We start from the raw sequence: 57,052 nt of genomic DNA on the forward strand, positions 1-57,052 counted from the left end.
AGGAAAAACTGAAATCTTTCCTTGCACCTAGTGAGAGAGAAGAAGTTCTTGGTGGTGGTAATAAAGGCAGCGGACAAGGTGGTGACGCTTAATGGCCCGAAAGAAAAAGAAGGCGGAACAGGAGGGTATTAGCGCCGGATGGATTAATACCTTTGCCGACCTGATGAATCTTTTGCTTTGTTTTTTCGTCCTTTTGTTTTCAATGTCGACTGTCGATGCTGATAAGTACGAACAGTTAGTAACATCCATGACGGAGCGGATTAATATCTTTGATGGTGGCGGTGCTGCTGTTGGGGAAGGTGCATTTGTATCAAGTGGAACCGATCAACTTGTTTCGATTTCGGAGTATTTTAACGAATATGAAAATTCCGGAGAGGACAATCAGAAATCGGAAGAACAGGTTGACAAGCAGGATGGTAACAAATCTGAGCAGGGCAACCAGTCAACCGGAGAAAAGCCGATGAATGATAAAGCGAAAGCAGAAGAGGGATTTTTAAAAAAACAACAGCAGGAACAAAAGGAAAAGGCAGAAAAATTGTACAAAGAACTCACACAGGATGCAGAACATCAGAACGTGGAAGACCAGATTAACATTAATATGGATAAAAAATATCAATTTGTTCAAATTTCATTAAATGGTGCACTGCTTTTTGAATCCGGCGATATTGAGTTTAAGAAAAACATGGTGCCTTTGATGAGCAAAGTCGGAGATATTTTGAAGCGATATGCAGACCATCGGATCAAAATTGAAGGACACACGGATAATGTTCCAATTTCCGGCAGATACAAGAACAATATGATGCTTTCAACAGCACGTGCGAATACGGTGTTTGAATATTTGGTAAATAAAAAACATATGAAGCCAAAGGAGACGGAAATTGAGATTTCCGGTATGGGTGAGTATGAGCCGGTGGCATCCAATAAAACAAGAAAAGGACGCGCTCAGAACCGGCGTGTTGAGATTAAGATTTATACAAGTAAGTAAATGGAGGAATTTCTTATGAAGAAGAATATATTGACCATTATTGTTATGGCGGTATCAATTGTGAATCTTGTATTGGGGATTGTACTTGTCTTTTCTATTGTACCTGCCTCAAATAAGACAGCTGCTCTGGTTGATAAAGTGGCATCGGTGATTGATTTAAATATTGATGACCCAAATTCCGAAGAGCAGGACTATACAATTGATGATTTGGTGGCTTATACGAAAACTTATGATTCGGCAGTAAATATTAACCTAAAAAAAGATGCCGGTGACGACAGCAACCATTATGCGCAGCTTGCCGGTTTTACAATTTCTTTTAACAGCAAAGCCGATGATTATAAAAAGGTGAGTGAATCGATTCAGACCAATGATATTTATGTAGATGATATTGTGAAAGAAACACTTGGAAGTTATACAGCTACAACATTAGACTTGGTAAAGGTTCGTTCTGAAATTGTGAAGAAAATTCAGGCAAAATACAATACAAAGGCAGTTGTTGAGATTTCGTTAAAAGATCCATTGATTGCCTGATTGTAAGAATCGAAAAAAAGACTTTAGTTTATGAAGGAAATATGATATAATAAACAACAGTGTGAGAAAAGAGGTGAGAACAAATGGGTGACGTATTGTCGCAGAATGAGATAGATAATTTGTTATCCGCGCTTAATAGTGGTGAATTTGACCCAGATGAGGCGGGTGAGACGGATGATCGACAGATTAAGGATTATGATTTTGCGAGACCATCCAAGTTCTCAAAAGAGCATCTGCGAACGCTTGAATTTATTTTTGAGCATTATGCCAGACTTCTTTCCACAAATCTGCCAGTATATCTTCGTAAGAACGTACAGGTTGAAGTGATGCATTCGGAGGCGGTTACTTATCAGGAGTTTTCCAATTCCTTGTCAAATCCGGTTATACTAGGTGTTGTAAATTTTGCGCCACTTGATGGTAACATTATTATGGAAGTGTCAACGGAAATTGGGTTTGCTGTTGTCGACCGAATGCTTGGAGGCGGTGGAAAGCCGTTGGAGAAAAATCGCGAATTTACGGAAATAGAATTGACAATTATTGAACGCATTATGGTAGTTTGCACAAACCTTTTGGTGGAACCGTGGCATACTGTTCAGGTGTTGGAGCCGATGCTTGAGAGGATTGAGACAAACTCGCAGTTTGCTCAGTTTGTTACACCAAATGAGATGACATCGATTGTTACGATGAGCATTAAAATTGGTGAAGTAGAGGGACTTATGAATGTTTGTATTCCATATGCGGTATTAGAGCCGGTGATTGATAAGGTGAACACTAAATACTGGTACTCCACTTCTGTAGCAACCGGAGACGGTACATATAGAGATTACCTGGAAGAATCATTGCAGAGAGCTCAGATTCCGGTTCGTGCGATTATGGGACGAAGCGCGATATCGGTGAATGACTTCATTCATTTGCAGCCGGGGGATATTATAAAAGTAAACACGAGGCTGGAAGATGAATTGGATGTTTATGTTGGCAACATAAAGAAATTTTCTGCAATCCCGGGAGCTTATGAAGATTCCTATGCAGTAAAAATAAAATCAATTTACAGAGAGGAGTAGTGCAATGGACGGAATGTTATCGCAGGAAGAGATTAATGCGTTATTAGGCAATATGGATGCGGATAGCACTTCAGAAGAAGCAGCATCGGATGCCGTACAGACATCAAGCGATATTTCGAAAGCCGAGAAGCTGACTCCGGAAGAATCGGATGCGTTAGGTGAAATTTCAAATATAAGTATGGGGACGGCGGCAACGACGTTGTCGATTTTGGTTAATAACCGGGTTGATATTACAACTCCTACTGTTTCCTACACGACACTAGAGGAATTGTCTGCACAGTGCGAGGCTCCGGTTGTTTTCATTTACATATCTTATAAGACGGGCTTACAAGGTAAAAATTTATTAATATTGAAAGAAAGGGATGTAAAGGTAATTACTGACCTTATGATGGGCGGTGACGGAACCAACGTCGATGACACCGAATTAAGTGATTTACATTTGAGTGCTATTTGTGAAGCGATGAATCAGATGATGGGTTCGGCAGCGACATCGATGTCATCCATGATTAATGAAAAGGTGGATATTAGTCCGCCGACTGCTACGAGAGTTGATTTTGGAGAGGGATTAGATGGGGCTGGTCTTGGTGATTTGTCCGGGCAGTTATTTGCACAGGTTTCTTTCCGAATGGAAATTGGTGATTTGGTTGACAGTGAGATTATGCAGTTGTACCCAATCGAATTTGCCAGATTGATTTATCAGCAGTTTGTTGGTAAGACAGGTGGTGATTCGGCTGAGAACGCTCCTGCAAGCCAGGCAGTTGCCGTAGAACCGGCACCGCAGCCACAGGCACAGCCGGCAGCACCGGCGCCACAGCCAGTGCCACAAAATTTTGCAAATCCACAACAACAACCTATGGCAGGAATGCAGCAGCCAATGTATGCTGTTCCGCCACAGGATATTAATATACAGCCGGCACAGTTCCAAAATTTTGCTCAGGCACCTCAGCTTGACGGAATTGCACCGGAAAACATTGATTTGATTATGGATGTTCCATTGGAAGTTACCGTGGAACTTGGAAGAACCAGCAAATCGATAAAAGATATACTGGATTTTGCACCGGGAACAATCATTGAATTGGATAAGTTGGCAGGGGAGCCAATTGATGTTCTTGTAAATGGAAAATTTGTTGCCAAGGGCGAGGTTGTTGTAATTGAGGAAAGTTTCGGTATTCGTGTAACCGAGATTATTAAAGAATAAAATGGAGGAAAGTTATAATGGCAAAGAGTGTATTAATTTGTGATGACGCAGCATTTATGAGAGTCATGATCAAAGATATTTTGACAAAGAATGGATATGATGTCGCAGGGGAAGCAGAGAATGGACTCAAAGCTGTCGAGAAATACAACGAAACAAAACCGGACCTTGTAATGATGGATATCACAATGCCGGAGATGGATGGTATTCAGGCTCTGAAAAAGATTAAAGAAGCTGATGCGAATGCTACGGTTATTATGTGTTCCGCTATGGGTCAGCAGGCAATGGTTATCGAATCCATTCAGTCTGGTGCAAAGGATTTTATTGTAAAACCTTTCCAGGCAGATCGTGTATTAGAGGCTGTTAAGAAGGCTATTGGCTAATGCTTGAGAATATTTTACAGTTGACCGCTGTTGTTGTTGTCTTTGTCCTTGTCCTTGCCGGGACGTATTATGTGACAAAATGGATTGCAAAATCTGGGATGATACAGAGCCAGTCACGTAATATTAAGGTGATTGAGACATTTAAAATTACGAATGGGAAATACATTCAGATTATTCAGTTAGGCAAGAAGTATTATTCCATTGGTGTTACAAAGGATCAGATTACCTTTTTAACACCATTGGATGAAGCTCAACTGGATTTTTCAGAAGAAGTTCGTAATGGTCAGAAAGTTTCGTTTAAAGAACTGCTTGACAAGTTGAACAAAAACAAGAAAGAAAATTAGAAAAGGTTGGTATTTATGAAGACACAGAAGAAAGCACATCAAGTATCTGTACGAGTTGTAATTCTGTTAGCCATGCTTTGTATATTAACCTTTTTTTGTAGTGCCACAATTTATGTGCATGCGGCACCGGTTAGTTCAAAATCAGATATAAGCGAAGCAAGTGGCAGTTCCAAAGGAGAAGTGCAGGATCCGGACTCTCCGCAGGATTTTCAGTTTAATATTACTTCCAATGCCGGAAGTTCCAGCTTGTCGGCAAGTATGAAGATGATTTTGGTGTTGACATTATTGTCGTTAGCACCGTTTTTGCTTGTTATGGTAACTTCCTTTACAAGAATTATTGTCGTTCTTCATTTTGTCCGTTCGGCATTGGGAACGCAGACTTCACCACCTAATCAGGTATTGATTGGAATTGCGTTGTTTTTGACCCTTTTTATTATGGCACCTGTTATGACGCAGATAAATAAAGATTGTATTCAGCCATATGATAAGGGGAAACTTACTCAGGAAGAAGCATTAAATGCCGGACTCAAACCAATCCGCAAATTTATGTTTGAGCAGACGAACCGGAAGGATATCCGCTTGTTTATGGAAATTGAGAAACAGAGCAATGATGTTTCCATTGAAAAAGAAGATGAGATACCGACTCTTGTTCTGATACCGGCGTTTATGATAAGTGAATTACGAATTGCGTTTATTATCGGTTTTTTGATATACTTGCCGTTTATCGTAATTGATATGGTAGTGGCATCGACACTTATGTCGATGGGTATGATGATGCTGCCGCCGACGACGATTTCGATGCCGTTTAAGATATTATTGTTTGTCTTAGCAGATGGCTGGAATCTCGTGATTGGACAGTTGGTCAAAACCTTTTACTGACAGGGGGCGATTAGATGACAGATGCAGATGTACTTGATGTGACAGTCGATATGATTTGGTGTATCATTAAATGTAGTGCTCCGTTGTTGTTAGTTTCCCTGATTGTTGGACTGGTAATTAGTATTTTTCAGACAGTTACTTCCATTCAGGAGCAGACTTTAACCTTTGTTCCGAAACTATTGGCAATATTCATTACAATGCTTATATGTGGTGGATGGATTATGAACAATTGCGTGGAACTTTTTACAAAACTGTGTGAAAAATTTGCTCTTTATGCAGGAGGCTGAGAATGACATTTACGCTCGAACACCTGGAGTTTTATCTCTTGATTTTGATGAGAGTTTCCGGGTTTATTATGACAGCACCATTTTTTAGTTATTCGTCTGTGCCAATGCGGATTCGTGCGGCAATGAGCGTTTTTATGTCCTTAGTGGTGATTCAGGTCACTCCGGTTGTCGATTTGACGTATTCCGGGGTGTTTGGATATTCAGCACTCGTTTTGAAAGAATCTATGATTGGTGTAGTTCTTGGATTGATGTGCAGTATGTGTTTTTACATTATTAACCTGGCGGGACAGTTGATGGATATGGAAATGGGATTATCCATGGCAAATATGTTTGACCCGATGGTGAATATGCAGTTTTCTGTAACCGGAAGTTTGTACAATTATCTGCTTATGCTCATGTTAGTTGTTACCAATATGCATTATTACATCATTCGAGCAATTGTGGATTCTTTTTCCTATTTCAATGTTGGGAAAGCGGTGTTTGATACCGTTTCACTGAAAAACATCGTGGTTGATTTTATTGCGAATTATTTCATCATTGCGGTGCGTATTGTTCTGCCGGTTTTCTGTTGTATGCTGCTGATTAATGTTGTGCTTGGTGTACTTGCTAAGGCAGCACCACAGATGAATATGTTTGTGGTTGGTATGCAGATTAAGGTGCTGGCAGGACTGGCTGTTTTGGTAATTGTGATACAGAGTTTTCCGATGGTTTCAGATTACATTTTTGGTGAAATGAAGGACGTAATCACACAGGTGATTCATTTGTTTACACCGAAGTGAAAAGTCGGATGAGTTGGCAGGTGATTATTTGGTATATTCCTATAACCTTCAGCTTTTTGCCAAAGACGGTGAGGGCGGTGAAAAAACAGAACCCGCGACACCCAAAAAGCTGGATAAGGCACGAGAAGAAGGACAGGCTCCAAAGAGCCAGGATTTGAACACGGCAGTTTTATTGCTTGTATTATTTGGATGCTTAAAAGTGTTCGGCAGTTTTATGATGAAGCGGTTGTATGACATGTTTCAGTTTTATTATGGAAATATCAACGACTATGCAACGGATGTATTTACCGTTAAGCGTGCTGATGGTTTGCTTCAGTTTGGCCTCAAGGAGATTACCATTACGTTACTGCCGATGTTAGCACTTGCGATGATTGGCGCATTTGTTGTAAATGTTGTTCAGGTTAAATGGAAAGTTACATTAAAGCCGTTACAGCCAAAACCGAATAAAATTAATCCAATTAGCGGTTTTAAACGGATGTTTTCAAAAGATAAAATATTTGAATTGATTAAGGCGGTTGTTAAAGTAGGAATTTTGTTCTACGTGGTATATCAGGCGCTAAAAGATGAATGGGGCATGATTGTCAACATTTATCAGCTTGATATCTGGTCAGCGGTTAGCCTGATTGTTAGTACCGTGTTAAATATTGCCTTTCAGATTACGGCTGTTTTCTTTGTCATTGCTTTTGCGGACTGGATGTACCAGAAACGCAAGTTTAACAATGACATGAAAATGACGAAACAGGAAGTTAAAGACGAATATAAAAATACGGAAGGAAATCCACAGATTAAAGGCCAGATTCGAAGAAAGATGCAAGAGGCGTCAAGACGACGTATGATGCAGGAACTGCCGGAGGCGGATGTAGTTATCACGAACCCGACTCACTTGGCGGTTGCACTGAAATACGATAAGGAAGTAGCTGAGGCACCAATTGTTGTGGCAAAGGGTGCGGATTATCTGGCGGGCCGTATTCGTGAAGTAGCAAAGGAAAATAAGATTGAAATTGTAGAAAATAAGCCTTTGGCGAGAATGTTGTATCACAATGTAGAATTAGGAGAGCAGATTCCGCCGGAATTGTACCAGATGGTTGCAGAGATTTTAGCTTATGTATATGGATTACAAGGTAAAGTAAGTTGATTTTGATAGAAAAAACGTAAAGGAGGAAAAGCAATGCGTCGCGAAGATATGGTGTTAGGTGCATTTATCTTAGTGCCTATTTTGTGCTTAATTATTCCGGTTCCGCTCTTTTTGCTGGACTTGTTATTTGCATTAAATATTGCACTTTCGATGATTATTTTGTTTAATGCATTGTTTTCTAAAGAGCCTCTTGATATGTCGGCATTTCCGACGTTGCTGCTTTTGACGACGTTATTTCGATTGTCGTTGAATGTCAGTTCTACAAGAAATATTTTGCTGAAGGCAGATGCCGGTAATGTAGTTGATACATTTGGTAACTTTGTCGGTGGTGGTAACTTAGTTGTTGGTGCTATTGTGTTCTTTGTATTGGTTATCATGCAGTTACTCGTTATCAACAAAGGTTCCGAGCGTGTGTCAGAAGTAACAGCGCGTTTTACACTGGATGCGATGCCCGGTAAACAGATGGCAATTGATGCTGATTTGAATACAGGTGCCATAACGGATGAGGAGGCAAAAGAACGCCGCGAAAAGATTCAACAGGAATCGGCTTTCTTTGGTTCCATGGATGGTGCTACAAAGTACGTCAAGGGAGATGCGACGGCGGGCTTAGTAATTACGGTTTTGAACTTCGTTGGTGGTATTGCGATTGGTGTTCTGATGAATGGCATGGACATTAATGCAGCGGTTCAGAGATATTCGATTTTGACAATTGGTGATGGTCTGGTGAGCCAGATTCCATCCCTTATGATTTCATTATCCACCGGTATTTTGGTAACGAAAGGTTCCAAAGAAGCGGATGTTGGCAATATTTTGAGAAGGCAGCTTTTTTCTACGCCGAAAGTACTTAATATTGTTGGTATTGCCTTGATTGGCTTAGGTTTGTTTACACCACTGAATATGTTGGTATTTTGTGCCTATGGAATTATGTTTTTACTGACGGCAAGAATGATAGCAAATCAATTGGAGATGACAGAGACAGACGAGGCAGTTTCGGAAGAAGAGGAATCCGCAGAGGAAATCAGGAGACCGGAAAATGTCAGTTCACTGTTGCAGGTGGATGCCATTGAACTGGAATTTGGTTATGGAATTATTCCACTTGCCGATGTCAACCAGGGCGGTGACTTGCTAGACCGTGTGGTTATGATACGAAGACAGATTGCATTAGAGCTTGGCTGTGTTGTTCCGATGATTCGACTACGTGATAACATTCAGCTCAATCCAAATCAGTATCTGATTAAGATAAAAGGCGTGCCGGTCAGTGAGGGAGAAATTTTGTTTGACCACTACATGGCGATGAATCCTGGTTATGTAGAAGAAGAAATTTCCGGTATTCCGACGTTTGAACCGTCGTACCATCTGCCGGCAATTTGGATTACGGAAAGTCAGCGTGAGCGGGCAGAATCCCTTGGTTATACCGTAGTTGATCCGCCATCAATTATTGCGACACATTTGATGGAAATTATCCGATCACATCTGGATGAACTTCTCACCAGACAGGATGTACACAACTTGATTGAGAATGTGAAGGAGGCAAACGAGACGCTGGTATCAGAACTGGTTCCAAAATTGTTAAATGTTGGAGAAATCCAAAAGGTGTTACAGAATCTTTTGGCGGAAGGCATTTCCATAAGAGATTTGGTTACAATTTTTGAAACGTTAGCCGATTATGCGCCGACAACGCATGATACGGATGTATTGACGGAGTATGTCAGACAGAGTTTGAAACGTGCAATTTCAAATCAGTATTTTAATAACAATGAAACAACCAGCGTTGTGACATTGGATCCGAACGTAGAGCAGGTTATTATGGATTCGGTGAAACAGACCGAACAGGGTGCTTATCTGGCACTTGACCCGGATTATACAAACCGGCTGATGACTTCTTTACGGGAAGAGACAGACAAATTAGAGGAACTGGGACGAACGCCGATTATTATTACTTCGCCGATTGTTCGTATGTACCTGAAAAAATTAACGCAAGAACAATTTAGGAATCTGCATGTATTGTCATATAATGAAATTGATTCCGATGTTGAATTACAATCAGTTGGGATGGTGACGGTAGAGTGATTATCAAAAAGTTTTTAGCAAAATCAGAAAAAGATGCAATTGAAATGGCAAAAAACGAATTGGGGAATAATGCCATTGTCATGAATATTAAGAAGGTAAAACCAAAAGGTCTTGCGAAGTTATTTGTCCGCGGAAAGGTTGAGGTGACAGCAGCATTGGATGAGACGCCACTGTACTCACAAGAGGAAGCGGCAAAAGAGAAGCGGCCGGTTGAAGCAGGCAAGTTTTCGGAAGCAGAGAAAAAAGCAGATGCACCGGATAACAGTAGTTTGGAAGAACGCATTAGTATGCTGCAAGCTCTTTTGGAGAAACAGATGATGCAGAAAGAAGGTATGACCGAGAAAGTTGAGAAAACACTCGAAATACCGGTTTCGGAGCCAAAAGAGAACGTAGAGCCAAAAGAGGTTTCTGAATCCAAAGAAGAGGATGAGGAGGATGAAAAAACAAAGGCCTATAAAGAGTTGATATATCAGCAGTTAGTTCAGAATGAAGTGGATGAAGAAATTGCAAAATCCATTATGGATGAGGTGAATCGTTCGCTTGCTAAAAATGCACCGTTAGACCAGATTTTGGCAAATATTTACCAGAAGATCATCTTGATGTTAGGGCAGCCTTACAGCATTAAGTCAGAGGAAAATGCAAAGACGAAATTTATCTTTTTCCTTGGTTCAACCGGAGTAGGAAAAACAACAACCATTGCTAAAATTGCTTCGAAATTAAAATTAGAGAAGCATGCAAAAATTGCACTCGTAACAGCAGATACTTACCGCATTGCAGCGGTGGAACAGTTAAAGACTTATGCAAATATTTTATCCGTCCCGCTTGAGGTGATTTACAGTCCTCAAGAATTGGGGGATAATCTTGAAAAACTTAAGCAGTATGATGTCTGCTTGATTGATACTGCCGGACGTTCTCATAGAAGCAAAGAGCAGATGGAAGACATCCGGGCATTGCTTGAGCAGATTCCGGTGAATGAAAGACAGGTTTATCTGGTACTAAATGCAGGTACAAAATACAGTGACTTACAAAAGATTGCGTCAGTCTACTCGGTGCTTACGGATTTTAGTCTTATTTTTACGAAACTTGACGAAACGTCTTCGGCGGGAATCATGTTGAATATGAGAGTGAAAACAAATTGTCCATTGTCTTATGTAACGTGGGGACAAAATGTTCCGGAAGACATTGGCGAGATGGATCCGCAGAGAGTGGCAAAAAAATTACTAAGTGATAATCATACGAACTAATTCTATGGCGAGAAAGGAAGGTGTGGAATGGATCAGGCAGAAAGCTTACGAAATATAATTAAAAAGCAGGAAATTGATGAAAAAAAACGAACAGCAAGAGTTATTACGGTTACATCCGGCAAAGGTGGCGTCGGTAAAACAAGTTTTTCTGTAAATCTGGCAATTCAGCTTCACAGACTCGGCAAGAGAGTGGTTGTACTGGATGCTGACTTTGGTTTGGCAAACATTGAGATTATGCTTGGTATTCGCCCAAAGTATAATTTGGCAGATTTGATGTTTCGAGGAAAAAGCATACAAGATGTAATGACTTATGGACCGGAAGGGATCGGTTTTCTTTCCGGCGGTTCCGGCATCAATGAGATGGCAAATCTGAATCGTGAACAGGTTTTCTGGCTGATTCAGAAAATGGAAGAGTTAGACAAACAGGCAGATGTAATTATTGTGGATACCGGTGCCGGAATCGGAGATTCGGTGCTTGAGTTTGTGGCAGCCAGCGAAGAAGTGCTTTTGGTGGCTACGCCGGAGCCGACGTCCATTACGGACGCCTATGCGTTATTAAAAGCGTTGAACCGCAATTCTTCGTATATGCCGGAAAAAACGGTTGTTAAGATGATTGCCAATCAGGTACGTGGGAAAAAAGAAGCGGATGAATTGTTCCAGAAATTAGGTGTTGTTGTTAATAAGTTTTTAGACATAGATATTGATTATCTGGGGGCAATTCCTTATGATGTAAATATGCAGAGAGCAGTCATGCATCAGAAACCACTTAGCGTAGCAGACCCGGATGCACTGGCTTCGCAGTCTGTGGAAAAGATTGCACTTTCTTTACTTGATATGGAGAAAGAAAAACCACGCGCTGTTGGTATTAAGCAGTTATTTTCAAATGTAATTCGTATGAAATTTAATCGGCGATAGAAAGGAGGAACCCCGTGAAAGTTACATTTGCGATTGGAGACCGGATTGAACTGATGCATATAAAAAGTGCAATCGGGCGAAAGGTGTCAGATAAAAAATATGGCAGTCAGTTGTTGGATTTTGACGGGGACAGAACCGCCAAAATCGCAATGCCCATTAGCGAGGGGAAAGTAATTCCATTGGAAATTGATGACGATTATAATCTGTGTTTTTTTACAAACTCCGGTTTGTATCAGTGTACAGCACGGATTAAGAAACGTTACACAGAAAATCGTATGTATGTGATGGATGTTATCTTTTTGACACCATTGAAAAAGTTTCAGAGGAGAAAGTTTTATCGTTTGGATTGTTTGTTCCCAATTCGTTACCGGATTGTTCCAAAAGAGCAGTTTGAAAAGAAAAATGAAGCGGAGCAGGACAAAGAGAAAGATGAAATTTTGTGGGAAGAAGGTACCATTTCAGATTTAAGTGGAGGCGGAATTCGTTTTCATGGTAATGTAGAATGTAAAAAAGGGGATTTTGTGGAAATTGTCCTTCCACTTTCGCTGCAAAGTGGAATTATTCCACTTTCTTTGTATATGAAGGTAGTATCCTGCGTTCATTTTGAGGGAAGCCGTGTTGCCTATGAGACAAGGGGCGAATTTTTGAATATTAATGAGAAAGAACGTGAAACGGTAATTAAGTACGTTTTTGAAGAGCAGCGAAGAAGGATGAGAAAGGAGTAGATGTCACAGATGAAAAAAGTATTGATTGTTGATGACTCTGCACTTATGAGAAGGGTCCTTTCTGATATAATAAATGATGATGAACAACTGATTGTCGAAAAGACAGCGAATAATGGACTTGAAGCGCTTAATGTTTTACAGGGGGGATGTCGTCCGGACATTCTTTTGGTTGATATTAATATGCCGAAGATGGATGGCGTACAGCTCCTTAAGGAACTAAACAAATATCGAATTCAGATTCCGGTATTGATTGTAAGTTCAATTGCCAGCCAGAGCGCTGATGAAACCATTGAAGCATTGGCACTTGGTGCGTTTGATTTTGTTAAAAAACCAAATGGTTCCATTGGCGGGGGGTATCAGGAATTCCGAAAAAAGGTATTACTGAGAACCTATATGGCGTGTAAGCTGCCTCTTCCTAAAAAGGTTGAGCAGTCAATTTTAGAACAGCAGTTACAGGTTCAGAGCCAATCAAAAAATGTGGAAAGTCAGACCGAGAAGAAGGTGAAGAAAACCGCAAAAAAGAAGGTGCCAAAAAGTGGCAGGGGAAGCGGCGGTTTGGCAGTGATTGCTTCTTCAACCGGAGGACCAAGGGCATTACAGTCGGTAATTCCGTATTTTCCAAAGGATTTTCCATTACCGTTAGTCGTTGTCCAGCATATGCCGGCAGGATTTACGAAGTCATTAGCAGCTCGCTTGAATGAGATTAGTAATCTCGACGTTAAGGAGGCTGAGGATGGTGACTGCCTGAAAAAGGGCACGGTTTATATTGCGCAGGGCGGCAAGCAGTGTGAAGTCATAGAAGATGCACAGGGAAATCTGATTTTGTCGGAAAATGATAAGCCGGCAAGAGGGGGATTAAAGCCGTGTGCGGATATCTTTTTTGAATCACTGGTTTCTTGTTCGGTGGAACACATTGTCTGTGGTGTTTTGACCGGGATGGGAAGCGATGGCTGCAAAGGAATCCGTGCATTGAAAAAAAGCAAGGACATTCAGGTTGTAGCGCAGAATGAAGACACCTGCGTGGTATATGGTATGCCGCGCGCAGTAGTACAGGCGGGAATTGTAAATGAAGTCGTGCCACTCGAAGATGTGGCAGACACCATGATAAAACATATAGGAGTGTGAAAAGATGGATACGAGTCAATATTTAGATTTGTTTATCGATGAGACAAAAGAGCATTTACAGAGTTTGAATGAGCATGTTCTGGTCTTGGAGAAGGAGCCGGAGAATGAAGATACAATCAATGAGATTTTCCGTGCGGCACATACGCTGAAAGGAATGTCCGGCACAATGGGCTTTGTTCGTATGCAGCGTCTGACCCATGATTTGGAAAATGTATTCTCCGAAATCCGCAATGGAAACATGAAAGTGAATGAAAAGCTGATTGATGTATTATTCCGAGGACTGGATGCATTGGAGTCTTATTTGGCTGTTATTTCCTCTGAGGGAAATGAAGGAACTGAAGACAACGAAGATATTATTAATGATTTGAATGCTCTGTTAGAGGAACAGAGTGGCGACGGTGCAGCTGCTCCGGCGCAAAAAGAGGTAAAAAAAGAAGAAACTCCCGCAAAGGAAGAGAAAGCAGAAAATAAACAGGAAAGTGCATCGGATGAAAAATGCAAATTTAAGCAGATTCCGATTTCCGAATATGAAGCGACAGCAATCAATTCAGCAAGAGCAGAAGGAAAGAACGTGTATGGAATTACCGTATATCTGCAAAAAACTTGTATTTTGAAATCTGCCAGAGCTTTCCTTGTATTCAAATCTGTTGAAAATAAAGGTGAGTTGATTAAATCCGTACCTTCGACAGAGCAGATTGAGGATGAAGAATTTGATTTTGATTTCAGTTGGATTTTTGCATCAAGTGATACGAAAGAAAATATCAAAAAACTTGTTATGAATGTATCGGAAATCGCAGAGGTTTACATCGATGATATTGAGATTCCGGATGCACCTGCGGCAGGTCCATCAAATGATGTAAAACCGGCACAGGAAAAGAAAGAAACAGCAAAACCGGATGTCAAAGAAAAGCCAAAGAAAGCATCGGCTTCCAAAGGGAAAGTGGGCAGTCGTTCCGTTCGTGTCGATATTGATAAACTGGATGTTCTGATGAATCTTGTCAGCGAGCTGATTATTGCAAAGAATGGACTTGTGTCGGCAGGTGCTGCCTCTCCGTCAGGACAGATGGCAAATGCACAGGCATTCCATGAACAGATTGAGTACTTAGAGCGAGTGACAACAAACCTGCATGAATCCGTTATGAAGGTCCGCATGGTGCCAATTGAGAGTGTTGTTAATCGATTCCCACGTATGATTCGTGATTTGAATCGTAAATTAAATAAGAAAATGGAATTGTACATGACTGGTGAAGAGACTGAACTTGACCGTACCGTAATTGATGAAATCGGGGACCCGCTTATGCATTTGCTTCGTAACTCGGCTGACCATGGTTTGGAGAGCAATGAAGAGCGTGTACGTCTTGGTAAACCGGAGGTTGGTTCCATCTTTTTGGATGCTTACCAGGATGGTAACAATGTTGTTATTGAAGTACGCGATGATGGTGCCGGAATTGACATTGACCGTGTACGTCAGAAAGCAATTGAAAAAGGCTCTATTACAGAAAAACAGGCAGAGACGATGACAGACAAAGACTTTATTGATTTGTTGTTCCTGCCAAGTTTTTCAACAGCAGAAAAGATTACTGATGTTTCCGGACGAGGCGTTGGTCTTGACGTTGTAAAAACTAAAATTGAGGCACTTGGTGGTAATATTACAGCAAAGACCGTTGCCGGTGAGGGAAGTACCTTTACGATTTCTCTTCCTTTGACATTGGCAATTATTCAGGCTTTGATGGTGAAAGTCGGAGAAGAAAAATATGCGATTCCGCTTGGCAGCATCAATGGAATTGAGGATATTGCAAAAGAAGATATCAGTTTTGTACAATCCAAAGAAGTTATTAATCTTCGTGGACGTGTCATTCCGATTCTCCGTCTGCATGATATTTTGGATATGGAGCCGGTTGAAAATGATCCGGAATCTCTGATTGTTGTCATTATGCAGAAGGCAGAACAGCAGGTTGGTCTTGTGATTGACGAATTGATTGGACAACAGGAAACCGTTATTAAGTCGCTTGGACACCACATCACCTGTGATAAACTCTTTAGTGGAGCAACGATTCTTGGTGATGGTGAAGTGGCGTTAATCTTAGATACAAACACATTAATGTAGGGGGTGTCGACATGGAAGATTTGATGAATGAAATGGAAACAACAATGGATGAAATTCAGTATATTGTTGTCAAATTAGGAAATGAAAAATATGGAATTGATATTTCCTGTGTGGATAATATCGTAAGAATGCAGCATATGACAAGAGTTCCAAAGTCACAGTCATATTATGTTGGTGTGATTAATCTGCGTGGTGAAGTGGTTCCGATTATGAGTCTGCGCAGACGTTTCGGATTAGAGGATGATGTCTGTCAGTCCGCAACGAGAATCATTATTATCCGTATGCAGGATCAGTCATTGATTGGTGTAATTGTCGATGAAGTGCAGGAAGTGGTAAATATCAATCCGGCTTCTATCGAGAAACCAGCATTTAAGCTGGAAGAGGAAAAAGCATCTTTCCTTGCCGGGATTGGCAAAAAAGGAGAGGAACTCATTTCTTTATTGGATATGAATGCGGTAATTGAGGAAAAGAAAGAAGTATGAGTGAGATGATTCGTGTTGGAATGGCTGACTATAAGTTATGTGCACCGCCGGATAAAATTTCGACGTTAGGACTTGGTTCGTGTATGGGGGTCGTAATCTATGACACGAAAACAAAGTTGTGTGGAATGGCACATATTATGCTTCCGGACAGCACAAAGATTACTCATAATCAAAACCGAATGAAGTTTGCAGATACATGTCTTTTAGATATGTATCATGAACTTTTAGCACGCGGAGGATTGAAAGAAAATCTGCGTGCTAAAATTGCAGGCGGTGCTAAAATGTTTGCGCATCATTCGGATAATGAACTGCTGAATGTTGGACATCACAACAATCAGGCAGTCAGGAAATTTTTACAGGAAAAGAATATTCCAATTGTGGCGGATGATTCCGGAAAAGATTTCAGCCGCACGATTGTATTTGACCCGGAATGTGAGTTGTTGCATATTTCGGTGGCTGGTGTAAATGAATATGTGATTTGACGAGGTGTAGGATATGAAAAATCGTTATATACCTGCTTTTATTATGTTGGCTGCCGGCCTTGTGTGTTGTGTTTTATGTGTGGTACAAAGGTGGCCTGTTTTAAATAGTTTAATTACGTTAGTTATTGTTTTACTTCTTTTTTATATCATTGGGCAGATTGCGGCGCAGATTGTTGGAAAAGTGCAGGCAGAGCATCTGGCTATGATTGAGGCAGAGAAAAAACGTCAGGAAGCTGAAGAGCAGGCTCGTCTTTTGAAGGAGCAGCAGGAGGCGGAAGAAAGAGAAAAGGAAGAAGCAGAAAAACAGGTGGATCAGACAGAACAAACGGAGCAGGCATGACCTAGGAAAGGACATAGTGGATGAGGGAAACAGAACGAAACCGCTTGTGGGAACAGTATCATAAGAAAAAGACCCCACAATTACGCGAGCAGCTTATTCTTGAATATGCCGGTGTTGTAAATTTAGTGGCAGGCAGGCTGAGTATGTACTTGGGGTATACGGTAGAGTATGATGACTTGGTAGGATATGGAATTTTTGGTTTAATTGATGCCATTGATAAGTATGACATGGCAAAAAATGTAAAATTTGAAACATATGCCAGTTTGAGAATTCGAGGTGCAATTTTGGATGAAATCCGAAAGATGGACTGGATTCCAAGGACACTTAGACAGAAGCAGAAAAAAATGGATGCGGCTGCAGCGAAAATTGAAGCAGAACGTGGAAGAACGGCGAAAGGCGATGAGATTGCAAATGAATTGGGAATCTCCGTGGAAGAATATGAGAACTGGAAGGCAGAGGCGGAATTTACCAATTTGATTTCCTTAGATGATTATCTGGAACAGGGAAACGAAGGGCGTCTGGAGACGATGGGAGCAAAATTTCAGCAGCCCGATCATGCGATCCAAAAGCAGGAATTGAAGGAAATGCTAGTGGAAGCCCTCAAAAAACTGACAGAAAAAGAGCAGAATGTCATCACATTATATTACTACGAAGAATTGACATTAAAAGAGATTAGTCAGATATTGAGTGTTTCGGAGTCGAGAGTTTCCCAGCTTCATACAAAAGCATTGAAAAAAATTAAGGAGCAGTTAGGGGACTCCGTTGATTTACTTAGTTTGTTCTAATTAGAAATAGGAGGATACTTATGGCGGCAAATGGTTATTTTCAGGTAGTAGCAGAAGATGGAAGAATGTGGCTGAAAATTTTTGCACCGGAAGAAGGTGAAGTGGATATTTCGCCGGAGATGGTAATGAAATATTTAGATGCCATTTCGTTTCCGGATTATGACCAGGTGGCACTTGACCAGTATTTAAAGCGTAAAGAATTCGATTCGATGTTTATGCTGTATGAAGGAGAAATTATACCGGAAAGCGAAAAATGTATTGTTACCATCACGCCAAATGGAGAGCGCGCATTTGCACGGTTTTATCCGCCGACTACAGGGGGCGCAAGCTTGACAGAAGATGATATTGTTTCGGATTTACAGATGGCAGGTGTCCGTCATGGAATCCGCAAAAAAGCAATTGAACATTTTTTACAGAATCATGCCTATGAAAAGGACTATCTGATTGCTGAGGCAACGATGCCGGTTCAGGGATACAGTGCAAAAATCAGGTATTATTTTGATATAAATACGACTGCCCGTCCGAAATTAAATGAAGATGGCAGCGTTGATTTTCATCAATTGGGAAATATTAAGTCGGTTAAAGAAGGAGATAAACTTGCGACACTTACGCCGGCGTATCGTGGAAAAGCGGGTGTATCTGTATTAGGTAAACCAATGATGCCGAAAAAAGTGAGAAACCGTGTGCTTCGTTTTGGACGTAATATACGGATTTCAGAGGATAAGTGTACGATTTATTCGAAAGTTTCCGGACATGTAACCTTAGTTGATGATATGGTTATGGTTTCTGATGTTTACCGGGTTCCCGCAAATGTTGATTCATCAACCGGAGACATTGATTATAAGGGAACGGTAGAAGTGACAGGAAATGTCACAACCGGATTTGCTGTTAAAGCCGAGGGCGATATTATTGTGAATGGTGTTGTGGAAGGTGCAACGCTTATTTCCGGTGGTAATATTGTTCTCAAACGAGGCATGCAGGGGATGGATCGTGGTATGCTTCAGGCAGAAGGCAATATTACTGCAAAATTTTTGGAAAACTGTAAGGTTCGATGTAAAGGTATGCTCAAAGCCGATGCCATTTTGCACAGTGACGTGGAATGTCAGGAAAATGTTGATATATTGGGAAAAAAAGGCTTGATTAACGGCGGAAGTTTATCAACTTATGCCGATGTTCATGCGACAACGCTTGGCTCAACAATGGGTGCTTCAACGAAAATCAAGATTATTTCAGATAAAGAATTGATTATTCGGGCGAATGAAATCAAGGCAGAAGTGGAGAATAAGGAAGAGACGCTTCAGAAAATTGATGAAGTTGTAAATCGGGTCAAGGGGCAGTTAGCGTCTAATCAGGAGGTGCTGCCGGAACAGATGAATTATTTGAAACAGGCAACGGTGAATAAGCCGCTTCTTGTGAAACAGATTCGAGAACTGCGCGAAGAAAGAGAAAAACTATTAGTAAGGATTGAAAAAAATAAACATTCCTGTATCCGGGTGGAAGGAGCCGTGTATTCAGGAATTGATATTACAGTAAAGGATGTTAGTAAAGTTCAGCATGAGCAGGTTTCTCACTGCCGCTTTGTAAGAGACGGTGCAGATGTACGGATTGTTGGATTGTAAGAAAAAAAGGAGGCGTTTTCTATGTCTATGGGTTCAATTGATGCAGTTACTATGGCGCCAAGAACGCTGAATGCGGCAGATGCACAGGGCCGTGAGTTGAATCAGAATCAGCATATTTATGACCAGAATGGCATTCAGTTTCAGCAGGAAGTAAGGCGTGAAAGCAGACAAACAGTAGAAACGCAGGAAAGCGAAACAAAGGATTACGATAAGAAAGGAAACGGAAAAGGGACAGGTGCGAAAAATTCCTCAAAAAAGAAACAAAAACAGGAAAAAAAGGAACGATTAGCACCTCGTTCGACCGGAAGTTTTGATATTACGATTTAAGAAGAAGGATGGATTATGACAGCGATAGAAATCATATTGATTATTATTGGCTTTCTCTGCCTGTGTGTAAGCTGCTTTGTGGCAAAAAAGAATAGCGGTTTTGCAGAGGGGGAAAAGGAAAGTTTAAGTTCCGAACTTTGGACAGAGAAAGAAGAAGAAAAAATCAAAGAACGTGTCGGAGAAATTTTATCCGAGAGACAGGATGAATTAGTGGACACGACTGAGGAGCGGATGAATCGTTTGTGCAATGATAAAATCATGGCGGTGGATGAATTTTCACAGCAGATTTTGGAAAAAATTGATGCCAACCATCAGGAAGTTGTCTTTATGTACAACATGCTGAGTGAAAAAGAAAAAGAATTGAAAGAATTTATGTCGAAACCGGTGAAGAAAGAATCCATGGCTGAAACACGTATGGCATCGGAACCGGCGGTTTCAAATCGGATGGATTTAAATCCGGTCACGGCTTCCCAGACAGCGATTTCACGTCTGACTGCAAATACACAAGAAGCAGAAAAGAAAAAAACGGTAAAAAAAGCAGAGCCAAAAAAGGCAGTAAAAAATGAAACATCCAAACCTGAAATGTCAGTGGCAGGGCAGGGGAATGTAAATGAAAAGATTAAGGAATTACACAAACAGGGAAAATCTGTTTTAGAAATATCAAAACAACTAAATATCGGACAGGGTGAAGTAAAACTTGTTCTTGCACTTTATGGGGGGGATAACAAATGAAGATGAGGTATTTCCTCCGGGGACTTGGCGTGGGTGTTTTACTTGCAACACTGTTATTGTGTATTAGCTACCGCGGACAAAACAGCGAAAATTCAATTATTAAACAGGCTAAAGAACTTGGTATGCAATTTCCGGAAAAAACACCGGATACGCTGATACAGCCGTCAGTTGCGCCTTCACAGGCAGCGACGGGACAGGCAGTGGCAGTACAGTCTAAGAAGCCAGTTCGGACGAAAACACCGGATTCTACGGCTGCACAGAAAGCAACAAAAGAGCCAAAAGAAACACAGAAACCAAGTGAGAAAACACGTTCCTTTACAGTGCGGAGCGGTCTTTTGTCAAGTTCTGTTTCCCGTGAATTAAAAGAGGCTGGTTTTATTAAGGATGCCGATAAATTTGACCATTATTTAGAAAAAAGCGGTTTGGCAAAAAAATTAATTGCCGGCGATTATAAAATACCGGTTGGCGCATCGCAGGAAGAAGTTGCGCGGATTATTACCGGTGGAAAATAATACTTGCAATTTTGTTCGGTTTATGATATTATAAATCGGATTGAAAAAATCACATTCGCCGATTTTTGCTATGGTGCTGTCTTTTTTTGCGAAGACAGTGTAACAAAAAGAAGAAGCGGATGGAAGAAAAAACCAAATGGAGGTACGAAATAATGAGTGTTATTTCAATGAAACAGTTACTGGAAGCAGGTGTTCATTTTGGACATCAGACAAGAAGATGGAACCCTAAAATGGCTGAGTACATCTACACAGAGAGAAATGGTATTTATATCATTGATCTTCAGAAATCTGTAGGTAAAGTAGATGAAGCTTACAATGCAGTAAAAGATATTGCAGCAGAAGGTGGCAAAATCCTTTTCGTAGGTACCAAAAAACAGGCTCAGGATTCTATTAAAGCAGAAGCAGAGCGCTGCGGTATGTACTATGTAAACGAGAGATGGCTCGGTGGTATGCTTACAAACTTCGAGACAATCCAGACTCGTATTAAGAGATTAAAAGCAATCGAGAAAATGTCAGAAGATGGAACTTTCGATGTTCTGCCTAAGAAAGAGGTTATTAACCTTAAGAAAGAATGGGCAAAACTTGAGAAGAATCTTGGCGGTATCAAAGACATGAAAGATATCCCGGATGCAATCTTTGTAGTGGATCCGAAAAAAGAGAGAATTTGTATTCAGGAAGCACACATCCTTGGTATTCCTTTGATTGGTATTGTAGATACAAACTGTGATCCGGAAGAACTTGATTATGTAATTCCTGGTAACGACGATGCAATTCGTGCCGTTAAATTGATTGTTTCTAAGATGGCAGACGCTGTTATTGAGGCAAATCAGGGCGAGTCTTTAGCAGAAGAGACAGAAGAAGCATCTGAGGCAGAAGCAGAGTAAGAAAGAGAAAGGTAGGATTTAAAAATGGCTATTTCAGCATCAATGGTAAAAGAGTTAAGAGAAAAAACAGGTGCCGGCATGATGGATTGTAAGAAGGCACTTACAAATACAGATGGTGATATGGACAAGGCTGTTGAATGGCTTCGCGAGAATGGTCTTGCAAAGGCAGAGAAGAAAGCCGGACGTATCGCTGCTGAGGGTATTGTTAAGACAAACATCAGTGAAGATGGCAAGAAAGCAGCTATCGTTGAAGTAAACAGCGAGACTGACTTTGTAGCAAAGAATGAGAAATTCCAGGATTTCGTTGCTGCTGTAGCAGATCAGGTAAATGCTTCCTCTGCTGCTGATATTGATGCCTTTTTGGCTGAGCCATGGGCTGGTGATTCTTCTAAGACAGTAAAAGAAGAACTTGCTTCTATGGTTGCTACCATCGGTGAGAACATGAATATCCGTCGTTTTGAGAAAGTAACCTGCGACAATGGTATTGTTGTTGATTACATTCACGCCGGCGGTAAAATCGGTGTTTTGATTGCTGCTGAGACAGATAACACCGGAGCAGAAGTAGTTGAGTGCTTGAAAAACGTAGCAATGCAGATTGCTGCTATGAATCCTCAGTATCTTTCATCCGATGATGTATCCGATGAATACAAAGAGAGAGAAAAAGCAGTTCTTCTTGCTCAGGCGAAAAACGACCCTAAGAATGCAAACAAACCGGATAATATCATTGAGAAAATGATTATCGGACGTTTGAACAAAGAGCTGAAAGAAGTATGTCTGACCGAGCAGGTTTATGTAAAAGCTGAGAACAAAGAGACTGTTGCTAAGTATGTAGAATCTGTTGCAAAAGCAGTTGGATGCAACCTGACACTTAAGAGCTTCGTTCGTTTCGAGACCGGTGAAGGCCTTGAGAAGAAAGAAGAAGACTTCGCAGCAGAAGTTGCCGCTCAGATGGGTAACTAAGAAATATTTCTTGGTACAGATAAGGCAAGAGAATATAGCATTTTTTAGTTCAATATTTGATTGAAATAATAAGACATCATTGTTTGCTAAGATGTAGACGATGATGTCTTTTTGCTTCCGTAGTTTAGAAAGAAAAAACATCCACCTATCATTGAACTATTCCAGTAAATATGCTACAATTTATATATCATACATTATAAATGAGGGGCATGGATAAAAAGCGCATGGATGAGAAGGAACGATACCAAAAAGCTGAGGCTTTTGCAACAGAAAAACATAAGGGGCAGTTCCGCATTGGCGGCGAACCGTATATTATGCATCCTTTAGCGGTGGCGGAAATCGTGAGAAATCAAGGCTATGGGATGGACTACCAGATTACAGCTTTATTTCACGATTTGTTAGAGGACACCGATGCGACCGAAGAGGAGATTTTTGATCTTGGTGGTGCGCGGGTGTTAGAAGCGGTGCGCCTTTTGACAAAACAAGAAGGATATGTCATGGCTGAATATGTGGCAGGAATCCGCACAAACCCAATTGCATTTGTTGTGAAAGCGGCTGACCGGTTACATAATTTGAGAACCGCTTTTTGTACGGATGAGGCGTTTCGGAGAGCGTATGTTCTGGAAACGCGGCAGTGGTATATGGATTTCTCGGATGAAATTAAAGAGGCGGCAGAAGAGCTCGCAAAAACAGTCCCTGGTTTCACAAAAACAGACAGCGCAAGTGTAGACAAATGAGAAAAAACATGTGGAAATATTTTTATAATATGATATAATATGAGTAAGTGTGTGCAAAGTACGGAAAGGAGAAACCATATGTTTGAAAATGGGAGAAAAACGATTGGTGTAATTCTTTGTGATGTGTCATCACATTATCAGGAACAAATCTGCCAGACGTTGTCGATGTATGCAAAAGAGGCAGATTATAATTTAGCGTATTTTACATTCTTTTCGTGCTATGGAACCGAAACAACAAGAAATGGCAGAGGAGAAGCAAATATTGTTCACTTGATTCCGTTTGAGAAATTGGATGCTATTATTTTATGCCACGACACTTTGGTGAATAAACCGGCGCTTGATTATGTGGTTGACAGTATTGAGAAAAAATGTGACTGCCCGGTTGTTACACTGCGTCATGACTTAAAGGATTACCCGGCGGTGTTAGTGAATCAGGAACACCGCATAGAAGATTTGGTGTACCATTTTGTGGATGAACACCATAAAACAAAAATTGCATTTATGTCGGGACCGTTTGACCATCCGGATACGATTACAAGACTGGCTGATTATAAACGGGCTTTGGCAAACCGTGGGATTCCATTTGATGAACGCATGGTATATGAAGGGGATTATTGGACGAAGAAAGCGAAAGAAGCAGCCGATTACTTTACGATGGAACTGGCTGAAAAACCGGAAGTAATTGTGTGTGCAAATGATTATATGGCAAGTTCTTTAATGAACGAATTGATTGCTAAAGGTTTTCTGGTACCGGATGACATTGCCGTTTCCGGCTTTGATAATATATGGGAATCTTCGATTACCCTCCCACCGATTACGACAGTTTCTGTGCCGGTTCATGATATGGTGAAACAGGCGGTTGGGCTTATTGAAGCCATGTGGCGTGGCGAAACAGTACCACAGAAAAGTTATGTGAATTCCGAAGTGATTTTCCGTAATTCCTGTGGCTGTGAGACATTTAATATGCAGTCGATGTTAGCCAAACGTGTTCGTCAGATGAATGAATACCAGAGTATTATGGAGTCAAATCAGAGTAACACATATATGTTTATTGATTTGTCAGATCTTGATCATGTGGACGGCATTGAAAAGTCACTCCGTATAGGTGCGAATGACCATATTGACAGTTTTTTTATCTGCTTAGGTGAAGGACGCGGTGAGCAGTATCCGAAATACTGTTCTCCGGCAAACGGCTTTGCTAAGAAGAGTAAAGTTGTTGGCGGTTTGTTTCATAAAAGAGCCTGTGTGTTTGATGTATTTGAAACCTCACGTCTTTTGCCAAAAGATGTATCAGAAGATAAACCGATGATTTATTATTTCTTCCCGATTCATAACAACCAGTTTTCTTATGGTTACCTGGCTGTGTCTTATGAGGACAATTACAGCACAAATAAGACATTTAATAACTGGCTTGCAATTCTTGGCAATGCGCTAGAGATGATTCGCATTAAACAGAAAAATCAGGGACTTCTTCAGGAATTGAACAATTTATATGTCCATGATGCACTGACCGGTTTATACAACCGGAGAGGATTTGATTCCGTTTCCCTTGAAAAATATAAAAGGGCGAAAAAGGAGAAGAAGTCATTTGTAATATTTGCTATTGATATGGATAATCTGAAAGTGGTCAATGACCGTTTTGGACATATGAATGGAGATTTGGCACTGCGGACAATTGGTGAGGCGATGCAGGCGGTGGCAGGAAAAGAAGATGCTTGTGCCCGTGTCGGCGGCGATGAATATAATGTCGTTGGAATTGGTTATACAGAAGATATGGCAGAGCAGTTTGTAAAGGATTTTAATGGGTATCTGGAAGACTTTAATGAAGAGAGTGAACTACCATATCTGGTAAAGGCAAGTGTTGGTTACTGTCTTTTGGAATCCGAAAAGGAGAGAGACTTAGAGGACTGCGTGAATGCGGCAGATGGTAAATTGTATGAGTATAAGCGCGATAAGAAGAAAAAGAAATTAGATAACGTGCTGCGAGAAATGGAAGGATAAGGAGGTCGCTGTTAGGTGACAGGAAATACAGTTCATGCAGCGGAGGCTGCTTATCGGAAGAAAAGGGTAAAGCGAATTAAGAAAATTATTGTAGGGACAGCTATTGTACTTTTGTTACTGCCTACGATAATGTGTTTGTTTTTATTAGTGAAGGTTCATTCACTGGAAAAGCAGATTGAGACGATTACCAAGGTGTCGGATTCGGGTGTTGTCAAAGCACAGGAAAAAGAGGTGAAGACAACGAAAGCGCCAAAAAAGGCAACGACTGCCGAGCCAACGATAAAACCAACGGATGATACAACTACAAAAAAGGTTTATCTGACTTTTGATGATGGTCCGGGAAGCCAGTCGGGGAAAATTTTGGATATACTGAAAAAGAACCATGTGAAAGCAACTTTTTTTGTGACAGGAAAAGAGGACGCTTCGTCGAAGAAAATATATCAGCGGATTGTAAAAGAAGGCCACACGTTAGCAATGCATTCTTATTCACACATTCAGGATGTGATTTATGATTCTAAAGAGGCTTTTGAGAAAGATTTAAAGCAAATCAACCGTTGCTTATATGAAGCAACCGGAGTACACACGAAGTTTTATCGTTTTCCGGGAGGAAGCAGTACGCAGAATACATCACTTCCAATCCAGAATTTTATTGATGTGTTAAAGAAAAACCATTATCTGTATTTAGACTGGAATGTTATCAGTCCTGATATCAATAATGCAAATGCCACAAAAGAACAAGTGGTAACCGGCGTTATGCAGGGCGTTGATGCATATGATACAGCAGTTGTACTTATGTATGATGTGGCAGACAAACCGATGACGGTAAAAGCACTGCCATCTATTATAAAACAAATTAAAGCTAAAAATTATGAATTGTTGCCGGTGGATGAGTCGATGATACTCATTCAGCACAACAATGGAAATCAGGAGGAAGGAAAATGAGTTTTTTTAAGGACTTAAAAGAGGATATTGCTCAGTCCGTAAATGAGTTGACAGAGAGTCTGGATGAAAATCTGGCAGTGGATGATGAGAAAACAAAAGAGACAGTTTCGATGAGTGAATTGACAACCGATTTTCCGCCGGAAGAACCGACAGAAGAGGTTCCGGAATTAGTTGTGGAAAATAATGAGACGGAAGAAAATGAAATTGCGGTGGCTGCAGAGCCGGAAGAAGTAATAGAGGAGTCTGTGGAAGCACCGGTGGAAGAAGTAGTAGATGAGCCGGAGGAAATTGAAGAATCGGTTGAAGATTACGAGGAGGAAGACGTCATGAACGAAGAAGTAATGGAAGAAGCAATGGAAGGAGCAAGCATTGATAATACACCGGTGGAAGAGGTGGAAGATGATGCACAGGAAGTTACCGTAATTACGAAAGGAACAACCATTAACGGTGGCATCAAATCCGATACATCACTCGTTGTAAAAGGTACCATTGAAGGTGATGTAGAATGTGAGGGCAAATTAACAATTACCGGTAAAGTAGCAGGTAATACAATTGCTTCCGAAATTTATGTGAACACACCAAGACTGGAAGGTGATATTAACAGTCGTGGTATTGTAAAAATTGATGTAGGAACAGTCGTAATTGGTAGCATTAGCTGTACTTCCGTACTGGTTGCAGGTGCAGTAAAAGGAAACATTGAAGTAAATGGTCCTGTTATTGTGGATTCCACAGCAGTAGTAAAGGGCGATATTAAGGCAAAATCCATTCAGATTAACAGTGGAGCTGTTGTTGATGGACATTGCTCTTTGGCATATGCCGATGTGGATTTGGATTCATTCTTTGAATAAGAAATATAACAGGAGGCTATTTCGCAATGAGCAAATATAAAAGAGTATTATTGAAATTAAGCGGTGAGGCTTTGGCAGGAGACAAGGGGACCGGTTTTGACGAGGCAACCTGTGTACCGGTTGCAAAACAGATTAAAGATTTGGTGGATGCCGGAACTGAAGTTGCCATTGTAATCGGTGGTGGAAACTTCTGGCGCGGACGCTCCAGTGAGACGATAGACCGCACCAAAGCAGACCAGATTGGTATGATGGCTACGGTTATGAACTGCATTTATATGTCAGAAATCTGTCGTTCCGTAGGACTTATGACACAAGTATTAACACCATTTTCCTGTGGTTCTTTTACGAAGTTATTTTCCAAAGACCGCGTCAACAAATATCTCGGCAAAGGAATGGTAGTATTTTTTGCCGGTGGAACCGGACATCCGTATTTTTCAACCGATACCGCAACGGCACTTCGTGCGATTGAAATTGATGCCGATATTATTCTCGCAGCGAAATCTATTGATGGTGTATATGATTCCGACCCGGCGGTAAATCCGGATGCGAAAAAGTATGATTCGATGCAGATGGCGGACATTGTTGACAACAAACTCGGTGTTGTAGATTTGGCGGCCGCTGTGCTTTGTCTGGAAAATAAAATGCCAATGCTGATTTTTGGTCTGAATGAAGAAAACAGTATTGCAAACGCCGTAGCAGGAAAGAGCAACGGTACGATTATTACTGTGGATTAATGGAGGTTAAACAGTCATGGAATTAAATCAATATGAAGAGAAGATGAAAAAGTCACTTGCAAATCTGGAAGAAGAATATGGTGCAATTCGTGCCGGGCGTGCAAATCCAAGAATTTTAGACCGTATTCAGGTGGATTATTATGGAACACCGACTTCCTTGCAGGGCGTTGCCAATATTTCTGTACCGGAAGCCCGCATGATTCAGATTCAGCCGTGGGATGCCGGTCTTATTAAAGATATCGAGAAAGCAATTTTGGCTTCGGATTTGGGACTTACACCGGCAAACGATGGAAAAGTGATTCGTCTGGTATTTCCGGAACTTACGGAGGAACGTCGTAAAGAACTGGTAAAAGATGTCAAGAAAAAAGGTGAGGAAGCTAAGGTTGCCATCCGAAACATTCGTAGAGATGCCAATGATGCTGTGAAAAAAGAAGCAAAGGCAAATGAGATTTCAGAAGACGACCAGAAACAGTTAGAAGATAAGATTCAGAAACTTACCGATGAGTATGTAAAGAAAATTGATCAGGCAATTGATGCAAAATCAACAGAAGTAATGACCGTATAGAAGGAATTTCGGTGCATGTGTGCCGGATATTAGGACAGCCTGTTCCTGCTTTGCAGGAGTCTTGTCTGTCCTTCCTTTTTTTAGAAGATGGAGGAATTTTTATGGAACGTTCAGAATTAAATGCGCCAAACCATGTTGCCATTATTTTGGATGGTAACGGAAGATGGGCAAAAAAACGATTGCTGCCACGTAAAGCAGGGCATGTTGCCGGAAGTAAAACCGTGGAGCAGATTTGTGAGGATGCCTATAATCTTGGGATAAATTATCTTACCGTATATGCGTTTTCTACGGAGAATTGGAAACGGCCACAGGATGAGGTTAATGCGCTGATGAAACTTCTCAGACAGTATTTGAAAGACTGCATTAAGAGAAGTACAAAAAATAATATGTGCGTTCGTGTAATTGGTGATATTACTCCGTTAGAAGAGGACATGAAACAGAGTATCAAAGAACTAGAAGAAGCAACAAAAGATAATACCGGACTTCATTTTCAGGTTGCCTTAAACTATGGGAGCCGGGATGAAATGACACGTGCAATGAGAACGATGACGGCGGATGTTAAAGCGGGTAAAGTAAAGCCTGAGGATATCAGCGAGGAAATGTTTGCCGGATATTTGGACACCAAAGGTCTTCCGGATCCGGATTTGTTGATTCGCACAAGTGGGGAAGAAAGACTTTCTAACTTTATGCTTTGGCAGCTTGCTTACACCGAATTCTATTTTACGGATGTTTTGTGGCCGGATTTTAATAAAAAAGAATTACAAAAAGCGATTGATTATTATAACAAAAGAGACCGTCGCTTTGGAGGAGTTTAGGAGGAGCAAATCATGTTTTTTACTCGTTTAATCAGTGGGATTATCTTAGTGCTTGCCGCAATTTTCTTCTTTGTTCAGGGAGGTTATTTTCTGCTTTTTGCGCTCGCTGTTTTATCGCTTCTTGGTGTATATGAACTGCTGCGTGTACTTCGGATGGAAAAAACTTTCCTGGCAGTGGTGTCGTATGTGGCGACCGTGGTATATTATAGCCTGCTTTGTGTCTATGGAGGAATTGACTGGCTGCTGTTTGGATTGCTTATATTCATGATGCTTGCCCTATTAGTGATTTATGTATTTTCTTATCCAAAGTTACGAATTGAAGATATTACAAAAGCAGTGTTTGCTTTTTTATATGTAAGTGTTTTGTTCAGTTATATTGCAAGAACGAGAGATTTAGTTGCCGGAAACTGGTTAGTATGGCTGATTATAATTTCTGCCTGGGGCTCTGACACATTTGCTTATGTGACCGGTGTTCTGATTGGAAAACATCATTTCTCAGAACTGAGTCCGAAAAAGACGGTTGAGGGCTGCATTGGTGGTGTTGTCGGCGCCGGACTGCTTGGTTTTTTTTATGCCTTTTTCTTTCCGGAATATGCCGCTTTTACCGCAAATCCATATATCGTATTTCCGTTGGTTACAGTGATTGGAGCGTTGATTTCGCAGGTCGGTGATTTAACAGCCTCAGCGATTAAAAGAAATTATGAAATCAAAGATTATGGTAAAATAATTCCTGGACATGGCGGTGTATTAGACCGGTTTGACAGTGTAATATTTGTAGCACCTTTTGTTTATTATTTATTAGCCCTTACAATGAATCTTGGCTGATTGGGAGGAATTGAAATTGAAAAGAGTAACGATTCTTGGAGCGACTGGTTCCATTGGAACACAGACGTTGGATGTTATTTCACAGAATCCGGACGATTTTGAAGTGGTTGCTCTGACGGCGAGTGAGAGTGTAGAAAAAATGGCAGAATTGATTCAGCGTTTCTGTCCGTCTTATGCCGTTATGAAAAATGAAGAAAAGGCGGAAGAGTTAAGAAAATTGCTGCCGAATCATTCCTGTGAGATTTTATACGGAATGGATGGCTTTGTTGCGGTTTCTACTCTGCCAAATGTAGATGTGGTAGTTGCTGCGATGGTTGGCATGATTGGACTTCGCCCGGTCATGGAGGCAATCCGTGCGGGAAAGGATATTGCCCTTGCCAATAAAGAAACACTGGTGACGGCAGGACATATCATTATGCCGCTTGCTAAAGAATACGGCGTGTCAATTCTTCCGGTAGACAGTGAACATTCCGCTATTTTCCAGTGTTTAAACGGTGAGAAAAAGTCACAGATTGAAACTCTTTTTCTGACAGCGTCCGGCGGGCCGTTCCGCCACGGTACGAAAGAGGAACTGGAAAAAGTAACGGTAGAACAGGCACTTATGCATCCGAACTGGAGCATGGGGGCAAAAATTACAATTGATTCAGCGACGATGATAAATAAAGGTCTGGAAATGATTGAGGCAAAGTGGCTGTTTGATGTGGATATCGATAAAATTCATGTGTTGGTTCAGCCTAAAAGCGTGATTCATTCCATGGTTGGCTTTGTTGACGGTGCTGTGATGGCGCAGCTTGGAACACCGGACATGAGGCTTCCGATTCAGTATGCCCTATATTATCCGGAGCGTAATTATTTGGGCGGAGAAAGGCTTAATTTTGAGGCATTAGCGGATATTCAATTTGAAAAACCAAATACGGATGTTCTGCGGGGAATCCCAATTGCTGTGGGGGCAAGCCGGATTGGCGGCAGTATGCTGACTGCGATGAATGCGGCGAATGAGTATGCAGTTGCGAGATTTTTAAAGAAAGACATCGCTTTTTTACAAATTTATGATATGATAGAATATGCTATGAGTAAACATCAGGTAATTAAGCATCCTGATTTGTCTCAGATTTTAGAAACCGAAAGGGAAACATATGAACGTTTAAATAAAGATTGGAGGAATGTAAGCAGATGAGTGCATGGACCATTTTTTTGGCAATTTTAGTTTTTAGTGTAATTATTTTATTTCATGAATTTGGACATTTTATCGTGGCAAAATGGAATAAGGTGAAAGTTTTAGAGTTTTCGCTTGGTATGGGGCCGCGTTTGATTTCATGGGTGAAAACAAGTGAGGGAAGAAAAATCATGTTTTTGAAATCCTCCGCGTTTTTAGAAGAACACCCGGAGTATAATGAGCAGACAATTTATTCTTGGAAACTGCTTCCTTTTGGCGGTTCCTGTATGATGTTAGGTGAAGAAGAGGATATCGCAGATGATTCTTCCTTCAGCAGAAAATCCGTTTATGCGCGGATGGCAATTATTTTTGCGGGACCATTTTTTAACTTCATTTTAGCATTTATATTTTCTGTTATACTGACTGCGGTAATGGGATATCAAAGTCCGCAGATTACAGTTGTGGCTGACAACACACCGGCACAAAAGAGTGGTTTGCAGGTTGGCGATGTAGTCAAAGAAATCAATGGGAAAACGATGACAATTGACGGTGATATCAGTTTGTATACCGCTTATTATGGCTTTCCTAAGGGCGAAGATGTGACGATGGTCGTAGAGCGTGACGGTCAGGAAAAAACGATTGTCATGAAACCGGAACTTATGAAAGATGCAAGTGGAAATGAAAATTACCGTATCGGAATTAACCACGGAAAGTGGGAAAAAGTAGGTATTCTTGGCAATTTGAAGTATTCCACTTATGAAATGAAGTATTGGATTGAAACGGTTGTAAAGAGCCTGCAGGGACTGGTGACAAAACGCTTTAAGGCAAGTGATGTGTCAGGACCGGTCGGCATTGTATCAACGATGGGCAAAAACATCGAAGCCAGTGGTGACAAAGACAATGGCGGCGGACCGGGTATGATGGTTATGAGCATGATTTACTGGTGTATTATGTTATCTGCCAACCTTGGCGTTATGAATTTACTTCCGATTCCGGCATTGGATGGCGGACGGTTACTGTTTTTGATTATTGAGTGGATTCGCAGAAAACCGATGAATCCAAAATATGAGGGCTATGTTAATATGGCAGGTTTTATGCTCTTGATGCTGTTAATGGTGGTCATTCTTGGGCATGATATTATCAATTTGTTCTAGTAAAAGGGGTTGAAAAGAATGCGTCATAAAACAAAGGAAATTCAGATTGGAAAAGTGACAATCGGCGGCACAAATCCGATTGCCATTCAGTCTATGACAAATACGAAAACAGAAGATGTGAAAGCAACGGTATCTCAGATTTTGCAGCTGGAGAAGGCAGGCTGTGAAATTATCCGCTGTGCCATTCCGACCATGGAAGCGGCAAAATCTTTGGAAGAGATAAAAAAACAGATTCACATTCCTTTGGTGGCGGACATTCATTTTGATTACCGTCTTGCCATTGCGGCGGTGGAACACGGTGCAGATAAAATAAGAATTAATCCGGGAAACATTGGCAGCAATGAGAGAATAAAGGCAGTGGTTGACTGCTGTAAAGAGCGTCAGGTGCCAATTCGTGTAGGCGTAAACAGTGGCTCTCTGGAAAAAAATCTGGTTGAGAAATATGGTGGCGTCACGGCACGGGGGCTGGTTGAAAGTGCACTTGACAAGGTGTCCATAATTACGGACATGGGATATGATAATCTTGTAATCAGCATCAAGTCCTCTGATGTTTTAATGTGTATCAGGGCGCATGAAGAACTGGCAAAGCAGACGGATTTTCCACTGCATGTAGGAATTACGGAATCGGGAACGGTGTATTCGGGAAGCATTAAATCGGCAGTTGGTCTTGGTACAATTTTGTATCAGGGAATTGGCGATACCGTCCGTGTTTCTCTTACCGGAGACCCTGTGAAAGAGGTGCAGGCAGCTAAACTGATTTTGCAGACATTAGGACTTTATAAAGGTGGTGTACAGGTTGTATCCTGTCCGACCTGCGGACGTACCCAGATTGATTTGATTTCATTGGCCGGTAAAGTAGAAGAAATGGTGAAAGATTTTGATTTGGATATCAAAGTTGCCGTTATGGGCTGTGCAGTAAATGGTCCGGGTGAGGCAAAGGAAGCCGATATCGGGATTGCCGGAGGAATTGGTGAAGGTTTATTAATTAAGAAGGGCGAAATTGTAAAGAAAGTGCCGGAAAGCGAGTTGTTAGAAACTTTGCGGCAGGAACTTTTACACTGGAAAGATTGAGAAAGGGTTGATTTTTGTGGTACATTTTTTTGAAGCATTTCCGGAATTATCAATCGAGGACTCCTTATATAATTATTTTTCAGGAACTATGGTGGAGAAGGTCAGCGCATCGCGTACGAAGATGCTGGCCTTTATTTACTGTCAAAGTGACCAGCTGCTTCACAGACGAACGATACATACGATGGAGCATGCTTTGTATTCGCAGGTGTTCCGTAAAATGGGAGTGCAGCCAAAGTTAGAGATGTATTACCCGTTTGCAGCGTCTTATGAGGTGGATGAACTGGTGGAAAAATGCGAAGAAATTTTAAAAGAAGAGTTAAAAGAACATGACACAATTGAACATATGAAGTTTTGCAGCCATCCATTTAAAGTGGATGGAAACTCGATTGTTTTAACCTGTGACGATGATTTTTTGTGTCATGAAAAAAGTAAGGAAATTAAAGAATTTTTATCCAAACGATTAAAACGCAGTTTCGGTCAGGAAGTGGACATTTCTTTTCACTATGAGAAGAAGGAGCGAAAGATTAACAAGGAGCCGGAAGTTTATACAGTAGTACGAAAAAAAGAAGAGAAAGAAAATGAAGAAGCGGTGGAAGAGGCGCGCAAGATACAAAAAAAGAAAACATATGTGGCAAAGAAAAAAAAGACAAGAGACCCCAGTGTGTTTTTTGGCTCCAATGTGGAAGGGGCAGTTATGCCAATCAGCGATATTGTGGACGAAATTGGAGAAGTCGTTATCGCCGGTATGATTCGAAGTGTGGAAGAACGAGAATTCAGTAATGGTGAAAAATTGATAATTTCTTTTGCTATTACGGATTTTACCGATACGATTCGCTGTCTTATGTTTGTGAAAAAAACAAAGGCAGAGGAATTGTCTCTTTCTGAGTTTATAAAGGGAGGAAATTATGTAAAAGTAAAAGGGCATGCTTCTTTTGATGATTATTCAAAGGAACTTGTCATTAAAAACATAGATGGTGCCAAAGAAATTGATGATTTCCGCGTTGGCAGAAAAGACGAGGCACCGGTAAAACGTGTGGAACTTCATGCACATACGCAGATGAGTGATATGGATGCGGTGGTAGACTGTCAGAAATTGGTAACAAGAGCACAGGAGTGGGGACACCCTGCCATTGCAATTACTGACCATGGTGTTGTTCAGTCTTTTGCGGATGCCGACCATGCCATTAAAGATGATAATTTTAAGGTGATTTATGGCTGTGAGGCATACTTAGTAGACGATTTGGACGATACCGTTGTAAATGAAGAAGGGCAGACTTTGCAGGATTCGTTTGTTGTCTTTGACTTGGAAACAACCGGTTTTTCGCCAACGAGAAACCGCATTATTGAAATTGGTGCGGTAAAAGTGGAAAAGGGAAAAATCACGGACCGCTTCAGTACATTTGTAAATCCGGAGGTAGCAATTCCACCGAGAATTACTGACGTGACAAGTATTACGGATGACATGGTAAGTGATGCGCCAAAAATCGAGACGATACTTCCGGAATTCCTTGACTTTTGCAAGGGGTGTGTATTAGTTGCCCACAATGCCGGATTTGACTATAGTTTTATCTGCAAAAAAGGAGCCGAGCAGGGCAGAGATATTCATTATACGGTTGTAGATACGGTTGGTGTGGCACGTGTGTTATTTCCACATCTGGCGAAATATACGCTTGATAATGTGGCAAAGACGATGAAGATTTCACTTGTGAATCACCATCGCGCGGTCGAAGATGCTGAGGCAACTGCGGAAATTTTTGAGAAAATGATCCGAATGCTAGAAAAACAGGGCATTACAGATTTGAAGGCGTTATATGAGAGGACGCATTCGGCACCGGAAATCATTAAGAAAAAGCCGAGTTATCATGCGATTATTCTTGCAAAAAATGAAGTTGGACGTGTGAATTTGTATCATCTGGTATCAATGGCACATTTGGATTATTATGCCAGACGTCCACGTATTCCAAAGAGTCAGTTAATGAAATACAGGGAAGGATTGATTCTTGGTTCGGCATGTGAGGCGGGCGAACTGTACCGTGCACTGTTAGATGATGCAGACGAGGAGAGAATTGAAGAATTGGTGGATTTCTATGATTATCTGGAAATTCAGCCGATTGGCAACAATGAATTTATGTTTGACAAGGAAAAAGGTGCCTACGCAAACATCAATACATGGGATGATTTAAAGGAAATGAACCGCCGGATTGTAAGGCTTGGCGAAAAATATAACAAGCCTGTCTGCGCTACCTGTGATGTCCATTTCCTTGACCCGGAGGATGATATTTACCGCACAATTCTGCTTGCCGGGAAAAAGATGGATGATGGCAAACAGCCACCGCTTTATTTTAGGACAACAGAGGAGATGCTCTCAGAATTTTCCTACTTAGGCGAGGAAAAAGCAGAAGAGGTTGTCATTACGAATACGAATTTGATTGCCGATCAGATTGAGAAGATATCGCCGGTATTTCCGGATAAATGTCCGCCGGTTATTGAAAATTCCGATCAGGAGCTTCGTGATATTTGTTACAATAAGGCGCACAGTATGTACGGGGAAAATTTACCGGTGCAGGTTTCGGAGCGGTTGGAGAGGGAGTTAAACTCCATTATTTCCAACGGATTTGCCGTAATGTATATTATTGCACAGAAGCTTGTGTGGAAATCGAATGAGGACGGGTATCTTGTTGGTTCGCGTGGTTCCGTTGGTTCTTCTTTCGTTGCTACAATGTCCGGTATCACAGAGGTAAATCCGCTTCCGGCACATTATTACTGCGAAAAATGCCATTATTCGGATTTTGATTCGGACGAGGTAAAAGCGTTTGCCGGCAGTTCCGGATTTGATATGCCGCCGAAGAAATGTCCGAATTGCGGGGCAGAACTTGTGCGCGATGGACATGACATACCGTTTGAAACATTCCTTGGATTTTACGGGGATAAAGAGCCGGATATTGATTTGAACTTTTCCGGTGAATACCAGAGTAAAGCCCATGCATACACGGAAGTTATTTTTGGTGCCGGACAGACATTCCGTGCCGGTACGGTAGGTACGCTTGCGGATAAGACGGCATACGGTTATGTGAAAAATTATTTTGAGGAGAAAGGAATTCCTAAGCGGACGGTGGAAATTGAGCGTCTGTTGGAGGGCTGTGTCGGCGTGCGCCGTACGACCGGACAGCATCCGGGAGGAATTGTTGTACTTCCAATGGGATGGACAATTGACACGTTTACACCGGTGCAGCATCCGGCAAATGACCAGACAACATCCATTATTACAACGCATTTTGATTATCATAAGATTGACCATAACCTGTTAAAACTTGATATACTCGGACACGATGATCCTACCATTATTAAGATGCTTGAGGATTTGACCGGTGTCAATGCCTTAAATATTCCGCTCGATGATGAGCAGGTGTTGTCGTTGTTTAACAATACATCGGCACTGGGTGTTACGCCGGATGATTTGATGGGACTGGATTTGGGAAGCCTTGGTGTGCCGGAGTTTGGTACGGAATTTGTTATGCAGATGCTTCGTGATACGAAACCGAAAAACTTCTCGGACCTTGTGCGTATTTCCGGTTTGTCACATGGTACGGATGTGTGGCTTAATAATGCGCAGTATTACATTGCAAGAGGTGACTGTACACTGTCTACCGCAATCTGTACGCGTGATGATATTATGACGTATTTAATACACACGGGCGTGGAAGACGGCACGGCATTTAATATCATGGAAAAAGTTCGTAAAGGACTGGTGGCGAAAGGAAAAGTGCCACAGTGGGAAGAATGGAAGGAGACAATGAAACAGGCGGGAGTACCGGATTGGTACATTGAATCCTGTGGAAAGATTAAGTACATGTTCCCGAAAGCTCATGCGGTTGCCTATGTCATGATGGCATTTCGTATCGCATATTTTAAGGTGTATTATCCACTTGCTTATTATGCGGCTTTCTTCAGCATTCGCGCAAAAGCATTTGACTATGAGTTGATGTGTCAGGGAAGAGAGCGGTTAGAGACGACGATGAAAGACTACAAAAAGCGTTTGTCCGCAAAGCAGCTGTCTCCCAAAGAAGAAGCAGCGTATGGCGATATGAAAATTGTTCAGGAAATGTATGCCAGAGGCTATGAATTTATGCCGATTGATATATTTAGGGCAAAGGCGAAACATTTCCAAGTTATTGACGGGAAACTTATGCCGGCATTAAATACAATTGATGGTATGGGGGATAAGGCGGCAGAAGGTGTTGTGGAAGCCGCAAAAGATGGTCCGTTTACTTCATGTGAAAACTTTAAAACCCGCAGTAAAGTCAGCGGAACGATTGTGGATAAGATGCGGGAGATGGGAATGCTCGGCGATCTCCCGCTCAGCGACCAGATGTCATTGTTAGATTTTATGTGATAACTATTCGTCCTTTTTCAGTTTCCGTCCTTTGAGGATGGAGCGGATGCCAAGGGCGGTCAGCAAAACATAAAAAACGAGTGATATGAAAAATTCCCGGTCAAAGGTAAAGCCGGTTTTTGTGTATTTCTGTATATCAAAATACAGACAGATGCCCACACAGACAAAGCAGATGAGAGCACTGCGCGTGTAAGTGGCTGATTCGCGGTCGTTGGAAGAACGCATCGTATCCCTTCTTTCTTAAATATAATAAATGTAAGGCGGCTTTTGCCGCCTTTTTAGTATATTGTCAGAGGGGAGAATTGTCAATAGAGAACCAAGTCGAAAAGAATTATCAATAGTGAAAAATAGCATTGACAGAACAGGATGTCAAATTTATAATTTGTTACGTTAGAAAATACGAACAACAGTTAGTTGTTACGAATTAAACGGAGGATAAATTATGCGTAAACAAATTGTTTTGCTGGCAAAGAAAATGACAGCATGCGGATTAGCGGCAGCTATGTTATTTGGTGTTGGACCTTTTGATAAAGTAACAACATCGAAAAGTGCAGCGGCAGATGAGTCATATACTTATTTGTATGCAGATCTTAATTGGGCAGAGTATTGGGCTGCGGAAGATGTTTATTTGAAAGATGGAAAAAACATGACAGATTCCAATGAAACAGAAGATGCCCGCGGTGAATTGGATAAGGGGGCATTTGATGCGGTATCCCGTGCGACAACGAATCATGGTCTGCATCGAGGAAGTTTCCAGTGTGACGCCGTAATTACGGCGGATAATGGACAAAATTATCCGGTGTCTTATTGGGAGCAAGATAAAGATAAAAACCAGAGTTTTTATACGACAGATGGTCAGAAGATTGGATATGCAAAAGGAGTTCTGACGCTTTCGGATGCTTCAACAACAAAACTTGTAAGTTACACAGTGACTGGAATTAAATATGTACCGGTAGCGGTTAAAACAGCAGATTTACAAGACTTCAAAAGCAAATATAAAGTTGTAGAAAATGGCGGAAAACTAGTTGGTGGTTATTCTGAAAATGCTTTGTCTTCTTATGAGGAAACAGCATCGGTAACAGCGAACACCAATGGTTTGAAAATTGCTGCAAAGCAGGCCGATGGAAGTTATACATTCGGAAAGAGAAAAACAGGAACTGATTCCGGTGTAAAAGATGTTTCGCTTGCTAAGGCATCAAAGACAGTGGCATCGGTTGTGACTGATGAAAAGAAGAAAGGAAGTTATGGAGAATTTCTTCGTGTCGACATAAACAGTGAAGACGGTGCGGCAGCAAATGAAGGTTATGGACCACTTGGCTCAAGAATGCAGGCTGTAAAATGGACCTATTACGGTACAGACAGTACTCGTACAAAAGCAATTGCTTCTTATGGTACAAAATTTGCAGCTGATAACTGGATGCACAAATCAATGGGAATTCAGCTTGGACTTACTGAGTCATATCGTTCCGAACTGCCAAATGGAACAGATGGAACCGGATATTGGAATGTAACGATTTATGGCCTTGGCTATGAAGATGCAAGTTATGACGTTGAGGTAACAAAAGATGGAATTTCTGAAAATGTAACGCCTTCGGAAGCGGTAGATACTTCTGCATTACAGGCATTAGTTGATTCTGTTAAGAAAATGAATTCGGCTGATTATACAACTGCTTCATGGAAAGAAGTAGAGGGAGAACTGGCAGAAGCAGAGGAAGAACTCGCAAAAAGTGCTCACTATGAATCCATGGTAAATGAGGCTTATACTCATTTGAAAGCAGCGGTGGATGCTTTGGAAAAGGTAAAAAAAACACCATCCAATACAGCGACGCCGGTACCAACGGCAACACCGGTCCCGACAAATTCACCTGACAAGAAAAATGATTCGGTGAAAAAGGATACTGGTAAAACGGATGTATCAAAACTGGCATCTGTAAAAATCAAGAAGGCAGTTTCTAAGAAAAAGAAAACAGCTCAGATTACATGGAAAAAAGTGAGTGGAGCGACTGGATATGAAGTTCGTTACTCACTGAAAAAAAGCATGAAAAAATCGAAAACGAAATCGGTAAAGAATGTACAAAAAGTAGTAATAAAGAAATTAAAGGCCGGAAAGACTTATTATATTCAAGTACGTGCCGTAAAAACAGAATCGGGCAAAAAGTCGGTTGGCAAATGGTCAAGCGTAAAGAAGGTAAAAGTAAAAAAATAATCCTTAAATGGATGCCCGGGGAGACTACCAAAGTGTAGTCTCCCTTGTTTGCTGTACAAAGGAAGATAGAAAGGAAGTTTATTAGAATGAAAAAAACAGTGATATTTCTTTTGCTTGCACTTTTGTGTTTGTGTGGCTGTGGAGAGCAAAGCGGACAAAAAGAAAAACAAAGCAAAAAAGCAACAAAGGAAGTCTTTGCTATGGATACCTATATGACGATTACCACATATGGAGAAAAGGCGGAGGCAGCTGCAACAAAGGCAGTATCGGAAATTGAACGGTTGGATAATCTTCTTAGTACAGGAAAAGATGAAAGTGAGATTGCAATTTTAAACGAGAATGGAAGTGAGATTGTATCAGAAGATACAGCTCAGTTAATTGCAAAATCCATGGAGCTATATCAGGATACGAATGGCGTATTTGATATTTCCATTTATCCATTGATGAAAGAATGGGGATTTACGACAAAAAAATATAAAGTTCCATCCGACAAAACAATAAATCATTTATTAAAGAATATCGACGCCTCTAAAATTGAGTGGAACAATAAAACCAATTTGGCTGCTTTGCCGGAAGGAATGGAAATTGATTTAGGTGGAATTGCAAAGGGGTATACATCAAATCGTTTAACGCAGATTTTTAAAGAATATCAGTTGACAGGCGGGGTTCTTTCACTGGGCGGAAATGTGCAGACATATGGAACAAAAGAAGATGGAAGCAAGTGGAAAATAGCAATAGAAAATCCAAGTAATTCGCCACTTTCGGGAGACTATCTTGGAGTACTTAAAACTGGAAATATGGCAGTAATTACTTCTGGTGGATATGAACGTTATTTTGAAAAGAATGGGAAAACGTATCATCATATTTTAGACCCGGCAACCGGAAAACCAGCGAATCATGGTGTGATTAGTGCAACCATTGTAAGCAAGGATGGAACACTTGCAGATGGCTTGTCAACTTCTCTATTTATTATGGGAAAAGAAAAGGCGGTACAATATTGGAAAAAACACAAGGAACAATTTGATTTTGTTTTATTGCTTAAGGGTGGAAAAATTGTGATTAGTGAAGGTATCGAAAAAATATTTACATCGGATTTTGACTATGAGGTGGTAAGAGATGAATAATAAATGGAGAAGTCTGGTTTTTTTAACTCCGGCAGTTTGTGTGACAGTATTTGCTGTTTTTGGTTTGTTTTGTAATCAACCGATATTTCCAGTACTTAGTGGAAATGCTCCGGCAGGAAATTTAGAAAAAGTGGCGGATGCAAAAGAGAAAAAGCAAAGTGAGGTCAAGAAAAAAACGGCAAAGAAGATAAAGCAAAAGGGACTGCAGGATGGTGAATATACAGGAAGTGCAAAAGGATTCGGTGGATTGATTGTTGTGAAGGTGCAGATTTTTAAGGGGAAAATAAAAAGCATTGATGTAGTTTCACATGAAAAAGAGACACCGGCATATTATTCAAAAGCAAAGAAAGTAATTTCCTTGATTTTAAGCAGTCAGTCAACGGATGTGGATACGATAAGTGGAGCAACTTTTTCTTCATCCGGAATTTTACAGGCTGTTCAGAATGCGCTTAGAAATGCGGGAGGGAAAAAAGAAAAATCATCTGTGAAAATAGCAGCGCACAAAACAAATAAAAAAGAACAGAGACAAAATAAGGTTACATCGCTAAAAGGAATTCCAAAGGATGGTGTTTATACCGGGACGGCGGAATGTGAAAAGTTTGGTTATGGGATTTCTCTAAAGGCTAAATTTAAAAATGGAAAAGTTGTAGCACTTTACCAGATGAAAATGCTGCATAATAAAACAAAAGAAAATGTTTCTTATATGCAGAAAGCATGGAAAGGGATGGTCAGAAGAATTTTAAAGAGCCAAAATAAAAACGTAGATGTTATTTCTGGGGCTACCTATTCATCGCAAGCGGTATGGGCGGCTTATCAGAATGCATATGCGAAAGCAATTGGAAAAAAAGAGGAAAAAAATTCGAGACCGAAAGCTACGAAATCACCGATTTTACCGGATTCCAAAGAAAATGTTTCCGTCGGTCAAATCAAAGATGGCAGTTATTTGGTGAAAACAATTTGCAGCCCGGATGCGGACATGGAGTTTGAACCATATACACTGCAGGCAGTGGTTGTGTTCCGTGAAGGACGTTGTGTATCGATCAATAATTTTTCATCGGATTGTGAAGAAAACCAGCCATATTACATAAAGGCAGCAAATGGAACAAAAAAAGAACAGGGCGTTGTTAATCAGATTTTGCAAAAGCAGAAAATTGAGGAGATTTCAGCAGTGTCCGGTGCAACTTGTTCGTCACAGGCAATTTGTAATTTATATAGACAGGCTCTTTTGATGGCTGCGAATACGGATGATAAGGCGAGTGATGTGAAGTCAAGTGAATCTCCGGCTGTAAATTCTCCTAAGCCAGAGGAAACATTGATACCAACGCCCGAACCGTCCTATGCTCCATTACAGCCATTAAAAAATGGAAGTTATTCAGAGACAACGGAGGTTTTGCCGGATGAGGATGGTGATTTTTCAAGTTATCGATTGTCTGCAGATGTTGTTTTTAAAGAAAATGCATTTGCGGGCTTTGAAAACGTGGAAATTTCAGACATCACAAACAAGTTTTATACAAATCGGGCATTAAATGGCACAAGAAAAAGTATGGGTTTATTAAATCAATTAATAGGTGCGCAAAAAGATGATGCACTTGTAGTAACAGGGGCGACCTGTTCGTCCCATGCATTCCTTACTTTATATCGATTGGCATTAGCGGAGGCGAGAAAACAGTGAAAACAAAAGTGATAAAGTGGATAAATATGTTTCTCGTTTTAGCTGTACTTTTTGGTTATCAGTGGATAGCACTGGGAAATCAAAAGAAAAGAGATGATTACAAACAGCAGAAAATGGAAAACGAAAAAAAGATGTTGCCAAAGTGGAAAAATGGTGTTTATTACGGAGAAGCAGAAGGTTTTGGAGGGCCGGTTAAGCTTAAAGTTACAATTCAAAGTAATAAAATTAAGTCAATTACCGTAATTTCTGCAAAGCAGGAAACAAAAGAGTATTGGAATATGGCAGCCACCCTGCTTGATGATATTACAAAAAAGCAGAGCGCAGAGGTGGATGTGGTATCTGGAGCTACCTATTCTTCGAGGGGAATTATAAATGCAGCAAAACAGGCATTGGAGGAAGCAAATGAAAAAAATTAAGAAATTACAGTGGATAAGGATTGTCATTCAAGGAATATGTTTTATTTATTTTCCGGCATTGTTTTCGCAGGCATTTTTAGGAATTAAAAATATTTTTGTTTCCATTGGAAAGGGTACTCCGCTTGTATTAAACGACTTTTCTGTGATACTTTTATTATTATGTTTGTTTACTATGTTTTTTGGGCGTTTTTTTTGCGGTTTTATGTGTGCATTTGGAGCAATTGGAGACTGGATTTATTGTGTGTCATCCTGGCTGCAAAGAAAAACAAAGAAAAAAATCCCTGAAATTCCAGAGCGTTTTGCCCTGATTTTACAAAAGATAAAATATGTATTGCTGTTTGGGATTATATGCCTGTGTTTTTTGCAAAAAGAAAATTTGTTGAATGAAAATAGTCCATGGACAATATTTTCATTGCTGCGTGCTGGGAATTTTTCGGCTGTTTCTAATTTGTGTGCCATTCTTTTGCTTGTTATTATTGTGGCAGGGATGGCAGTAAAAGAACGTTTCTTTTGTCAGTTTTTATGCCCAATGGGTGCTGTCTTTTCACTATTGCCACAGTTTCCGTTTTTCCGCCTAAGGAGGGGGAGAAGCTGTCTAAATGGCTGTCAGGCATGCAGAAAAAACTGCCCGGTATCAATAAAATTGCAGGAAAATCCATTGCGGGACGGAGAGTGTATCAGCTGCCTGAAATGTACTATGATTTGTCCGAAACAGAATATTCATTATTTGCCCAAAATTAGAAAGAACAAAAAAGATGAAAAAAAATAAAAAAAGTACTTGCAATTTGTTGTCGTCTGTAGTATGATAGCAATTGTTGATGGTCCGTTGGTCAAGCGGCTAAGACGCTGCCCTCTCACGGCAGAAACAGGGGTTCGATTCCCCTACGGACTATTTATACTTTTTGTTTCACAAGATTACTGGAAGTACTAGAAATGCGTTGATTGCAGGACGTTATAAAATTTACCAAAACAGTGTAAAAAAACGTGAGGTAATCAAAAAAGTAATCAAACATATGTTCGATAATAAAAACAGAAAGGAGAAGTTTCTGTATAAATACATTTTATTAGACCAATAGGTCTTATTTTTTTGCATTTAGGGGTTGACTTATGTGCGTACATAACTTATAATGATTTATGCAAGGACATAAATAGAAAGGAGATGATAATTTGTCACCAAGAACTGGTAGACCACCATTACAAGACGTTTCCAGAACGGAAAAACTCAACATCAGATTAACAAAGCAAGAGAAACAAGATATTGAGTATTGTTCAGAAAAATTAAATCTATCAAGGACTGATACGATAATAAAGGGAATTGGACTTGTAAAAAAGGAAATTGAAAAATAAAAGAGTAATCGTTTACCAACCAAAGCAACACGATTACTCAATCAAGCAACTCCATAAGGAATTGATAAATCTATTTTATTATTTTCTTATGGAAAATCAAGCATTATTTGAAAAGATAGGTGGAGATTATTAGAAACGTATTGGATGAGTTTGTAAGGAAAATAACCGCTAAGACAAATATTAGGTATTAAAAAGCTAAGTAAACCAAGTTTTCATGTGAAATGAAAGGAGTAGTTATAATGAAATTTGCAAAATATTATAATGTAAGTAATCTCGTAGAAGAGATGCAGAAATTAGAAGAAATTGACTGTTATCCAACAGATAATGAGAAATTTGAAGGTGTATATATTTGTATGGACACAAACGACTTCTGGATTAGTAGAATTAACAAGGGATATAATGAAGAATATGAAAGAGAAGATGGAAAATATCTTGTAGAGCGTAACAAAATCAGCATCTATGATATAATGGATAAACTGCATGAATTATATTCTAAGAAATTGCCTGATTTTAAGGAGAATGATTTACAATATGAAATGAAAAATAAATGCCATGATTACCTAAAGAAATTTAAGGCAAAAGATATTTGCAAGGCAGTTATTCTTCTGGATGATTATGACGGATTATCAAATTGGGATTGTTGCGAAACAGATTCGTTGGAAGAAGCTGTTGAAATTATTGATGATGGATATGGGATTTTGCCATTAGTAGGATAGAAAATGAACTCTAAGTTTCAGGAGGATAACACAGTGAACTATAAATGGAAATACTTTATTGTCTTAAATTGGGAAGATACGCTGAATAATTTAGTAGAAGATAAGATAGATGAAGAATTAATTATTTGCTGCGATGTAGCAGTTGCAAAATCTTTTGATTCTACGAATGAATTATTAGAATGGGTAAACGAAAATACTGACTTAAAAGCTGATAATGGAGATTTTAAAATAGAAGGTCAATATTTGCCGTATGAAATTTAACTTTCCTTGGCAAATAGAAAGTGGGTAATATTATGGAAATAAAAAACTATTTACCTAAAAGAATCCGAGATAGAGTTGTGAGAGTAGATGTTGATGCTGATTTTGATTATGGAAAAAGTCGAAGCGTTCAACATTATTTTGTCACACTTGATGATGGAATGAAATTTGACGCTACTACAATAAAAGAGTTGAAAAAAATTGCAAAAAGAATAGAATCAAAATCGAAGTAAAGATTGGAAGAGGTGATATAAATGGAACTGCCAGTACGATTTGTTTATACTGAAAACGGAGTTGAGAAAACTTCGGTTGATGAAAATAAGAGAATGAATTATATTGATGATTTGAATCGCAGGTGGTTAGATAGAAGAGGTGATGGCAGACAGAGGACCACAAAGATTGAAGATTATAGAAGTGGTAAAATTCCACTATAAATGACGATTTCTTTTGAAAATTTGGAGGTATAATTATGGAATATACTAAATTATTAAAAGCAAAAGGATTTAATTTAAATTCTTATCCAGAAGGAAAATTTTGGGAAATGATTGTAACTGACAATGAAGATAAGAAGCAACATATTTGTGATGTATTTGGAGCGGATATCGAACTATTTGATTCTAATATAACGGATATTGATACACTTATTTTACAGTGCGCAGAAGATTTTACAAAATGCATTTTCTACTATGATTGTAATCCATTTGATATGGAATCAAATACATTCATGAATTGTGTAAAAAATATATAACCCAAAGGATACACAAATGATTTTTTAATGCGTTCTCAACACGTTTTTCGCTGATTCCAATATATCTTTGCGTTGTCTGATTTAAAAAAAGCCCCATTTGGGGCTTTTCTATTTAATATCATTTCCAATAACAGTATATACATTGATGTTTACATGGATGTTTGCAATTTAATAATTCTGTCTTGCAGGATAAACACAAGCATCCGTTGCGGTTCTGCATATTTACTTTTGTGTTTTCATTTGTCACCATGTCTAATACAACCATAAATCTTTACCTGCCTTTCTCTTATTATTCATCTGTTTCTTCTACAACTTCGCCACTTTCATATCCATCTGCAATAAGATGTAGAATGTGCTCTTGTGAGCACTCATCTAAGTCTTCAAATTTCACTTCTTCGCCTTCGAGCGTAATATCAAAATTTACACTCCACCATCCTGTTTTAGTCACTTATCTTTCCTCCAATCTTTATAAATCTTAGTTTCATTCGCTACTCAGTTTCAAATAATACAGCATAACCATACTCATTATTTATTTCCGTAGAAATTTCTTTCATGGTTTCATACAACATATCAATATCCGTTATGCATGCCGTATTCATTTTTCTAAACTGCATATGATTTGTAATAATACGGTATACGCCGTGTCCACACTGTATTATTGTAAATATAACCTTTTTATCCATAAAATTTTCCTCTCTTTCTTCCTATGAAACACGTATTTATAACGTCATTTGTTAATTCCTTTTAAGTCTCCTTAACTTTAATCAACATATCGGAACCATACTAAGTAACAAGCATTGTCCGTTATAAATTCCGCACTTGTATCAGCCTGGTATTCATCTTCTCCTCGAATAAGAACATCATCCGGAAGACGACGATACGCTCCTGGGTCATCCATGCTGCAAATCACCTTAAGAATAGATAATTTGCTTAATGTATTTGTTTCATGATTGAATACATAAGCACGACTCCCGACATTGCACCGATTTTCATTGATAAAATAATCTAATTGGTCTTTTGTATTTTCGTTATAACTCGAAATAGACCAACTACGCATCAATTCTTTCATTATCATAAAAATACCTCCTTAAACAATGAATTTAAGCATATAATTCACGAATTCATCATATGTAACATTTTTTGCATCAATAATTCGACAAAGAACATGCAATACGTAATCACATAATTTCGTATCAGCTTCTATCTTAGCTAAAAATGCCCAAGTTGTAAAAAATGAACGAAGCTGCTCTGGAATATATTCATCTTCCCAGCTATTTTCCTCCGCAAACTGATACATAAAATCCACTAAAAATTCCATATTTTTTCTCCTTCCTGATATTAAATTAATTACTCCCAGTTATTTATTAGATATATATAATATGTCTGTTCTGTTTCAACCTAAAACAAAAACCATATTATGAGCTTTTTTTACAGGAGCCGGTGGACAGACATATTAATAATAGTTTTATACAGAAAGGTGTGATTCTATGAATATCGCAAAAAAAATTGGCAACAATTTCCTGAAAGGACTAAAAAACATCGGGCAAAAGGTGGAATGGTTTTTCCATAACGTATTTGCTCGAATTGCATTAGGAAAAGATGCATGGAATGAAGCAGCGCGCATCAATATGGAAACCGAAGCGAAAAAGGAATTAAAAGAATTTGAACAACAACATCCAAAAGAAGAAGTTCCGGAAGAGCAGCAGGAAGTACTTCAAGAAAAAACTTCTGAACAGGAACAAAAAGAGCCGGAATTATCGGAAAATGAAAGAATTTTACATCGGACGAAACAAAGCTTGGATATGACGGCTGAAAAATTAAATAATTTATATTGCAAACATAAACTGCCGACTCCGGGGATTATTTTGGCTCACAACAGAGAAGATGTTTTAAATCTATCAAAAGAAGAAGTTGAAACAGAATTTCAAAAAGCATTCAAGCAAATTGAGAATTCTCCATTAAAAGAAAAAGAAAAAAATTTATTTTATCGTGGGTTAGGACAATCGCAGGTTTTGCTAAACAGAAAACAAAAATACATGGACAAAGTATTAAACGAAAGCCACAAAAACGAGATAAAAGAATCTGAGCATGACCAGCCGGAAATGCAAAAAGAAACTGAATCAGTGATTGATTCGTCCAATAATTTTGAGTCTTTAAATACTCAAATAGATGAATTAGAAAAAGATTTACAAGAAAATGAGGAATCTTTTCAGGTTGTTAATTTAAGACCTAAAAAGGAAAATGAGACATTAGAAGAAAAGAAAGCACGCTTAGGAATTGATGTAATATCCGTACAAGAAACAGAGAAACCTATTCTTACCGGAGAAGATGAGTTAAATGAGATGTTAAAACAGTACAAACCTTCTTTGCAAGAAATGAAAACACAATTAATTTTAGCAGCTACACGTGCAGAATCAATGTTAAATGAAATGCCAACAATTGATGCTATTTGCAAAGAAAATATTTCTCTATGCGAAAATATTGTGCAACAAAATGTAGCATTAGAGATTTCACGAAATGATGAAAAATATAATATTGGATATGCTGGCAAGGAGATATCTGTAACCAGAGAGGGTATTATGGCAGGAGATTATGACAATGAGATTGTTGAATTTGGAGCATTTATTTGGGATAAATTAAGTCCGGAAGTAGAGCAAGATGGCAGTGCACTAGCAGATGCCGGTGATTTACAGGCATTATGTAATTCCGCTGTCGCCTCTAAAGATACTAATAGTATCAGTGAAAAGTCAAATGATATTAATGTTTTATCTGGAAATAACATGGACCTTGATGATATGCTTACTCCAGAAACAGAAGTTGAAGACGAAATTAAAAGAGAAAAATTAGATGATTTACTTGATAACATTGACAATAGCGGACCGGATGTAGAAAACTCATCGAACGAAATTGATGTTTCTGATATAGCAATTTAAAGAAAAAAGGCTCTTCAAGGGCCTTTTTTATGTTATTAGAAAAAAATAATCCCTTAAAAATTCTTTATAATATGGTTTTCATAATTTTGAAAAACAGACATATTAAAGATATAAAATACTTTTTAGGGGTGTTATTATGGATGTAATGAAAGGAAAATATAATAAATTACTGTATATGGGGCGCGATGGTGTTGCCTATTTTTCCATGTTTGTATCGAAGACGCCATTACCTTACGAAAGCACATATAGTACATATATTTGTTCTGGACGAGTCCCGGAATATAATCGTGGATATCCGCTTACTTTACACGGGCATTGGACGAAATCAAACAAATGGAAATTTGAAGTTGAATCTTTTGAGGAGGACTTGAAAGAAGGATATGTTTTAGAAGAATATTTAATGCAAATTGATGGAGTTGGGACCGTCTCTGCTAAAAAGTTAGCAGGAGTTAAAGATATTTGGAATTATGATATTTATAATTCTGAACTTTTAGCAAAAGAAACGGGACTATCGAACGACCTTTGTGAAACAGTAATTTCTACATTAAACAAGCAAAAGGGGCGATATGATTTATATTGCTATTTGTGCCAATATGGAATTACTGATATTAAGGTGGATACTATAATCGAGGCTTACGGAAATAAGGCACTACAATATATTAAGGATAATCCATATGATATTTTAAGAAAATACAATATTTCATTTGCTGTTATGGATGAAATTGGCTTTGCGGCCGGTCTTAATTATTATAACTTAGACAGGCTTGATGTTATGCTGCATTATGCTATGGATTTATGTACAAAGGATGGTAGTACTTTCGTTCTTATCAATGATTTAATTGATAAAATGTTATGGATAGCACAAAAAAGCATTTATGGTGCAGAAATTCCGGATGGTTTTTTGGCAATTGCTTTATCAAATGCAAATTGGTTATATGTGGATAAAATAAATGACCGAGTTTATTTAAAAGAATATTGGTATCGGGAATATGATATAGCAAGAGGAGTTGCTCGCTTAGAAAATACAAAAACTGTATTAAACATTTCAGAGAAAGATGTTAACTGGGTAGAAAAGAAATTGAATATCACTTATGCATCTTCTCAAAAAAATGCCTTTAATTTGTTGAACAGCACAGGCGTTAAAGTGCTAACCGGCGGCCCCGGAACTGGCAAAACAACACTCATAAATGGAATTTTGACGCTTTACAAAGAAAAGTACCCAGATAATAAAATTGCTTTATGTGCACCAACCGGAGTGGCGGGCGAGCATATGGCTGAATCTACGAACTCTCCAGCGTCTACCATACATCGGTTATTAGAATATCAGCCATTTAGTGATGAAGAAGCATCTTACAAAGATATGGATGACCCAATTGATGCGGATTTTATTATCATGGATGAAACTTCTATGACGGACACTAAGTTGATGGGAATGTTTTTTAATGCTATTCAATCTGGAAGTTTAGTTTTATTGTGCGGAGATATTGACCAGTTAGACAGTGTTTGTCCGGGAGCCGTTTTGAGAGATATTATTAATTCTAAAAAAGTTGACGTATATCGCTTAGATACACTTTTCCGCCAAAAACAAGGTTCGACCACGATTATTAACAAGGATAAAGTTAAAATAAAAGACTGTGAGTTAGTTATGGATAATCAATTTCAGATTTTACGATATAATTCTGGCAAAGAAATTGATTCTATCTTAACTACAGTTTTAAAAAAGGAAAATAACCCACAAATTTTAACGACCCCAAACAAGGGAGCGGCCGGAGTGTATGCATTGAATCATTTAGTTCAGTCATCTTTTCAGTTTGAAGGAAGAGAAATACACCGTAATGGATATGTTTTTCATAAAAACGATAAGATTATGATGATTGTTAATAATTATAAAGCCGGTTATTTTAATGGCGATATTGGAAAAATAATTTCAATTACTGATGCCGGAACTGTAACGATACAAATTGGAAAGAAAACAATCGTAATGGAGCATACATGGTTAGAAGATATGGTTCTAGCGTATGCCATTACAATACATAAATCGCAGGGAAATGAATTTGACACTGCAATTATTGTTTTGCCGCAAAATCCGGAAATTCTTCTTAATAAGCATCTAATATATACGGCAATAACGAGAGCCAAATCCAAAGTGATTATTTTATCACAAGGAAATGCACTGGAAAAAGCAATTATGAATGATGCTCGGTTTTCAAAGAAAACAGGACTAAAGGAAAAAATATGTATAACATGTAACAATGTTTAAAAAATAAGCCGCCCGATATTTCGAGCGGCTTTAATTATCACCTGATATAAACTTTTTTTGAGAAACGATAATAATGATACAAAAAATCACTTCGCAGTTTATATGGCATTGATTTATGAAATGCTTCAAAAGTATTGGCGTATAATGTAATGGCAAAAGAATATAACTTATATTTTTTCATAGCTGCTACTCCTTTTGGCCCGGAGAAATATTGATACATTGCTTCCAAATTTTGAAAGCGTGGCATTTGTGATATTGCATATTGCAATAAAATACTAAATCGGCGAACTCCTTCAATTCCACCAATCCAGGTGGATGGAAATTTTGAGGCACTGCCAGTATGAACTCGTTCAAACATAGCAATACACTGGTCTTCAATGCTTAACCTGAATTTTTTAGGATATAGAAGATAAGCCAAATAAGTCATATCTAAATCGTCTTTACTATATTCTTGTGGAAAATCAATATATTTATTTACTATCTTAGATAGCTTCATCTTTTTCAATACGTTCGATGTGAGATATCTTCGGATGTCCTGCGGCGTCCATTGCAAATATTTTTCCAAGGCAAAACGAATAATTTTTAATGCCTGTTCTTGTTTTTGCAACGGTCCTAAATCAGTAAAATAAGCAACCGGAAAAATATCAGTATTTCCGACATACATTCTCTCATATTCTTGTAAAATTACTAAATCATGGTTAATTGTTACTATGTTGTTGTTACTTTCTTGTAATTTGATATCCATAAAATATTACCCGTAGGGGTCTCCTTTCAAAATAATCCTCTATATTTAATATGTCTGTTTTAAAACAAAACGAAAACGATATTATAACAATTTTTTCCTAATTACCCAAACAGACATATTAAAAATATCAATTATAACAACAAAAAGGAGGAATGAATATGAATGAATTTACAAAAAATGGAAGAATATTTGTTGATATGGATGGGGTTTTAGCAGAATTTCGAAAGGGCGTTCCAGAAGAAATGCTTTATCGAAAAGGTTATTTTGCTACTTTACGGCCAATTTCGTCAGCCTGTCAGATGTTGAATGTGTTAATTCGGTCAATGCCGGAAAATGTTTATATTTTAACATCTTACTTGGAAGATAGTCCTTATGCAAAGAGAGAGAAGCTAATGTGGGCTATGAAATATACGGATATTGACCCGGAACATATTATTTTTGTGCCATCATCTATGTCAAAGTCAGATTATGTGATGGCTAAAGAAGTGGATTTACTAATTGATGATTACGGATTAAATCTTGCATGTTGGCAGGGTACTCCGGTTAAGTTTGTGAATCCGGTTAATAACACTAAGCGAAAGAAGTATAATCATACTTTGGATTATCGCGATAATCCAATTATGAATGCGTTTCGTGTTCAGATGTTATTATCTATGTAAAGGAGGTCTCGCTTATGGTAGTAAAATCCTATGGAATGGACATAAATATTACCTTTGTCCATCGAGCAAATGAAATTGATTTAATCGAAGAGTCGATTTCCGGACCACAGTACTTAGGAACTCTGTTTTTGGAAATTGACAACAATGGCATTGGACTTTTAAATGCTTTTGACTCTTTATCTCAAAAAGTGGCAAAAACATTAATAGAAGAAGGGCTAATTAAAAAGGCGGAAAAGCAAAATCCATATGCGGTTTATCCGTCTTATATCATTAAATTGTAAATAATTCTATTGCCCCGGTATAATGCCGGGGTTTTTCTTTGTAAAATATTTTTCTAAATACCAAAACAGACATATTAAAATTATTAAATAAAAAATAGGAGGAAATTATTATGAGTACTTTAAATGTAGTGGAGGTATTATTTAACCATAAACCAGTCGATGTACATTTTCTTAGCAAAAAAACATCGCAGACAGTAACAGTTAGCCCTCAATTTTTATCAAGCAGACATAATCTTGCGTCCCCTGGTGTAAAGATAAGTGGCATTGCCAAGATGTTTGATTATTTATATCAAAAAGGCGAACCATGTAGGATGTGTATTTACTTTTCAGCCAAGAATAAAATTGCATATGTTGAATTATCCGTTCCATCCGAAATGATTCACAGTTTGATTACGCCAAATGAAGTTCGTGTATATGAAGCTGCCGAATCAATTTCTGAAAAATGGCATTTATTGCCACTTGTTGCAGTTCAATGGATGATGAATGCGGATTGTTCACTTCTTTCTTTTTTAGAAAAAGTTCAAAGTAATATAAGTGCTGTTCAAAATGCAATAGGATTCACTGATGAATTTTATTATTACGGAAAAGATAAAGGCCTTTTGTCTTCAGTTTCAATTGATTTTGGTAATGCAACCATTTTAGCAGAAGCAAAAAGAGCTTTCCAAAATGGAATGTTTTCTGAAAAAGCAATGAAATTTGGAGAAATGGTATCGGCTCTTGAACAATATCAATCGCAAAAAGAAACAAATTCATCAAATCAGCAAATTGATTACGAAAAACAATGGGAAGAAATCAAGGCTGGAAAATATTTACTGGATTATCAATGGAGGGATGATTTACAAGATTATATCAAGCCATTAAGTTTTTTGGATAAATATGTCCCAGACCGTATGTTTTGGCAACTGTTCCATATTTTTAAAATACGTACACAAAAAGCACTTAATAGAATAGAAGAAGCAAAAAATGCCGGATTACCATTTCCGGAGGCACAAAAAGATGACTGTTTAAACATTTTTTTGCATGGCCGCGCAGGCACCGGTAAATCGTATTTGTTGTATGCATTAAGTGCTGCATTTGGGATTCCCGCTCCTTTTACAAACTGTTCAAAGGGAACAGAGGAAGATACGTATGAAGGAATTACAAAAGTTATTGATGGTAAATTGACAGAAATTGAGACATCAATGATTAAAGTCTCCCAAGACGGTGGCATGTGGATTGGTGAGGAATTTGACCTTACTGACCCGGAGGTAAATAAGGGTGTTTTTAACCAATTAACAGAATATCCTTATATTGCAATGAAAAGTGGATACAAACCAGTCAAAAGGCATCCATTAGCTATTTTCGCAGCCACTTTTAACGTGGGAGAACAAAGCCCTCGTATGGACCCGGCGTTATCTTCTCGTTTTGTTCCGTCTTTACGATTTAAAGACCCAACAAAAGAAGATTTTATTAAACGAATGATAGCTTCCGGAGCCAAAGATGATACGGCAAATCAGGTTTATGATACATATATAAGAATTTTAACTATGCTCAAAGACCCGGATATTAATGGCGAAGAATGTGAGGAATATATTGTTCCTCGTCTTTGTATTGAAACATGTAATTTAATTGACAAGGACAACTTAGATTTCCGTACAGCGATTGAAATTTGCATGATAAATAAAATCGCAGAAACTAGGCCAGATGTGGCTGACGAAATTTATGTTGCAATGGATTCATATTTTTAGGAGGTGCAAAATTTTGTTTGAAAAAGAATTAAGAAATTTTGAACGTATTTTCCGAGGGATAACCGGAAAGCGGTGTGAATGCTTTCCGGAAACACCTCCGGAACTTGGACATACCGATGAAAATGCACATATTTATGTTGCGGAAAATCATGAATATTACAAAGGCCTATCTATTGCAGAGCAAAAAATGTTTCGTTTAGGAGTTTTTACCCACGAAATGCTGCATCAAATTTTTTCTAACTTTTCTTTGTTACAAAGAATGGCGGAAAGATTGGACGAAAAAGAGTATCAGGTTTTTGCTGAATGTAACAATTTAGTAGAAGATGCCAGTATTGAATTTATGGCATCTAATGTTATTAAAGGTAAGTTGTTAAAAGCATTACAATTCAGCATACAAACAATATATCTTAATACGCCGGAATTACAGGAAATACCTTCTCCATATCAACAATTTATTTGTGCTTTAGTACAATTTGGAGATATGGGAATTTTAAAAGGAGATTTTACTTTTCCGGAATCCAAAGAATGTTTTAATCAAGCTGCTAAATTGTTTGACAAAGCGGTAGAGAGCCAAAGCACAATTGTAAGAAAAAATTGTGCTGTAAAAATTATGGAAATTGCTAAACCTTTATGGGAAAAGGAAGATTTAGAAGATAAATCAAAATCCATTTCAGATTTATTTGGCAGTAGTTCTAAAACTTTAACAAAAGGAGCTTCTTGTTGCGATGGTAAATCGATTAAAATTCATGAAGATGAAACAGAAAATAGTGCATCTGCACGCAGAAAAAAATATTTGAAGAAAAAAACTTCTGGAGCAGATGATAATGATTCAATTCACGTAATTGTTATTACATCAGAAGATTTAGACTGGCTTACATCAGCAGAAGATTTAGCGGTAAAGCGGCAAGGCGAAGAAGAAAAACAAAATCAAGAAGATGCTATTGATAAGTCAATTCGACCAAACATTTCAGTAGACCGTCTTAGAAATTTAGATGTGGAATGCGGAGTGGAGGAAGAGTACAAAAACCATATGGCAGCTTATCGCCCAATTATAAATTCTTTTTCAAAAACTTTACAACGCATTTTTCAAAATGATAAAAGTGAAGTTGTAAAAAAGAAAAAAGGGAAATTGAATATTGAGCGATATTATGCTCCTCGAAAGACTCCTCGAATTTTTGACCGTCGTACTACACCGAAAAATATTAAAGACATGGCGATTACAATTGCAATTGACGAGTCCGGTTCTATGACGGCTGAAGAAATGGGCAAAAAACGCACTCGAATTGCCAAAGAAGTGGCATTATGTTTCGCAGAAGCTTTTTCTCCATTTAATGTACCATTATATGTCTTTGGTTATCATGATGATGTAACACATCATCATTATATTAAATGGCGCAACACAAAAAAAGAACGCACAAAATTACTTGTGTATAATTGTTATGGCTGCAATCATGATGCAGCAAGCATTAATTATGCAGTTGAATTATTGAAAAGCCGAAAAGAAAAACATAAGCTTTTAATTGTTATTACAGATGGTATTCCATCAATTGGAGAACCATTGGACGTGCAGAACGAAGTACGTAAAGCTCGAAAAATGGGATTTGCCGTTTTGGGTGTGGCGATTGGAAATGATGCCACAGAAGCAATAAAAACGATGTATGGAAAAGATTTTTTTCATGTTACATCAACAGAGACAGCTTTTAAAAATGTAGCTAAAATCATTTCAAAAATGATTCAATCATGGTAAAGTATTCAAAAAAAGCCCCTTTATGGGGCTTTTTCAGACTGTAGACAAAGTCCACGACAAATGTCGTGGATTTTTCTCGTATTA

Annotated in this window: 62 protein-coding genes and 1 tRNA gene (1 of these 63 running past the window's edge); 57 read left to right on the forward strand and 6 right to left on the reverse strand. The window is 39.1% G+C overall.

Going from position 1 to position 57,052, the window contains the following annotated elements; translation table 11 throughout:
• The 39 genes from DW019_RS01005 to DW019_RS01195 form a co-directional block, all read left to right on the forward strand.
• Positions 1-92 carry the final stretch of a motility protein A gene (locus DW019_RS01005; RefSeq protein ID WP_117477729.1) on the forward strand. Its footprint begins 724 nt before the window's first position, so only the last 92 of its 816 coding nucleotides appear in the window; its start codon lies off the left edge, out of view; it ends in the stop codon at positions 90-92.
• On the forward strand, positions 92-985 hold the full coding sequence (locus DW019_RS01010; RefSeq protein ID WP_022378005.1) for a flagellar motor protein MotB: 894 nt from the start codon (positions 92-94) through the stop codon (positions 983-985). Before DW019_RS01005 ends, DW019_RS01010 begins: the two co-directional genes overlap by 1 nt.
• Before the next feature lie 15 nt (positions 986-1,000).
• The gene (locus tag DW019_RS01015; RefSeq protein WP_022378004.1) at positions 1,001-1,516 is read left to right on the forward strand and encodes a hypothetical protein; all 516 of its coding nucleotides are present in this window, start codon (positions 1,001-1,003) and stop codon (positions 1,514-1,516) included.
• An 83-nt stretch (positions 1,517-1,599) separates the two neighbouring features.
• Positions 1,600-2,577, forward strand: a complete 978-nt coding sequence (gene fliM / locus DW019_RS01020; RefSeq protein ID WP_117477730.1) for a flagellar motor switch protein FliM — start codon at positions 1,600-1,602, stop codon at positions 2,575-2,577.
• A gap of 4 nt (positions 2,578-2,581) precedes the next feature.
• A complete protein-coding gene (fliY, locus tag DW019_RS01025) occupies positions 2,582-3,775 on the forward strand; it encodes a flagellar motor switch phosphatase FliY (protein WP_118442198.1) in 1,194 nt (397 codons plus the stop codon).
• A 17-nt stretch (positions 3,776-3,792) separates the two neighbouring features.
• The gene (locus DW019_RS01030) at positions 3,793-4,155 is read left to right on the forward strand and encodes a response regulator (protein ID WP_022378001.1); all 363 of its coding nucleotides are present in this window, start codon (positions 3,793-3,795) and stop codon (positions 4,153-4,155) included.
• Positions 4,155-4,499: a flagellar biosynthetic protein FliO gene (locus DW019_RS01035; protein WP_022378000.1), complete on the forward strand. Its 345-nt coding sequence runs from the start codon at positions 4,155-4,157 to the stop codon at positions 4,497-4,499. Before DW019_RS01030 ends, DW019_RS01035 begins: the two co-directional genes overlap by 1 nt.
• Positions 4,500-4,514: 15 nt before the next feature.
• Positions 4,515-5,378, forward strand: coding sequence for a flagellar type III secretion system pore protein FliP (fliP, locus tag DW019_RS01040; RefSeq protein WP_022377999.1), 864 nt, complete (start codon positions 4,515-4,517; stop codon positions 5,376-5,378).
• A 14-nt stretch (positions 5,379-5,392) separates the two neighbouring features.
• Positions 5,393-5,665 carry a flagellar biosynthesis protein FliQ gene (fliQ, locus tag DW019_RS01045; RefSeq protein WP_022377998.1) on the forward strand — a complete coding sequence of 91 codons (273 nt, stop codon included), beginning with the start codon at positions 5,393-5,395 and terminating at the stop codon, positions 5,663-5,665.
• Positions 5,666-5,667: 2 nt separating this feature from the next.
• A complete protein-coding gene (gene fliR / locus DW019_RS01050) occupies positions 5,668-6,444 on the forward strand; it encodes a flagellar biosynthetic protein FliR (RefSeq protein ID WP_022377997.1) in 777 nt (258 codons plus the stop codon).
• Between the two features lie 28 nt (positions 6,445-6,472).
• Positions 6,473-7,579: a flagellar biosynthesis protein FlhB gene (gene flhB / locus DW019_RS01055; protein WP_117477734.1), complete on the forward strand. Its 1,107-nt coding sequence runs from the start codon at positions 6,473-6,475 to the stop codon at positions 7,577-7,579.
• 33 nt (positions 7,580-7,612) lie between these two features.
• Entirely contained in the window at positions 7,613-9,649 is a 2,037-nt protein-coding gene (gene flhA, locus DW019_RS01060) for a flagellar biosynthesis protein FlhA (RefSeq protein ID WP_022377995.1), read from the forward strand.
• The gene (gene flhF / locus DW019_RS01065) at positions 9,646-10,893 is read left to right on the forward strand and encodes a flagellar biosynthesis protein FlhF (protein ID WP_118442199.1); all 1,248 of its coding nucleotides are present in this window, start codon (positions 9,646-9,648) and stop codon (positions 10,891-10,893) included. The genes flhA and flhF overlap by 4 nt, the downstream gene beginning before the upstream one ends.
• Positions 10,894-10,920: 27 nt before the next feature.
• Complete coding sequence (locus DW019_RS01070; protein ID WP_117477736.1) at positions 10,921-11,808, forward strand: MinD/ParA family protein; 888 nt, start codon at positions 10,921-10,923, stop codon at positions 11,806-11,808.
• Positions 11,809-11,822: 14 nt separating this feature from the next.
• Entirely contained in the window at positions 11,823-12,533 is a 711-nt protein-coding gene (locus DW019_RS01075; RefSeq protein WP_117477737.1) for a flagellar brake protein, read from the forward strand.
• Between the two features lie 9 nt (positions 12,534-12,542).
• Positions 12,543-13,658 (forward strand): chemotaxis-specific protein-glutamate methyltransferase CheB, encoded by a 1,116-nt coding sequence (gene cheB, locus DW019_RS01080; RefSeq protein ID WP_117477831.1) that lies wholly within the window; start codon positions 12,543-12,545, stop codon positions 13,656-13,658.
• A 4-nt stretch (positions 13,659-13,662) separates the two neighbouring features.
• Complete coding sequence (locus DW019_RS01085; RefSeq protein ID WP_117477738.1) at positions 13,663-15,765, forward strand: chemotaxis protein CheA; 2,103 nt, start codon at positions 13,663-13,665, stop codon at positions 15,763-15,765.
• A gap of 11 nt (positions 15,766-15,776) precedes the next feature.
• Entirely contained in the window at positions 15,777-16,247 is a 471-nt protein-coding gene (locus DW019_RS01090; protein WP_022377989.1) for a chemotaxis protein CheW, read from the forward strand.
• Complete coding sequence (locus DW019_RS01095) at positions 16,244-16,729, forward strand: chemotaxis protein CheD (RefSeq protein ID WP_118442200.1); 486 nt, start codon at positions 16,244-16,246, stop codon at positions 16,727-16,729. The genes DW019_RS01090 and DW019_RS01095 overlap by 4 nt, the downstream gene beginning before the upstream one ends.
• A 13-nt stretch (positions 16,730-16,742) precedes the next feature.
• Positions 16,743-17,069 (forward strand): hypothetical protein, encoded by a 327-nt coding sequence (locus DW019_RS01100; protein WP_022377987.1) that lies wholly within the window; start codon positions 16,743-16,745, stop codon positions 17,067-17,069.
• A 20-nt stretch (positions 17,070-17,089) separates the two neighbouring features.
• Positions 17,090-17,854, forward strand: a complete 765-nt coding sequence (locus tag DW019_RS01105) for a FliA/WhiG family RNA polymerase sigma factor (protein WP_117477740.1) — start codon at positions 17,090-17,092, stop codon at positions 17,852-17,854.
• Between the two features lie 20 nt (positions 17,855-17,874).
• Positions 17,875-19,473: a FapA family protein gene (locus tag DW019_RS01110; RefSeq protein WP_117477741.1), complete on the forward strand. Its 1,599-nt coding sequence runs from the start codon at positions 17,875-17,877 to the stop codon at positions 19,471-19,473.
• 21 nt (positions 19,474-19,494) lie between these two features.
• Positions 19,495-19,800, forward strand: coding sequence for a hypothetical protein (locus DW019_RS01115; RefSeq protein ID WP_117477742.1), 306 nt, complete (start codon positions 19,495-19,497; stop codon positions 19,798-19,800).
• A gap of 15 nt (positions 19,801-19,815) precedes the next feature.
• Entirely contained in the window at positions 19,816-20,532 is a 717-nt protein-coding gene (locus DW019_RS01120) for a DUF6115 domain-containing protein (protein ID WP_117477743.1), read from the forward strand.
• Positions 20,529-21,044 (forward strand): hypothetical protein, encoded by a 516-nt coding sequence (locus tag DW019_RS01125; protein ID WP_117477744.1) that lies wholly within the window; start codon positions 20,529-20,531, stop codon positions 21,042-21,044. The genes DW019_RS01120 and DW019_RS01125 overlap by 4 nt, the downstream gene beginning before the upstream one ends.
• A gap of 152 nt (positions 21,045-21,196) precedes the next feature.
• Entirely contained in the window at positions 21,197-21,928 is a 732-nt protein-coding gene (gene rpsB / locus DW019_RS01130; RefSeq protein WP_022377981.1) for a 30S ribosomal protein S2, read from the forward strand.
• Between the two features lie 24 nt (positions 21,929-21,952).
• On the forward strand, positions 21,953-22,888 hold the full coding sequence (tsf, locus tag DW019_RS01135; protein ID WP_022377980.1) for a translation elongation factor Ts: 936 nt from the start codon (positions 21,953-21,955) through the stop codon (positions 22,886-22,888).
• Positions 22,889-23,097: 209 nt separating this feature from the next.
• The gene (locus tag DW019_RS01140) at positions 23,098-23,625 is read left to right on the forward strand and encodes an HD domain-containing protein (RefSeq protein ID WP_181974891.1); all 528 of its coding nucleotides are present in this window, start codon (positions 23,098-23,100) and stop codon (positions 23,623-23,625) included.
• 78 nt (positions 23,626-23,703) lie between these two features.
• Complete coding sequence (locus DW019_RS01145) at positions 23,704-25,626, forward strand: GGDEF domain-containing protein (RefSeq protein ID WP_182430993.1); 1,923 nt, start codon at positions 23,704-23,706, stop codon at positions 25,624-25,626.
• A 15-nt stretch (positions 25,627-25,641) separates the two neighbouring features.
• Positions 25,642-26,568, forward strand: a complete 927-nt coding sequence (locus DW019_RS01150; RefSeq protein ID WP_117477747.1) for a polysaccharide deacetylase family protein — start codon at positions 25,642-25,644, stop codon at positions 26,566-26,568.
• Positions 26,565-27,416 (forward strand): polymer-forming cytoskeletal protein, encoded by an 852-nt coding sequence (locus DW019_RS01155; protein WP_118442202.1) that lies wholly within the window; start codon positions 26,565-26,567, stop codon positions 27,414-27,416. The genes DW019_RS01150 and DW019_RS01155 overlap by 4 nt, the downstream gene beginning before the upstream one ends.
• Before the next feature lie 26 nt (positions 27,417-27,442).
• Entirely contained in the window at positions 27,443-28,150 is a 708-nt protein-coding gene (gene pyrH, locus DW019_RS01160; protein ID WP_022377975.1) for a UMP kinase, read from the forward strand.
• A gap of 16 nt (positions 28,151-28,166) precedes the next feature.
• Positions 28,167-28,715, forward strand: a complete 549-nt coding sequence (gene frr, locus DW019_RS01165) for a ribosome recycling factor (RefSeq protein WP_022377974.1) — start codon at positions 28,167-28,169, stop codon at positions 28,713-28,715.
• A 101-nt stretch (positions 28,716-28,816) separates the two neighbouring features.
• Positions 28,817-29,530 (forward strand): isoprenyl transferase, encoded by a 714-nt coding sequence (locus tag DW019_RS01170; protein WP_118442203.1) that lies wholly within the window; start codon positions 28,817-28,819, stop codon positions 29,528-29,530.
• Positions 29,531-29,542: 12 nt separating this feature from the next.
• A complete protein-coding gene (locus DW019_RS01175; protein ID WP_118442204.1) occupies positions 29,543-30,355 on the forward strand; it encodes a phosphatidate cytidylyltransferase in 813 nt (270 codons plus the stop codon).
• Between the two features lie 16 nt (positions 30,356-30,371).
• Positions 30,372-31,532: a 1-deoxy-D-xylulose-5-phosphate reductoisomerase gene (dxr, locus tag DW019_RS01180; protein ID WP_118442205.1), complete on the forward strand. Its 1,161-nt coding sequence runs from the start codon at positions 30,372-30,374 to the stop codon at positions 31,530-31,532.
• Positions 31,529-32,665 carry a M50 family metallopeptidase gene (locus DW019_RS01185; RefSeq protein WP_117477754.1) on the forward strand — a complete coding sequence of 379 codons (1,137 nt, stop codon included), beginning with the start codon at positions 31,529-31,531 and terminating at the stop codon, positions 32,663-32,665. Before dxr ends, DW019_RS01185 begins: the two co-directional genes overlap by 4 nt.
• 18 nt (positions 32,666-32,683) lie before the next feature.
• On the forward strand, positions 32,684-33,736 hold the full coding sequence (gene ispG / locus DW019_RS01190) for a flavodoxin-dependent (E)-4-hydroxy-3-methylbut-2-enyl-diphosphate synthase (RefSeq protein WP_022377969.1): 1,053 nt from the start codon (positions 32,684-32,686) through the stop codon (positions 33,734-33,736).
• A 16-nt stretch (positions 33,737-33,752) separates the two neighbouring features.
• Positions 33,753-38,129, forward strand: a complete 4,377-nt coding sequence (locus DW019_RS01195) for a PolC-type DNA polymerase III (protein ID WP_243024081.1) — start codon at positions 33,753-33,755, stop codon at positions 38,127-38,129.
• Between the two features lie 3 nt (positions 38,130-38,132).
• Here DW019_RS01195 and DW019_RS01200 read toward each other — a convergent pair whose 3' ends face one another.
• Positions 38,133-38,354, reverse strand: a complete 222-nt coding sequence (locus tag DW019_RS01200) for a hypothetical protein (RefSeq protein WP_118442207.1) — start codon at positions 38,352-38,354, stop codon at positions 38,133-38,135.
• A gap of 217 nt (positions 38,355-38,571) precedes the next feature.
• Between DW019_RS01200 and DW019_RS01205 the strand changes: the two genes are divergently transcribed.
• From DW019_RS01205 to DW019_RS01260, 12 genes are all read left to right on the forward strand, one after another.
• Complete coding sequence (locus tag DW019_RS01205) at positions 38,572-40,335, forward strand: penicillin-binding Tp47 domain C-containing protein (RefSeq protein ID WP_117477758.1); 1,764 nt, start codon at positions 38,572-38,574, stop codon at positions 40,333-40,335.
• 86 nt (positions 40,336-40,421) lie between these two features.
• Positions 40,422-41,459 (forward strand): FAD:protein FMN transferase, encoded by a 1,038-nt coding sequence (locus tag DW019_RS01210; protein ID WP_118442208.1) that lies wholly within the window; start codon positions 40,422-40,424, stop codon positions 41,457-41,459.
• On the forward strand, positions 41,452-43,131 hold the full coding sequence (locus DW019_RS01215) for an FMN-binding protein (RefSeq protein WP_118442209.1): 1,680 nt from the start codon (positions 41,452-41,454) through the stop codon (positions 43,129-43,131). The genes DW019_RS01210 and DW019_RS01215 overlap by 8 nt, the downstream gene beginning before the upstream one ends.
• Positions 43,128-43,547 (forward strand): FMN-binding protein, encoded by a 420-nt coding sequence (locus DW019_RS01220; RefSeq protein WP_118442210.1) that lies wholly within the window; start codon positions 43,128-43,130, stop codon positions 43,545-43,547. Before DW019_RS01215 ends, DW019_RS01220 begins: the two co-directional genes overlap by 4 nt.
• On the forward strand, positions 43,534-44,316 hold the full coding sequence (locus DW019_RS01225; protein WP_182430994.1) for a 4Fe-4S binding protein: 783 nt from the start codon (positions 43,534-43,536) through the stop codon (positions 44,314-44,316). Before DW019_RS01220 ends, DW019_RS01225 begins: the two co-directional genes overlap by 14 nt.
• Before the next feature lie 51 nt (positions 44,317-44,367).
• Positions 44,368-44,439, forward strand: a tRNA-Glu gene (locus DW019_RS01230).
• 275 nt (positions 44,440-44,714) lie between these two features.
• The gene (locus DW019_RS01235; protein ID WP_118442212.1) at positions 44,715-44,894 is read left to right on the forward strand and encodes a CopG family transcriptional regulator; all 180 of its coding nucleotides are present in this window, start codon (positions 44,715-44,717) and stop codon (positions 44,892-44,894) included.
• Positions 44,895-45,133: 239 nt separating this feature from the next.
• Positions 45,134-45,610: a hypothetical protein gene (locus tag DW019_RS01240; protein WP_118442213.1), complete on the forward strand. Its 477-nt coding sequence runs from the start codon at positions 45,134-45,136 to the stop codon at positions 45,608-45,610.
• Positions 45,611-45,643: 33 nt separating this feature from the next.
• Positions 45,644-45,871, forward strand: coding sequence for a hypothetical protein (locus DW019_RS01245; RefSeq protein ID WP_118442214.1), 228 nt, complete (start codon positions 45,644-45,646; stop codon positions 45,869-45,871).
• 32 nt (positions 45,872-45,903) lie between these two features.
• A complete protein-coding gene (locus DW019_RS01250) occupies positions 45,904-46,101 on the forward strand; it encodes a hypothetical protein (protein WP_118442215.1) in 198 nt (65 codons plus the stop codon).
• A 21-nt stretch (positions 46,102-46,122) separates the two neighbouring features.
• The gene (locus DW019_RS01255) at positions 46,123-46,302 is read left to right on the forward strand and encodes a hypothetical protein (protein WP_118442216.1); all 180 of its coding nucleotides are present in this window, start codon (positions 46,123-46,125) and stop codon (positions 46,300-46,302) included.
• 35 nt (positions 46,303-46,337) lie between these two features.
• Positions 46,338-46,616: a hypothetical protein gene (locus DW019_RS01260; protein WP_118442217.1), complete on the forward strand. Its 279-nt coding sequence runs from the start codon at positions 46,338-46,340 to the stop codon at positions 46,614-46,616.
• A 289-nt stretch (positions 46,617-46,905) separates the two neighbouring features.
• Here DW019_RS01260 and DW019_RS14860 read toward each other — a convergent pair whose 3' ends face one another.
• From DW019_RS14860 to DW019_RS01275, 4 genes are all read right to left on the reverse strand, one after another.
• Complete coding sequence (locus tag DW019_RS14860) at positions 46,906-47,064, reverse strand: hypothetical protein (RefSeq protein WP_182430995.1); 159 nt, start codon at positions 47,062-47,064, stop codon at positions 46,906-46,908.
• Positions 47,065-47,104: 40 nt separating this feature from the next.
• A complete protein-coding gene (locus DW019_RS01265; protein ID WP_118442218.1) occupies positions 47,105-47,299 on the reverse strand; it encodes a hypothetical protein in 195 nt (64 codons plus the stop codon).
• A gap of 77 nt (positions 47,300-47,376) precedes the next feature.
• Positions 47,377-47,691: a hypothetical protein gene (locus DW019_RS01270; RefSeq protein WP_118442219.1), complete on the reverse strand. Its 315-nt coding sequence runs from the start codon at positions 47,689-47,691 to the stop codon at positions 47,377-47,379.
• A 12-nt stretch (positions 47,692-47,703) separates the two neighbouring features.
• On the reverse strand, positions 47,704-47,934 hold the full coding sequence (locus DW019_RS01275; RefSeq protein ID WP_118442220.1) for a hypothetical protein: 231 nt from the start codon (positions 47,932-47,934) through the stop codon (positions 47,704-47,706).
• Positions 47,935-48,103: 169 nt separating this feature from the next.
• Between DW019_RS01275 and DW019_RS01280 the strand changes: the two genes are divergently transcribed.
• Together DW019_RS01280 and DW019_RS01285 are read left to right on the forward strand one after the other, a co-directional pair.
• Positions 48,104-49,549: a hypothetical protein gene (locus DW019_RS01280; RefSeq protein ID WP_118442221.1), complete on the forward strand. Its 1,446-nt coding sequence runs from the start codon at positions 48,104-48,106 to the stop codon at positions 49,547-49,549.
• A 136-nt stretch (positions 49,550-49,685) separates the two neighbouring features.
• Positions 49,686-51,809, forward strand: a complete 2,124-nt coding sequence (locus tag DW019_RS01285) for an AAA family ATPase (protein WP_118442222.1) — start codon at positions 49,686-49,688, stop codon at positions 51,807-51,809.
• A 37-nt stretch (positions 51,810-51,846) separates the two neighbouring features.
• On the opposite strand, the gene DW019_RS01290 is transcribed toward DW019_RS01285, so the two are convergent.
• Positions 51,847-52,554 (reverse strand): hypothetical protein, encoded by a 708-nt coding sequence (locus DW019_RS01290; RefSeq protein ID WP_118442223.1) that lies wholly within the window; start codon positions 52,552-52,554, stop codon positions 51,847-51,849.
• A 158-nt stretch (positions 52,555-52,712) separates the two neighbouring features.
• Here DW019_RS01290 and DW019_RS01295 point away from each other — a divergent pair, with 158 nt between their 5' ends.
• The 4 genes from DW019_RS01295 to DW019_RS01310 all read left to right on the forward strand — a co-directional run bounded on the left by DW019_RS01295 (position 52,713) and on the right by DW019_RS01310 (position 56,968).
• On the forward strand, positions 52,713-53,213 hold the full coding sequence (locus DW019_RS01295; protein ID WP_182430996.1) for a hypothetical protein: 501 nt from the start codon (positions 52,713-52,715) through the stop codon (positions 53,211-53,213).
• Between the two features lie 14 nt (positions 53,214-53,227).
• Positions 53,228-53,494, forward strand: a complete 267-nt coding sequence (locus DW019_RS01300) for a hypothetical protein (RefSeq protein WP_118442225.1) — start codon at positions 53,228-53,230, stop codon at positions 53,492-53,494.
• A 110-nt stretch (positions 53,495-53,604) separates the two neighbouring features.
• On the forward strand, positions 53,605-55,221 hold the full coding sequence (locus DW019_RS01305; RefSeq protein WP_118442226.1) for an AAA family ATPase: 1,617 nt from the start codon (positions 53,605-53,607) through the stop codon (positions 55,219-55,221).
• A 13-nt stretch (positions 55,222-55,234) separates the two neighbouring features.
• The gene (locus tag DW019_RS01310) at positions 55,235-56,968 is read left to right on the forward strand and encodes a VWA domain-containing protein (protein ID WP_182430997.1); all 1,734 of its coding nucleotides are present in this window, start codon (positions 55,235-55,237) and stop codon (positions 56,966-56,968) included.
• Positions 56,969-57,052: the final 84 nt, after the last annotated feature.

This window comes from Clostridium sp. AF37-5 (assembly GCF_003477605.1).
Classification (GTDB): domain Bacteria; phylum Bacillota; class Clostridia; order Lachnospirales; family Lachnospiraceae; genus Eubacterium_F.

Coding starts and splice junctions, on each gene's coding strand:
- DW019_RS01260 (WP_118442217.1), top strand. CDS start 46,338: ATGGAATATACTAAATTATTAAAAGCAAAAGGATTTAATTTAAATTCT.
- DW019_RS01115 (WP_117477742.1), top strand. CDS start 19,495: ATGTCTATGGGTTCAATTGATGCAGTTACTATGGCGCCAAGAACGCTG.
- DW019_RS01275 (WP_118442220.1), bottom strand. CDS start 47,934: ATGGAATTTTTAGTGGATTTTATGTATCAGTTTGCGGAGGAAAATAGC.
- DW019_RS01015 (WP_022378004.1), top strand. CDS start 1,001: ATGAAGAAGAATATATTGACCATTATTGTTATGGCGGTATCAATTGTG.
- DW019_RS01295 (WP_182430996.1), top strand. CDS start 52,713: ATGAATGAATTTACAAAAAATGGAAGAATATTTGTTGATATGGATGGG.
- DW019_RS01070 (WP_117477736.1), top strand. CDS start 10,921: ATGGATCAGGCAGAAAGCTTACGAAATATAATTAAAAAGCAGGAAATT.
- DW019_RS01255 (WP_118442216.1), top strand. CDS start 46,123: ATGGAACTGCCAGTACGATTTGTTTATACTGAAAACGGAGTTGAGAAA.
- DW019_RS01205 (WP_117477758.1), top strand. CDS start 38,572: ATGCGTAAACAAATTGTTTTGCTGGCAAAGAAAATGACAGCATGCGGA.
- DW019_RS01145 (WP_182430993.1), top strand. CDS start 23,704: ATGTTTGAAAATGGGAGAAAAACGATTGGTGTAATTCTTTGTGATGTG.
- DW019_RS01185 (WP_117477754.1), top strand. CDS start 31,529: ATGAGTGCATGGACCATTTTTTTGGCAATTTTAGTTTTTAGTGTAATT.
- DW019_RS01210 (WP_118442208.1), top strand. CDS start 40,422: ATGAAAAAAACAGTGATATTTCTTTTGCTTGCACTTTTGTGTTTGTGT.
- fliQ (WP_022377998.1), top strand. CDS start 5,393: ATGACAGATGCAGATGTACTTGATGTGACAGTCGATATGATTTGGTGT.
- fliM (WP_117477730.1), top strand. CDS start 1,600: ATGGGTGACGTATTGTCGCAGAATGAGATAGATAATTTGTTATCCGCG.
- DW019_RS01105 (WP_117477740.1), top strand. CDS start 17,090: ATGAGGGAAACAGAACGAAACCGCTTGTGGGAACAGTATCATAAGAAA.
- DW019_RS01010 (WP_022378005.1), top strand. CDS start 92: ATGGCCCGAAAGAAAAAGAAGGCGGAACAGGAGGGTATTAGCGCCGGA.
- fliR (WP_022377997.1), top strand. CDS start 5,668: ATGACATTTACGCTCGAACACCTGGAGTTTTATCTCTTGATTTTGATG.
- DW019_RS01265 (WP_118442218.1), bottom strand. CDS start 47,299: ATGGATAAAAAGGTTATATTTACAATAATACAGTGTGGACACGGCGTA.
- DW019_RS01085 (WP_117477738.1), top strand. CDS start 13,663: ATGGATACGAGTCAATATTTAGATTTGTTTATCGATGAGACAAAAGAG.
- DW019_RS01110 (WP_117477741.1), top strand. CDS start 17,875: ATGGCGGCAAATGGTTATTTTCAGGTAGTAGCAGAAGATGGAAGAATG.
- DW019_RS01215 (WP_118442209.1), top strand. CDS start 41,452: ATGAATAATAAATGGAGAAGTCTGGTTTTTTTAACTCCGGCAGTTTGT.
- frr (WP_022377974.1), top strand. CDS start 28,167: ATGGAATTAAATCAATATGAAGAGAAGATGAAAAAGTCACTTGCAAAT.
- flhA (WP_022377995.1), top strand. CDS start 7,613: ATGCGTCGCGAAGATATGGTGTTAGGTGCATTTATCTTAGTGCCTATT.
- DW019_RS01300 (WP_118442225.1), top strand. CDS start 53,228: ATGGTAGTAAAATCCTATGGAATGGACATAAATATTACCTTTGTCCAT.
- DW019_RS01290 (WP_118442223.1), bottom strand. CDS start 52,554: ATGGATATCAAATTACAAGAAAGTAACAACAACATAGTAACAATTAAC.
- DW019_RS01280 (WP_118442221.1), top strand. CDS start 48,104: ATGAATATCGCAAAAAAAATTGGCAACAATTTCCTGAAAGGACTAAAA.
- fliP (WP_022377999.1), top strand. CDS start 4,515: ATGAAGACACAGAAGAAAGCACATCAAGTATCTGTACGAGTTGTAATT.
- fliY (WP_118442198.1), top strand. CDS start 2,582: ATGGACGGAATGTTATCGCAGGAAGAGATTAATGCGTTATTAGGCAAT.
- DW019_RS01305 (WP_118442226.1), top strand. CDS start 53,605: ATGAGTACTTTAAATGTAGTGGAGGTATTATTTAACCATAAACCAGTC.
- DW019_RS01125 (WP_117477744.1), top strand. CDS start 20,529: ATGAAGATGAGGTATTTCCTCCGGGGACTTGGCGTGGGTGTTTTACTT.
- DW019_RS01200 (WP_118442207.1), bottom strand. CDS start 38,354: ATGCGTTCTTCCAACGACCGCGAATCAGCCACTTACACGCGCAGTGCT.
- DW019_RS01095 (WP_118442200.1), top strand. CDS start 16,244: ATGAGTGAGATGATTCGTGTTGGAATGGCTGACTATAAGTTATGTGCA.
- DW019_RS01140 (WP_181974891.1), top strand. CDS start 23,098: ATGGATAAAAAGCGCATGGATGAGAAGGAACGATACCAAAAAGCTGAG.
- DW019_RS01285 (WP_118442222.1), top strand. CDS start 49,686: ATGGATGTAATGAAAGGAAAATATAATAAATTACTGTATATGGGGCGC.
- DW019_RS01225 (WP_182430994.1), top strand. CDS start 43,534: ATGAAAAAAATTAAGAAATTACAGTGGATAAGGATTGTCATTCAAGGA.
- DW019_RS01155 (WP_118442202.1), top strand. CDS start 26,565: ATGAGTTTTTTTAAGGACTTAAAAGAGGATATTGCTCAGTCCGTAAAT.
- DW019_RS01175 (WP_118442204.1), top strand. CDS start 29,543: ATGTTTTTTACTCGTTTAATCAGTGGGATTATCTTAGTGCTTGCCGCA.
- DW019_RS01270 (WP_118442219.1), bottom strand. CDS start 47,691: ATGATAATGAAAGAATTGATGCGTAGTTGGTCTATTTCGAGTTATAAC.
- DW019_RS01170 (WP_118442203.1), top strand. CDS start 28,817: ATGGAACGTTCAGAATTAAATGCGCCAAACCATGTTGCCATTATTTTG.
- DW019_RS01090 (WP_022377989.1), top strand. CDS start 15,777: ATGGAAGATTTGATGAATGAAATGGAAACAACAATGGATGAAATTCAG.
- tsf (WP_022377980.1), top strand. CDS start 21,953: ATGGCTATTTCAGCATCAATGGTAAAAGAGTTAAGAGAAAAAACAGGT.
- DW019_RS01100 (WP_022377987.1), top strand. CDS start 16,743: ATGAAAAATCGTTATATACCTGCTTTTATTATGTTGGCTGCCGGCCTT.
- DW019_RS01240 (WP_118442213.1), top strand. CDS start 45,134: ATGAAATTTGCAAAATATTATAATGTAAGTAATCTCGTAGAAGAGATG.
- DW019_RS01120 (WP_117477743.1), top strand. CDS start 19,816: ATGACAGCGATAGAAATCATATTGATTATTATTGGCTTTCTCTGCCTG.
- DW019_RS01030 (WP_022378001.1), top strand. CDS start 3,793: ATGGCAAAGAGTGTATTAATTTGTGATGACGCAGCATTTATGAGAGTC.
- ispG (WP_022377969.1), top strand. CDS start 32,684: ATGCGTCATAAAACAAAGGAAATTCAGATTGGAAAAGTGACAATCGGC.
- pyrH (WP_022377975.1), top strand. CDS start 27,443: ATGAGCAAATATAAAAGAGTATTATTGAAATTAAGCGGTGAGGCTTTG.
- DW019_RS01035 (WP_022378000.1), top strand. CDS start 4,155: ATGCTTGAGAATATTTTACAGTTGACCGCTGTTGTTGTTGTCTTTGTC.
- DW019_RS01250 (WP_118442215.1), top strand. CDS start 45,904: ATGGAAATAAAAAACTATTTACCTAAAAGAATCCGAGATAGAGTTGTG.
- rpsB (WP_022377981.1), top strand. CDS start 21,197: ATGAGTGTTATTTCAATGAAACAGTTACTGGAAGCAGGTGTTCATTTT.
- cheB (WP_117477831.1), top strand. CDS start 12,543: ATGAAAAAAGTATTGATTGTTGATGACTCTGCACTTATGAGAAGGGTC.